Origin of the sequence: Vibrio fluminensis, assembly GCF_015278125.1 — a bacterium.
Taxonomy (GTDB): domain Bacteria; phylum Pseudomonadota; class Gammaproteobacteria; order Enterobacterales; family Vibrionaceae; genus Vibrio; species Vibrio fluminensis.
Window position 1 is genome coordinate 1 of sequence record NZ_JADILO010000007.1, and the last position, 57,671, is coordinate 57,671.

Below are 57,671 nucleotides of genomic sequence, written 5' to 3' on the forward strand. Positions count from 1 at the left end.
AAGTGAACGGTAAAGATTACCAGTGGTACTACGAAGATGGTCTAAAAGATTATCTGGCAGAAGGGGTAAAAGGTTACACCCTGTTACCTGAAGAACCATTTACTGGTGAGTTCTCAGCAGAAACTGAAGCGGCTAACTGGGCGGTAATATGGCAGCCTGAAGGCGGTGAGATGATCACCGAAAGCTACGTTAACTTGATCCCGACGGCTCAAGGCGGCACGCATGTTAATGGTCTGCGTCAAGGTTTGTTGGACGCGATGCGTGAGTTCTGTGAATTCCGCAATCTGTTGCCACGTGGTGTTAAGTTAACTGGCGATGATGTGTTTGACCGCTGTTCGTACGTGTTGTCGGTTAAGATGCAAGATCCGCAATTTGCAGGTCAAACCAAAGAACGACTCTCTTCACGACAAACCGCAGCTTTTGTTTCTGGTGTGGTTAAAGACGTATTTAGTCTGTGGCTAAATGAAAAGCCACAACTCGCTGAACAGTTAGCGGAAGTTTGTATCGCGAATGCTCACCGCCGTATGCGCGCGAGTAAAAAAGTGGTACGTAAGAAAATTGCATCAGGCCCAGCACTGCCAGGCAAGTTAACCGACTGTTCGGTGCAAGACTTAAGCCGTACTGAAATCTTCTTCGTGGAAGGGGACTCGGCAGGTGGTTCAGCGAAACAAGCACGTGACCGTGAATTCCAAGCGGTAATGCCGCTACGTGGTAAAATTCTCAACACTTGGGAAGTGGCTGCTGACCAAGTACTCGCATCGCAAGAAGTTCATGATATCTCTGTTGCACTGGGTATCGATCCGGATAGCGATAATCTCGATAGCTTACGTTACGGTAAGATCTGCATCCTTGCCGATGCGGACTCGGACGGTTTGCACATTGCAACGCTGTTGTGTGCACTGTTTACACGTCACTTCCGTGCTCTAGTTGAAGCGGGTCATATCTATGTAGCTATGCCTCCACTGTATCGCATCGACTGTGGTAAAGAAGTTTTCTATGCCCTTGATGATGATGAGAAAGAAGGCATCTTAGAGCGGTTGTCGAAGAAGAAAGCCAAGATCAACGTGCAGCGATTCAAAGGTCTGGGTGAAATGAACCCACTGCAACTGCGTGAAACGACCATGGATCCGAACACTCGTCGTCTAGTTCAACTGACTATTGATGACAATGACGCAACGATGGAAATGATGGACATGCTACTCGGTAAGAAGCGTGCAGATGATCGTCGCGCATGGTTACAAAGCAACGGCGATATGGCAGAGGTTTAACGGATGTCTACAGAAATTACTTATGATGGCGTTGAACAGTTGCCAATGCGCAAGTTCACCGAAGACGCTTATCTAAACTACTCAATGTACGTAATCATGGACCGTGCGTTGCCATATATTGGTGACGGTTTAAAGCCGGTTCAACGTCGTATTATCTATGCAATGTCGGAGCTTGGTCTTTCGGCATCAGCAAAATACAAAAAATCAGCACGTACCGTTGGTGACGTGTTGGGTAAATACCACCCGCACGGTGACTCTGCGTGTTACGAAGCGATGGTATTGATGGCTCAGCCTTTCTCTTACCGCTACCCACTGGTTGACGGTCAAGGTAACTGGGGTGCGCCAGATGATCCGAAATCATTCGCGGCAATGCGTTATACCGAAGCAAAATTGTCTAAGTTTGCCGAAGTACTGTTAGGCGAATTAGGTCAAGGTACCGTTGAATGGCAACCTAACTTTGATGGCACGATGAAAGAGCCACAAATGTTGCCAGCGCGTCTGCCACACATTTTGTTGAATGGCGTAACGGGTATCGCAGTAGGTATGGCGACCGACATTCCTCCGCATAACGTGCGTGAAGTGGCGGAAGCAACGATTCATATGATCGACAACCCGAAAGCGGAGTTGGCGGATGTGATGCAGTTTGTTAAAGGTCCTGATTACCCAACAGAAGCGGAAATCACTTCGCCTCAAGCGGAAATCGAAAAGATTTACCGCACAGGTCGCGGTAGCATCAAGATGCGTGCGGTATGGCACAAAGAAGGGAGTGATATCGTTATTACTTCTCTGCCACACCAAACATCGGGTGCGAAACTGCTTGAACAAATCGCAAACCAGATGCGCGCGAAAAAACTGCCGATGGTGGAAGATTTACGCGATGAGTCCGATCATGAAAACCCGACTCGTATCGTGATTGTACCTCGTTCAAACCGCGTCGATTGCGATCAGTTGATGAACCATCTGTTTGCGTCAACGGATTTAGAAAAGAGCTTCCGTGTTAACTTGAATATGATTGGTTTGGACAATCGTCCTCAAGTTAAAGGCTTAGTGCAGATTCTTGCTGAGTGGATTGAGTTCCGTCGCGGCACTGTGACTCGTCGTCTACAATACCGTCTAGACAAAGTACTTGCGCGTTTACATATCTTAGAAGGTTTGTTGGTTGCTTATCTAAACCTAGATGAAGTGATTGAAATCATCCGCACTGAAGATGATCCTAAAGCTGTGCTAATGGCGCGCTTTGGTATCACCGATATTCAAGCGGATGCGATTCTTGATACCAAACTTCGCCACCTAGCGAAGTTGGAAGAGATGAAGATTCGTGGCGAGCAAGACGAGTTAGAGAAAGAGCGTGAGAAGCTAGAACAGCTACTTGGTTCTGAGCGCCGTCTTAATACGCTACTGAAAAAAGAGATCAAAGCAGACGCAGAGAAATACGGTGACGATCGTCGTTCTCCTTTGGTGGAACGTGCTGAAGCAAAAGCGCTCACTGAGCGTGACTTAGTCCCGAGTGAGCCTATTACGGTCGTGCTATCTGAGAAAGGTTGGATTCGTCATGCGAAAGGGCATGATGTCGACGCAGAAAGCTTAAGCTATAAGTCTGGTGACCAATATCTTGCCCACGCTCGTGGTAAGAGTAATCAGCAGGCGGTGTTCTTAGGCAGTGATGGTCGCAGTTACTCGTTAGAGTCGCATTCATTACCATCAGCACGTAGCCAAGGCGAGCCAATTACGGGACGTCTGAATGTTGCTGCGGGTACTTCAGTACGCCAAGTGATTATGGGTGAAGAGGCGCAGTTGTGGCTAATTGGCTCTGACGCGGGTTATGGTTTTGTGTGTAAAGGCAGTGAATTGCTGTCGAAAAACCGCAGCGGTAAAGCGCTAGTATCTCTACCGCAAAACTCACAAGTGATGACACCACAGACGATCGCTGATTTAGATAGTGATGAAATCTTAGCGATTACCAACCAAGGCCGTATGTTGTTGTTCCCTATTAAGGAACTACCGCAATTAGGTAAGGGTAAAGGTAACAAGATCATCAATATTCCAGCAGCGAAAGCGAAAGAGCGTGAAGAAATTGTTTCTCACCTGATTTCGATTCCTAAGGATTGCTCGATTACCCTGTATGCAGGTAAGCGCAAGTTAGGTTTGAAACCGTCTGATCTGGAGAACTTCCGTGGTGAGCGTGGCCGCCGTGGTGCATTGTTACCTCGTGGTTTACAACGTGTAACTCGCATCGAAATCGATTCAAACGATGCAGTAGCCGAAGACGTCATTAGTGAATAAAAGCTAACTAATAAAAAACCAGCCTCGGCTGGTTTTTTTCTATCTGAATGTTCTCTTTAAAATCTCACGATCTTATTCGCGAGTATCTTCTGCTACCGTGACAGGGATAGTCAGTTCCTCTCCCTTTCTCAGCACCAATATATCAACCGTTGTTCCAGGGCGAAGCTCAGTAACAATCTCCATTACACTTTGACGACCGTTGATTTTTTGCCCATCAATTTTCAAAATAATATCTTGAGCTTGAAAGCCAGCTTGCGCGGCAGGACCATTAGGATCGACGCCTAAGACAATAATTCCGCCTAAGTGCTCATTACCAAGTAAGCGAGCGGTTACTGAGGTGATATCTTGGCCATCTAAGCCGATGTAACCCCGGATCACTCGACCATCCGCAATGATTTTATTCATGATCAAATTGGCCAGTGAGTAGGGAATTGCAAATGAAATGCCATAGGTTTCTAAATCGGTAGCCTGTTGGAAAGAAGCGGTATTAATACCGACGAGTTCACCGCGCGTATTCACCAACGCGCCGCCTGAATTGCCTTCATTGATGGCCGCATCGGTTTGGATAAATGCTTGTCGACCGCCAGCACTGATAGAAGAGCGCCCAGTGGCTGAGATAATGCCAAAAGTGGTGGTTTGCCCTAAGTTGTATGGGTTACCAATAGCGAGAACAATATCGCCTACTTTGGCTTTGTAATTTGAGTTGAGCGGAATGACCGGAAGATTAGTGCCTTCGATACGTAAAATCGCAATATCGGTACGACGATCTTTACCTACTAACTGTGCAGCAGCCACGCGGCCATCTTGTAGGGCGACGATGATTTGGTCTGCTTGGGCAACCACGTGGTAATTTGTAATAATGTAGCCTTTTTCACTGACAATAACACCTGAGCCTAACCCTTGCGTTAACAGTTTAGAGCGATCTTCTTCGGTGTATTTACGGCTGTAGATATTAACAACTGCAGGTGCCGCTTTACGCACCGCATCATTAAATGACACTTGCAATGAACTAATATCACTAATGGGGTCAGTGATGTTGTCAGGCAGTACATTTGTGCGCAGTGACGGAACCGCTAGCAGCAGCAGTGCCGCTGTCGCAAGACCAAGTCCTACTGAGCGCAATAAAAAACTGAGCATACATTCCCCAAATGAATAACAGACAGAAGAAAATCAGAAGGATAGCATTATACCCAGCATTATGTCAGGTTGATTCGATATAGATGTCTATTCATTCACACCCCATGGTTCCGAGGGAACAAAAAGGGGCAGTAAATCGCTTTACTGCCCCTTTAGTATCAGTGGGTTTAACGTTTAACGTACCACAAGGTAAATCGTGCGGTCACCGCGCTGGATATTGAGCGCTAAAATACCTTTATGCTTCTCTACAATGGCACGGAATTCAGCAAGATTCTTCACTCTTTGGCGGTTAACGCCAATAATGATATCGCCTTGTTGCAGCTCATAGCTTGCTGCAGGAGAACCTTCTGCCACCGCAGTAACTTTAACACCTGTTGCTTTATCGCTAGCATTGGTATTAGTCAGCTCAGCTCCCGCAAGACCTTCATGCAATTTGTCGGCGGTGGTTTTGACATTGGTCTGTTCGCCAAGCACGACGTCAAAGTTTTTCTCTTTGCCATCACGTAAAATGCCAAGCTCTACCTTTTTACCGGCACCAAGCGTGCCAATTTTGGCTCTAAGTTCATGGAAGGTACTGATTGATTTGCCATTGACTGAAACAATGATGTCACCAGCTTTCAGGCCCGCTTTTTCTGCTGCGCTGTCAGGCATGACTTGGCTAACAAAAGCACCTTTGCTTGATTCATACCCCAAAGCTTCTGCAAGTTCAGACGTCACTTCACCACCTTGAACGCCGAGCATGCCTCGTTTCACTTCACCAAATTCAAGAATTTGCTCAGTGAGGTTTTTCATCATATTTGATGGAATAGCAAAACCGATGCCGACGTTACCGCCGTTGGGACCGAGAATAGCAGTATTGATACCAATCAGTTCACCGTTAAGGTTTACCAGTGCGCCGCCCGAGTTGCCGCTGTTGATCGCCGCATCGGTTTGAATAAAGTTTTCGAAGTTTTCAATGTTTAGACCGCTGCGGCCTAAAGCGGATACGATACCCGACGTGACCGTTTGACCTAAGCCAAATGGGTTACCTATCGCTACGCTAAAATCGCCTACGCGCAACTTGTCAGAGTCGGCCAGAGTGATTTGAGTTAAGTTCTTCGCTTCTTCAAGTTTTAGCAGCGCAATATCAGACATTTCATCGCCGCCAATCAGCTCGGCATCGTACTCGCGACCATCGTGCAGTTTAACGCGGATCTTCTCCGCCCCTTTAATTACATGGAAGTTGGTAACGATATAGCCTTTTTTGGCATCGACAATGACACCAGAGCCTAGCCCTCTAAATGGACGCTCTTGCAATTGTTCAGCAGGGAAGTCAGGCCCAAAGAAAAAGCGGAACTGATCAGGAATACGTTGACGTGATACTTGGGTGCCTTCGACATCAATGCTTACGACCGCAGGAGTCACTTTTTCTAGCATAGGTGCAAGACTAGGTAATTGTTCACCACCAACGGATACTGGAAGCGCTGCGGTAGCAGGCAATGATGTGATGAGCGAACTTAAGCTTAGAGATAATGCTGTTAAGACAAGCAAAGGTTTTTTCATCGAATAACTCCTATAAAGTGAGGACCTATTAAAGAGCCAACAGGTAGAGAGTCCTTGTTGGCTCGTTACGTCCTGCTTATGTACGTAACTATTTACGTAACAAATAGCAGAACAATAGTGACTTATGGGAGATATGACTCGAAAAAAACTATTTAGTTCACAGAGGACTAAATTTATTCAGTTTTTAAGAGGCTTTTTTTTCCTCACTTTGCTCTGGTGCGTCGACGTATTCTTTCTTCTCTTCACGTAGCAGACCAGTTGCGCCGTTAGCATAATCTTTTGGTGCGTCTTCTAAAGATTGGTCGGCACTAGAAGCATTTTTTTGCTGTGCGACTTTTTGGGCAAATGGGTTGTCTTGTTCAGGGATGTTTGGCAATAGTTCAGAAGAGGTTTTCGCCATATGTTGGTAAAGCTTCGTGTACTCTTTACCAAGAGAATCCAACATTTCCGCTGATTGAGCAAAGTGATCGGTTAACTCTTGTTTTTGCTGCTCAAGCTCAAACTTCGCTGTTTCTAAATCTTTGTAGAGTTTCTTTTGTTTCTTGTAGTCAGGTGCGGTAAAGCGGGAAATAGCAAATCCAATCACTGCGCCAACAAGCACACCTACAAGGGCATAAATCCAAGGCATAATTGCTCCTTATTATTTGTTTTACATGTTGTTTACCAGGTGGTTACACATGCTCATATCACATGGTACTATGAGAAATTAAACCAATAAAGAAAAATGCGTGTGACCCTATCCAGCGAAACTGCGCAAAACATAGTATAGAGCAGAGAGATTGGATAGCTAGGCGCTGCAGTGAAACTAAGGTCTAGCCCATGACACCGTTACAAAGATACCAATCTGATATTGAACTGCACAACTTCCAACAAGATAGTGCACAGCTCCAAGCCGTCGAAGCCCTTGATAACCTATACCACCAGTTTATTACTTACCAGCAAACGCCTATTGAGGTGCAGCCTAAATGGAAGAGTTGGTTTGGTAAAAAAGACGTTTTGCCTCAAGCACCGCAAGGGCTCTATTTTTGGGGCGGGGTAGGTCGCGGAAAAACGTATTTAATGGATACTTTCTTTGATGCGCTGCCGAGCGATAAAAAAATGCGGGTGCATTTCCATCGTTTTATGTTGCGTGTGCATGATGAGTTGAATGCGTTAGGTGATAAAAGTGACCCACTGAATGTGGTGGCCGACAAGTTTAAGCAAGAAGCTGAGATTATCTGCTTTGATGAGTTTTTTGTTTCAGACATCACCGATGCAATGATTCTAGGTACTCTATTTCAAGCCCTCTTCGAACGTGGCGTTATTTTAGTTGCAACGTCGAATATCCCTCCGGATGATTTGTACCGCAATGGCTTGCAACGTGCTCGCTTTTTGCCTGCAATAGAATTGATTAAAAAGAACTGTCTCATTATGAATGTAGACAGTGGTGTTGATTATCGACTAAGGACTTTAGAGCAAGCTGAGATCTATCACTATCCGCTTGACCAAGCTGCGAGTGATAATATGCAGCGTTATTACTTGCAACTGGTAGGCGAAGGTAAGCAAGGCTCGGCGCACATTGAAATCAATCATCGACAGATAGCGGTAGAGCGAGCTGCTGACGGTGTGTTACATGCGACCTTTGCCCAGTTGTGTCAAACAGCACGCAGCCAGAATGATTACATTGAACTGTCCCGTATCTATCATACGGTGCTACTTGCTGATGTTGTGCAGATGGATCGTACTATTGATGATGCAGCTCGACGTTTTATCGCTTTAGTGGATGAGTTCTATGAGCGTAACGTGAAGCTAATTATATCGGCAGAGATCGAGTTAGAAGCGCTTTATACTCATGGTCAGCTTGAGTTTGAATTTAAACGTTGTATCTCGCGCTTAACTGAGATGCAAAGTCATGATTACTTAGCGCTAGAGCATTTAGCCTAAGTAAACAAAATTTTCGCTGTTGAAGTAAAAAGTGGGATCTTTCTTAAAAAAAAGAGATGATTTTTTCAGCTCACTTCAATATAATCCTGCGACCCACCGTTACTGCAGACCTGATATCGAAGTTATTTCGGAATTTGGTCGAGAGTGCCAACCGCTCGAAGGGGTGATGACTGGGCTCTTAGACAGTGTGGGAGTACCGTGGGTACTCCTGTAAAGTTTAATCTTAATTTAACGGGTTATTATTAGCATGAAAACTTTCGTTGCTAAACCAGAAACTGTAAAACGCGACTGGTACGTTGTAGACGCTGAAGGTAAAACTCTTGGCCGTCTAGCAAGTGAAATTGCATCTCGCCTACGTGGCAAACACAAAGCTGAATACACTCCACACTGTGACGCTGGTGACTACATCATCGTTATCAATGCGGAAAAAGTTACTGTAACTGGTAACAAAGCTAAGAACAAAGTTTACTACCGTCACTCTGAGTTCCCTGGTGGTCTTAAATCAATCACTTTTGAAAAGCTGATCGATCGTAAGCCAGAAATGGTTCTTGAACTAGCGGTTAAAGGTATGCTTCCACGTGGTCCTCTAGGCCGTGCTATGTACCGTAAGCTAAAAGTTTACGCTGGCGCTGAGCACAACCATGCTGCTCAACAACCACAAGTACTAGACATCTAATCGGGGATTTCGAAAATGGCAGAGAATCAATACTACGGCACTGGCCGTCGCAAAAGCTCAGCTGCGCGTGTTTTTATCAAACCGGGTACTGGCAACATCGTAATCAACAAGCGTAGCCTTGATGAATACTTCGGTCGTCCAACTTCTCGCATGGTTGTTAAACAACCTCTAGAGCTAGTTGAACTAACTGAGAAACTAGACCTATACGTTACTGTTAAAGGTGGCGGTATTTCTGGTCAAGCTGGTGCGATCCGTCACGGTATCACACGCGCTCTAATGGAATACGATGAGTCTTTCCGTCCTGCTCTACGTGCAGCTGGTTACGTTACTCGTGACGCTCGTTGCGTTGAACGTAAGAAAGTTGGTCTACGTAAAGCACGTCGTCGTCCACAGTTCTCTAAGCGTTAATCTTTTTACAAAGATTCGCTTCCAGTTTTACTGGAATGTGGCGTCAAAAGCCTGGCTATATGCCAGGCTTTTTGTTTTTCTGCGCCAAGTAAATCTTTTCCCAATCTCATCTGCAAAAATACTTCCCACATCAATGTTCTGCTTTTGTGACGACTTTAGCGTTTGTATTCATAAATGTTGCAAAAAAGTAGCTTTACCTTGTCAAAAAGTAGGGTTTTAATTATCATTTGCGCTCAAATAAATACAACAAAACTCAATTTGTTAGCCATGCTCTTGGTAAGGAATAACAATAATCCATAAGGAGCAAATGGGAGAATGTTTGGATGAGCAATGCGCCTTTAAATAACGGTCGTAGACGCTTTCTGACCGCAACAACAGCCGTTGTTGGTGGTTTGGGAGCTGCAGCGGTTGCCGTGCCTTTTATTAAATCTTGGAACCCAAGTGAAAAAGCGAAAGCAGCAGGTGCCCCAGTTGAAGTTGATGTCAGCAAACTGGAAGAGGGGCAGATGGTACGCGTGGAATGGCGAGGTAAACCTGTATGGGTTGTCCGCCGCGCACAGACAGTTGTGGATACTTTAAACGAACTTGATGGTCAACTTCGTGACCCAGCATCTGGTGAAGAGCAGCAGCCTGCTTACGCACAGAATGCTTTCCGTTCTATCAAACCAGAATATTTTGTCGCCGTGGGTATTTGTACTCACCTTGGATGTTCTCCTACCTATTTACCTGACAGTTTCAGTGAGCAGGTTCAAGGTGTGAAATCGGGCTTCTTCTGTCCTTGTCACGGTTCAAAATTCGATATGGCTGGTCGCGTATTTTCTGGCGTGCCAGCACCATTAAACTTGGTTGTGCCTAAGCATATGTACTTAAGCGATACCAGGATCATGATCGGTGTTGATGAAGAAGGGGAGGCATAATGCAAGCTCTACTGGATTGGGTAGAAAAACGCTTACCCGCAATGAATGCGTACAAGAAGCACCTTTCTGAATATCCAATGCCAAAGAACTTTAACTTTTGGTATTTATTCGGCTCACTTGCTATGTTGGTGCTTGTTAACCAAATCCTCACAGGGATTTGGCTAACCATGAACTACGTGCCTTCAGGAGAAGGTGCATTCGCTTCGATTGAATACATTATGCGTGATGTAGAATACGGTTGGTTGCTGCGTTATATGCACTCAACGGGCGCATCGGCATTCTTCGTGGTGGTTTATCTCCACATGTTCCGTGGTTTAATTTACGGTTCATATCAGAAGCCTCGCGAGCTTTTATGGGTATTCGGCATGCTTATCTTCCTTGTGTTGATGGCTGAAGCCTTTATGGGTTACCTGCTACCTTGGGGACAAATGTCTTACTGGGGCGCTCAGGTAATCATTTCTCTATTTGGTGCGATTCCAGTGATAGGCGATGATTTAACGCTATGGATTCGTGGTGACTACGTAATTTCTGGAGCGACACTCAACCGCTTCTTTGCTCTGCACGTAATTGCTCTGCCAATCGTACTGTTGTTGCTTATTGTGTTGCACGTATTGGCGCTGCACGAAGTGGGTTCAAACAACCCTGATGGTATTGAAACCAAACTGCCAAAAGGCAGCATGGGCGATGATTATCAAACCCAGTTCAAGTTCCACGATTACTACTCGAAGAAGTACGACATTATCGATTCTGTCCCATTCCATCCTTACGGTACGGTGAAAGACTTGGTTGGTGTAGCAGGCTTCTTATTCTTGTTCTGTTACGTACTGTTCTTTAACCCAGAGATGGGCGGTTACTTCCTTGAGCCACCTAACTTTGAAGCGGCTAACCCACTGAAAACACCCGAACATATTGCTCCTGTTTGGTACTTCACACCGTTCTATGCAATTTTGCGTGCGGTACCTGATAAGCTGCTTGGTGTTATTGCCATGGGCGCGTCGATCGCGGTGTTGTTTGTTCTGCCATGGTTAGATCGCTGTAAAGTACGCTCGTACCGTTACCGCAGTAAGTTCCACTTAGTTAATATTATTCAGTTCACCATCTGCTTTGTCGCGTTGGGTGTCTTGGGTGCGCTTCCTGCGACCTCGTTATATACACTCCTTGCGCAGATCTTTAGCTTAGGTTACTTCATGTTCTTCGTTTTACTGTATTTCTACAGTAAGAATGAGGCAACGAAACCATTACCAGAGAGGGTGACATTCAAATGAAAAAGTGGATTTTAGTTTTATTTGCAATGTTGCCATCGCTGGCGATGGCAGCGGGTGCAAACGTACCTTTAGACAAAGCAAATAACGATTTGACGGACCAAGAGTCACTGCAAAACGGTGCAAAGCTGTTTATGAATTACTGTTTTGGTTGTCATTCAGCCCAGTATCAGCGCTATGAGCGAGTTGCTCGTGATATTGGAATTCCGGTTGAGTTAATGAAAGAGAACCTGATCTTTGACCCGAATGCCAAAATTGGTGACTTGATGGAAAATGCCATGCCTGAGAAGCAAGCTGCTCAATGGTTTGGTGGTCCAGCGCCAGATTTAACCTTGGTGGCTCGTGTTCGTGGTACTGATTGGCTATACACTTACTTACGCTCATTCTATGAGGATCCATCTCGTCCATTTGGCGTTAACAACGTGGTATTCCCAAGTGTTGGTATGCCGCACGTATTGGAAGAGCTGCAAGGTATTCCAACCCCAGTCATGGGCACGAAAGTGGTCGATGGTGAAGAAGTAGAAGTTGTGGTCGGCATCGAGACAGATGGTTCAGGTGAGCTAAACTCAGAAGAGTACGATCAAGCTGTACTTGATTTGGTTAACTTCCTTGAGTATTCCGGTGACCCAGTGAAACTTGAACGCCATACTCTTGGTTGGTGGGTAATGGGTTTCCTAGTGATTTTCACTATCGTGGTCGTGTTGCTCAAGAAAGAGTATTGGCGTGATGTGCATTAATTGTGCTATCATGTCGTGCTAATTACCATATTTGACTGTTTACAATGGAGGCTTAGCCTCCATTGTTTTTTATTTCTGTAAGTGTGCTGGAGGGCTCCATGGCTGTAGCTGCCAATAAACGTTCTGTGATGACTCTATTCTCAAGTGCATCTGATATGTATAGCCATCAGGTGCGTATTGTTCTCGCTGAAAAGGGCGTAAGCGTTGAGGTTGAGCTAGTTGATGAAGCGAACTTGCCTGCGGAATTGATTGAGTTAAACCCATACAAAACTGTTCCAACTCTAGTTGATCGCGAGCTAGCTCTATATGACTCAAAAATCATTATGGAGTACCTAGATGAGCGTTTCCCTCATCCACCTCTAATGCCTGTTTACCCAGTAGCTCGTGGTAACAGTCGTCTAATGATCTACCGTATCGAAAAGAACTGGTACTCACTAGCAGAGAAAGTGGTAAATGGTACAGCTGAAGAGTCAGATGCTGCACGTAATAAACTGCGTAACGACCTGCTAACTCTTGGTCCTGTTTTCGCAGAGTTTGAATACTTCATGAGTGAAGAATTCAGCCTAATCGACTGTTACCTTGCTCCGCTATTATGGCGTTTGCCTCAACTAGGTATTGAACTAGTAGGCCCTGGCTCTAAAGAGCTGAAAGTTTACATGAACCGCGTATTTGAACGTGATTCATTCCTAGCTTCATTAACTGAAGCTGAACGTGAAATGCGTCTAGTTCGTTAATTTCACTGTAATGGATATTTCAAACATGACCCCACGCCGCCCATATTTGCTTCGTGCATTTTATGAGTGGCTGGTGGACAATGATTTAACTCCTCATCTAGTGGTAGCAGCGACGTTACCAGGTGTACGCGTTCCGCAAGAATTTGTTCAAGATGGACAAATTATTCTTAACGTTGCCCCTCGTGCCGTTGGTAATCTTCAGCTTGGTGATGATGAAATCACATTTAACGCTCGCTTTAGCGGTCGACCACACGTTGTAATTGTTCCTCTTTATGCGGTTCAGGCTATCTACGCTCGTGAAAATGGCGCAGGTACAATGTTTGACCCAGAAGAGGCCTACATGGATGCGTTCGATGATTCTGATGATGGTTACATCGAAGAAGTTGAAGAGGGCGTAGGTTTATCATTAGCAGAAGAAACAATCGAAGAATCTGCGAGTAGTGATGACGAACCGCCACGACCAAAAGGTCGACCAAGCCTACGTGTAGTAAAATAATACTGCTAGATGGGTTAAAAAGTCGCATTAAAAAAGCAGCGTTTATTCGCTGCTTTTTTTATCGCTAAAACGTTAACAGATTAGTCGCCGTACTGGAATGCTTTGATTACCTGTTTAACCCCAGAGATGTTGCGTGCGATCTCAGCCGCTTGATCGGCGTGAGCGCGAGACACATAACCAAGTAAAAACACCTCTCTATCTTCTGTGATAACTTTAATCTTCACAGAAGCCAGTTCTTTATTAGTCACAATCGCTGACTTCACTTTAGTGGTAATCCAGCTATCGTGGCTGATTTCACCAAGTGATAACGGTTGTTTGATGCGTACTTGATTATGAACTTGCGTCACGCCCGAAATTTGACGAGCCTGTTGCGTAAATTCATTAAGAAGTTGTTCGGTACTCGCTTGGCCCATCAAAACGACCACACCTTTATATGAACTGGCGTTAATGCGCACCGCTCCTTTGTATGGCGCTTTGTTGGTTAAACCGGCAACTTCAAGCTCTATATTGCTGTCGTTCCAAATTTCTTTGGTTGTGCGAGTGTCGGTGACGATGTTCACAGTCGTCGCGGCACCGGCAACGAATAAACCTGCACATCCGGTGCTGGAGAGTAAAACTAGGCTAACAAATAGAGCTTTAACAAATTTCATCTCATTACTCTTCGTGAGCTGGGAATAGAACTTGATCTATCAAATCACATAAGCAGTGCAAGGTCACCATGTGTACCTCGTGAATTCTTGCGGTTCTGTGAGATGGGATACGAATTTCCACATCGTGTTCGCCCAATAGACCAGCCATTTCACCGCCATCTTTGCCAGTAAGTGCAATAATGGTCATATCACGAGTTACTGCCGCTTCCATCGCTTTGATGATGTTTTTGCTGTTACCACTGGTGGAAATCGCCAGCAAAATATCACCAGGTTGACCAAATGCACGAACTTGTTTCGAGAAGATTTGTTCGTAGTGGTAGTCATTTGCTACCGCGGTCAAGGTGGTATTATCAGACGTTAATGCCATTGCTGGTAGGCTAGGGCGTTCAGTCTCAAAGCGGTTAAGCAAACAGGAGACAAACTGTTGTGCATTGGAAGATGAGCCACCGTTACCACAGCAGAGAATCTTGTTGCCATTAAGCAGGCTAGAAACCATCGCTTGTGCAGCATGGGTGATGGCATCGGGTAGTGCTTCTGCCGCTGCAATTTGAATTTGAATGCTTTCTGTGAAGCTCTCTTTAATGCTATCGAGCATCAGTTATCCTTGCGTGATTGCGTTTTTTATCCATTCTACTTGTTCGCCATTGTGATGAATAGCGACTAAATCAAAACGGATATTGGTTGTGTGGATAGACAAACCTTGTTGAAGCAGCCATAAGTTGGCGGCCTTGAACAGTCGTTGCTGTTTCGCGTAAGTCACGGTTTCCGCGGCATGCCCAAAATGTTGGTTTTTACGATAGCGCACTTCGACAAAAACAATGCAGTCATTGTCTTTCATGATCAGATCGATTTCACCACCTTTGATACGAAAGTTACGCGTTATCGATGTTAAACCACAAGCGGAAAGATGTTTCTCCGCTTGCGATTCAAAGAACAATCCTTTACTTAGCTTGCTCAGTAGCGCCATGTTCTGCCCAGCTAATTTCTCGCTGTACAACACAGTTATTGTCGATGCTGAGAACGCCAGTATTACCATTTATTGTCGAACCTTGAACGACTTTCAATTGTGGTAGTTGTTCCATCAATAGGTAAGCGTCCATACCCAGCGCTTGAAGTCGTTTCTCAGCGTTTGAACCTTTAGGCCACATTTGATTCATTTGCGCTTCAATGGCACTGTTTGGTTGAATCAACAGTGGAATGTCGCTGTACATCACACCCGTTAGATCTTCATATTGCTGACGACCACTGTTGCTGCGTGAATTTGAGAACAATTTTGGTGGATTGGTATCAGGGTTAATCGCCACTTCAATAAATGGTTTGATCAGTGTTAGCTCACTGCTACCCGCAACAATATATACAGCGTCAATGTCACGACGGCTGCGAGGTTGGCTTTCCAACTGCATTCTCAATAGAGATTCCATTTGAGCAATGTGTTGCTGACTATCTTGCAGGCCAAAGGCTGTGTTAATGCTACGCTGAAGTTGGCGCTTGTCTGTAAATAGGTTTACCGCAACTTTGTTGGTGCTGTATTTGTCCCACTCTTGATCAAATGCTTCGACAACGCGCTGACCAAGGCGGCCTTTTGGCGCCAAAATAAGTGGGTAGCGATAGCCTTGTTCATACAAATGCTTCGCTGCTTGCGCGACTTCTTGTTCTGGAGATAGCGCGAGATAACAAATGTTCGTTCCGGATTGAATGTCATCAGGAATGTTTAGCGCCAGCATGGGTAACGGTGTGCCAGCGGCAGTTTGCGCTTGTTGCAGTGCTGCAATATTGCCTTTGACCAGAGGACCGACAACAAAATCGATATTTTTATCGATAAAGGTTTGTTGCAAACTCGCTGGATCATTAATGTTGGTATCAATAACCGTTAACGTTGCGTTTGGATCGCGTTGCTCATCGTTCATCATTTGTAGAATGAAACCATCACGGATCAGCTGTGCTTGTTTGGCAAACTTACCCGATAGAGGTAGCAGAAGCGCAGTATTGACCGGTTTAGTGATTTCTAACGATAGAATGTTATTGATAGATTCCGGTGTGTACATAGCTGCAGGATGACTAGGGTTTTCGGCTAGCCATTGCTCGATACTGCTTTTTAGCTGACTGATATTGCCCGCTAATGCGGCATTGTAAGTCGCTAACTGAACCCAACCAGCAAATACCGTTTCATTAGGCACTACGGTAAATTGGTTCAACTCTTGAGCAGAGTAATGAGTGAGATTTTCCCAAATACTTTGAGCTAGGTAGCTTTGTTGAGATTTATCTTCAAACTCAGTGAGTCGTGACAGTTCGCGAGCTGCTGCAAAGTAGTTTTGCTGTTTTGCAAAGCTGTCTGCACGCAGTTGGTAATAATCTTTCCATTGCTCATTGGCAAGGCGCCAAGTTGGGCGGAAGTTCAATAGTTCACTTGCTTGGGCAAATTGCTGATTGTTATAGAGCATTTGCGCACGAGCCAACTGCCATTCCGCTTGCTGCATATCAGTCAGGGGTTGACGAGATAAGCGAGCGATAAGCAATTTAGCTTGGTTGGTATCGTTTGATTCAACCGCTGCTTTTAATGCCATGATTAACCAATCACTTTGCAAATTACCTTCACTGCTGTCTGCTTGAATCAAATAGTCAGTGACTGAGCGAGTTGGATCACTAGTGATATCAACGCCTCGAGATGTCGATGAAGTAGACGAACACGCCGCTAAAACGACCGCGAGGGCTACAGGAGTGAGTAAGCGTGGTACACTTAATCGCTTGTGGTTATTCTTGGCCATGAGTTCTTTGTAAATTCCGTATAAGATTGTGTCTATATTAATCGTTGAAGTGATGCTAAACAAATGACAGATAATAAAACCTTACCTGCACAGATCCCAACTCTCTACATTGTACCAACTCCAATAGGTAATTTGGGGGATATCACCCAACGTGCGATTGAAGTCCTAAATAGTGTAGATCTTATTGCAGCAGAAGATACCCGTCATACAGGTAAGTTACTAGCTCACTTTAATATTTCGACCAAAACCTTCCCATTACATGATCATAATGAACAGCAAAAAGCACAGGTTTTGGTAGAAAAATTATTATCAGGGCAATCTATCGCGTTAGTTTCTGATGCGGGGACGCCACTTATTAGTGATCCAGGTTACCATCTTGTATCGCAATGTCGTCAAGCGGGCGTAAAAGTTGTTCCACTTCCTGGCGCTTGTGCGGTCATCACGGCACTAAGTGCTTCGGGTTTACCTTCAGATCGCTTCAGCTTTGAAGGCTTTTTACCACCAAAGAGTAAAGCAAGAAAAGATAAGTTGCTAGAGATCGCTAAAGTAGAGCGCACTTGTATCTTTTATGAGTCGCCACATCGTATTTTAGACTCTCTTGATGACATGTTGGATATTCTTGGTCCTGAGCGTGAAGTTGTACTGGCACGTGAGCTAACGAAAACTTTTGAAACCTTCCAAGGTTTGCCGCTTGGCGAGTTAGTCGAGTGGGTGAAAGCGGATGACAATCAGCAACGTGGTGAAATGGTATTATTAGTTCACGGCCATCGTGAAGTTGCTGACAACACATTACCTGATGAAGCGTTGCGTACACTGGCGATTTTAACCAAAGAGCTGCCACTGAAAAAAGCCGCAGCGTTGGCCGCAGAAATTTACAACCTGAAAAAGAACGCACTCTACAAGTGGGGTTTGGAGAATCTGGATTAAGGTAATCGGAACGCTGCGCTTCGGGACGTGGGAACGGACTTTGTCCTACGGAACGTTTTGCTTCGCGACGTAGTAAAGGGCGTTGCACTAGTTCGCGCTAACCTAAGATTAGCCATTCCATAGAGCGCGTTAGCGCGAGTAGGGAATCTTGTTTTGTTGTGTGAAAGCGAGATCCCCAACTCGCTCGTTCCTCGCTCTTGAGGATGACGGGGTTTAGCTCATACACTCTACGAGTGAAAAACATTGACTCAACTTGTCCTTGAAAAGACAAAATATCCCGCATCCCGCATCCCGCATCCCGCATCCCGCATCCCGCATCCCGCATCCCGCATCCCGCATCCCGCATCCCGCATCCCGCATCCCGCATCCCGCATCCCGCATCGCCCACTTTCTAATCACTTAAACCTCTCATTGCCCCATATTTGTGATCTTGCTAGACAGGGTGCGCCTAACTCTATACAATCCGGCCTCGGAGTTGACTGGGTAGTCGCTGCTTTGTTGATGTCCTTCGGGAGACTGACGTTGAGGTCCTTTGGGAAACTGACGTTGACGTCCTTCGGGAGACTGACAAAGGGGAGGAAAGTCCGGGCTCCATAGAGCAGGGTGCCAGGTAACGCCTGGGGGGCGCAAGCCTACGACAAGTGCAGCAGAGAGAAGACCGCCGATGGCCCGCAAGGGATCAGGTAAGGGTGAAAGGGTGCGGTAAGAGCGCACCGGACGACTGGCAACAGTTCGTTGCAGGGTAAACTCCACCCGGAGCAAGACCAAATAGGCCTCCACATTGCGTTGCTCGCGTAAGGAGGCGGGTAGGTTGCTCGAGCCAGTGAGCGATTGCTGGCCTAGACGAATGGCTACCGCCGCGCAAGCGGAACAGAACCCGGCTTATATGTCGGCTCCAATCCTTTGGATTCACAAGGCCTCGCATTTATGCGGGGCCTTTGTGATCTCATCGTTTAAAATTTCCGTCGTTTCGTTTGAACAATCAATTTTTTGTGGTCTTTTCGGCTAGAGCATCGTAAGGGCCTTTAAGCCTTAATACGTTCAGATTTCTTACCTTAACGAATAACTTGAATTCAAATGCTTACGGACAATGATTGAGATTTATAAACTAAAGTGCTAGTTGTGAATTGACCAGAGAGTTGTTCGTTTACTAAGCTTTGGTTAGCGAAGAGAGCATGAGCGATCCCCCGTTTATGCTCGAACAGCAACACTTAACTGATCAGCACAATGTGAGTGTTGCGATACTTATGCCGCCTTAACGGGCGGCCTTTTTTATCTTCAAGATTGTGATGAGTCTGATTGATAGAATATATTCACAATGTTGAGAGTTTATAGTAGTGAGCGTTTACCCAACACTCTTAGGTATGCTAATCTCCGTGCCGCTTGAAAAGAGGTGGTTGAAGTTACTGGTAAAGCTTGCTTGTTGATTACGCGTGTTTTACTCGGGGACAAAATTCCACCACAATACATTTTCGAGACCCATTGTGACGCTTTCGTTATAATGGGTTTTTTGCTTTTTATTGACGAAATTTATTTTGTAAGCAATAAACTTAGCGCAATATCACGTGAAGCCTCCCTATCAAGGTGGCGTTAAGTGATGAAATCAGTACACTGAGAGTGAGCACGTATTACTACGCTAGCTAGATGAGATAACTATGACAGAAGCATTCAAACACATATCTGTATTACTAAATGAATCCATTGATGGGTTGGCAATTAAGCCAGATGGCACTTACATCGATGGTACGTTTGGTCGTGGCGGACACAGCCGCACTATCTTATCTAAACTGGGTGAGAATGGCCGCTTGTTTAGTATTGACCGCGACCCTCAAGCGATTGAGGAAGCGAAGAAGATAGATGATCCTCGCTTTACCATTGTACATGGTCCATTTTCTGGTATTGCGACGTACGCACAGCAATATAACTTGGTCGGCCAGGTAGACGGTGTCTTATTTGATTTAGGCGTTTCCTCGCCACAGCTTGACGACGCAGAGCGCGGTTTCAGCTTTATGAAGGATGGTCCATTGGACATGCGTATGGATCCGACATCAGGGATTCCTGTTTCGCAATGGCTTATGGAAGCTGACTTAGACGACATTACTTGGGTAATTCGTGAGTTTGGTGAAGATAAGCATGCTCGCCGCATTGCCAAAGCGATTGTCGCTTACCGTGAGAACGAAGAGAACGAGCCATTAACTCGTACTGGTCAGTTAGCGAAACTGATTTCTGAAGCGGCACCGAAGAGCTTTAAAGAGAAGAAACACCCTGCAACACGTGCCTTCCAAGCGTTCCGCATCTATATCAATAGTGAACTGGAAGAGATCGATACTGCACTGAAAGGCGCAGCTAGTATTCTTGCTCCGGAAGGTCGCTTGTCAGTGATCAGCTTCCACTCACTTGAAGATCGCATGGTAAAACGCTTTATTCGCAAAGAGAGTAAGGGCCCGGAAGTTCCGCATGGCATTCCTTTGACAGAAGAACAAATCAAAGCATTGGGCAGTGCTAACCTCAAAGCGGTTGGTAAAGCAATTAAACCAAGTAAGCATGAAGTTGAGTTGAACGCACGTTCGCGTAGCTCAGTATTACGTATTGCTGAAAAGCTGTAATCCATTATGAAGAAAACCACACCTAACCTTGCAAAGCTGATTGGTCTTGACCTGATCACCGTCGGGCGTATTCCGTTGGCGATATTGCTGCTTATTTTTGCAAGCGCAATGGCTGTGGTTTTTACTACTCACCACACGCGTGCAGCTATCTCTGATAAAGACCAAGCTTTGAAGGAGCGCGAGCGACTTGATGATGAGTGGCGAAACTTGCTATTGGAAGAAACGGCACTAGCAGAACATAGCCGTGTCCAAGCGGTAGCAAAACAAGACTTGGACATGAAGCGACCTGATTCAGATAAAGAAGTGGTGATTGATTTACCATGAGTTCCAAAAAAAAGGTCGAAGCTGCGACCCAACCTACTGCTGTTGAAGCGCCACAATTGATTCGCTGGCGCTTTAATCTCGTTCTATTCTTTGTATTTCTTATCTTCGCCGCTCTTGTCGCGCGCATCGGCTATATCCAAATCATTGAGCCAGATAATTTAATTAAGCAAGGTGATTTGCGTTCTATTCGAGCTCAAACTCTCTACTCAGCGCGTGGCATTATTTCTGATCGCAATGGTGAGCCTTTGGCGGTGAGTGTACCCGTTGAGGCTGTGTGGGCCGATCCGGTGACTATCTTCAAGAAAGATGAAGACGAAACAGAGCAGAAAAAGGAATGGCCAGATGATATTGATCGCTGGCATGCGCTTGCAGATGTACTTGGTCTTGACCGCCAAGAGATGATAGCGAAGATTAAAAAGAATAAAAACCGTCGCTTTATCTACCTTCAACGTCAAGTTAGTCCTGCGATGGCGAACTATATTCGCGAATTAAAGCTTGCCGGTATTGGGCTAAAGAAAGAATCACGCCGCTATTATCCAGCAGGTGAAGTCAGTGCTCATTTAGTAGGTGTGACAGGGATTGACGGGCATGGCTTGGAAGGGGTTGAGCGTAGTTATGATAAATGGTTAACCGGTGAAGCTGGTAAGCGCATTATTCGTAAGGATCGCTATGGGAAAGTAGTTGAGAATATCGCTCTAGAAAATAGAGAAGAAGGTAAGCCACTGACTTTAACTATCGACCAACGTTTGCAAGCAATTGCTTACCGCGCCATTAAACAAGCTGTCGCTGACTATCGAGCTACCTCAGGTTCGGCGGTCGTGCTGGACGTCAAAACCGGTGCAGTGCTAGCAATGGTCAACGCGCCATCTTATAACCCAAACAATCGTGCTGATTTGCAATCGGCGAAAATGCGTAACCGAGTGATCACCGATGCGTTTGAACCAGGTTCAACGGTTAAACCTTTCGTTGTGTTAGCCGCACTAGAAAATGGTGTGGCAGATGAAACCACTGTGATTGATACCGGCAACGGCATTATGCAGATTGGTGGTAGCCGAGTACGCGACACTTCCAAAGTGGGCAAGGCGGATCTAACCACTATATTGAAAAAGTCGAGTAACATTGGTGTTGCGAAGCTGGCACTAAAAATGCCTCTTGAGGCCCTGCTTGGAATGTATAGTTCAGTGGGTTTTGGTTCTCGTTCAGGGTTGAACTTAGTCGGTGAAACTGATGGTATCTTCCCTAATCGTCGCCGTTGGTCACAGTTTGAAATTGCAACCTTATCGTTCGGTTATGGTTTAACGATTACCCCACTTCAACTTGCTCACGCTTATGCCACCTTAGGTAATCTTGGTGAATATCAACCGGTGCACATTATCGAGAACAACGAACAAGACTTTTCTCGTCAAGTTATCGACAAAAAACATGCACGTATGGTGCTTGATATGTTGGAAACAGTGACTCAGCCGGGTGGTACCGCGACGAAAGCAGCTGTTCCTGGCTACCGTATCGCCGCTAAAACCGGTACCTCCCGAAAGGCAATCGCTGGTGGTTATGGTGATGAATACTTTGCCTATACCGCAGGGGTGGCGCCAGCCAGTGATCCTCGAGTCGCTTTGGTGGTGATAGTCAATGAGCCACAAGGCGATAACTATTATGGTGGTTCTGTAGCAGGACCAGTGTTCTCTGAAATAATGAAAGGGACGCTGCAAATACTAAATATCGCACCGGACGAAAATAAATTTAAGCAGGAATAGAGAGAGATCTTCTCGATGTCGTATAGCCTCACATTAAAAGAATTATTAGCGCCGTGGTTTAGCGTGCCGCAATCTCTGGCTGAAACAACGGTATGTCAGCTTGAGTTAGATAGCCGTCAAGTTAAGACGGGAGTGACTTTTGTCGCGATTAAAGGCCACGCCGTGGATGGTCGACAATTTATCGACTCAGCAGTTCGCCAAGGTGCCAATGTCGTTATTGCTCAAGCATGTAATGTAAAAGAGCATGGCTTGGTTGAGTATCAAGGCGAAATCGCCGTTGTATACATCAATCATCTGGCAGAAATCCTTTCGCAACTTGCGGGCAGACTATACGCCAATCATGACAATCAATTGATTGCCGTAACAGGCACTAATGGTAAAACGACCATCACTCAACTTATCGCTCAGTGGCTTGAGTTGGTAAATTGTCGAGCGGCGGTAATGGGCACGACAGGTAATGGCTTTCTTGATGATCTTCAGCCTGCAGCAAACACCACTGGCAACGCTGTTGATGTGCAGCGAACCATTGCGCAACTTGCCAAGCAAGGCGCTCAATATACCGCGCTAGAAGTTTCATCTCATGGCTTGGTTCAAGGTCGTGTCCAAGCTCTGCCTTTTTCTGCCGGTGTCTTTACTAACCTCAGTCGTGATCACTTGGATTATCACGGTACTATGGAAGAGTACGCTGAAGCGAAATTTAGCTTGTTCAGCCAACATCAATGCCAGCGTGCGATCATCAATGTGGATGATAAAGTTGGCGCGCAGTGGCATGAGCGCTTGGATGGTGCAATTGCGGTTTCACTCTATCCGCAAACGCGTGACCATGCAGTTTGGGCGACATCAGTCAATTATTCAGAGCAAGGTATTGAGATTGAATTTGATGGTATGTTTGGCGCAGGTCAATTTCATGTCGCATTGATTGGTGAATTTAACGCTTCCAACGTACTACTGGCATTTAGCACGCTATTAGCGCTTGGTATCGATAAGCATTTACTACTTGAAACGGCGCCACAATTGGTGCCGGTGTTGGGGCGTATGGAGCTATTTGTTAGCCAAGGTAAAGCCAAAGTTGTGGTCGATTATGCGCATACACCCGATGCGTTAGAAAAAGCATTATCTGCCTTGCGAGTTCATTGCCATGGTCGTCTATGGGCGATTTTTGGTTGCGGCGGTGATCGCGATAAAGGTAAACGTCCTATGATGGCAGAAATCGGCGAGCGTTTGGCCGATCATGTGATTATCTCTGACGATAACCCTCGTAGCGAAAATCCTGCGGAGATCGTGCAAGATATGCTGGCGGGAATGATTCATCCTGATCATGCCATCGTGCAACATGACCGCTTCAAAGCGTTATCACACGCAATTGAACATGCAAGTGAACAAGATATCATTTTACTCGCAGGTAAAGGCCATGAAGATTACCAAGTGCTTGCCAATGAAACAATTCACTATTCCGATCGTGAGTCAGCGCAGCAACTATTAGGACTTACATCATGATTCCACTCTCTTTAAGCCAGTTGGCTAGCGTACTTAATGCCGAGTTAATTGGTGCAGACTGTACCATTACCCAAGTTTCTACTGATACGCGTAATATTGAATCCGGTGCGTTATTTGTTGCTCTGGTTGGTGAGCGTTTTGATGCCCACGACTTTGCTGAGCAAGCCGTTGATGCGGGAGCATCGGCGCTATTGGTATCTCGTCCTTTAGATCTTGAAACTCCGCAACTGGTTGTGACTGACAGTAAAGTGGCGCTTGGTCTGTTGGGCGCTTATGTCCATCAACAATGTGCGACGCCAACGGTCGCGATCACCGGGAGTTGCGGTAAAACCACGGTGAAAGAGATGACGGCCAGCATTATGGCGCAACGTGGACAGGTATTATTTACTGCAGGCAACTTCAACAATGATATCGGCGTGCCGTTGACTTTACTGCGCTCGACGCCAAGTGATGATTATGCTGTGATTGAGTTGGGTGCTAACCATATCGGTGAAATTGCTTATACATCTGCTTTAGTGAAACCAGATGTTGCGTTGGTGAATAATGTTGCCGCGGCTCACTTGGAAGGCTTTGGTTCGATTGATGGTGTAAAACAGGCGAAAGGTGAGATCTACCAAGGCTTAAAAGCGGGTGGCGTTGCAATCGTCAACCTTGAAAGTCATGGTGGTGATTTCTGGCAAGCGGCGCTCGCGGATAAGCAAGTAAAAACATTCTCGACTCAGGATCCAAGTGCAGATTTTTTTGCTGATAATATGGGCTCAAACGCTGAAGGCGAAGCGCACTTTATCATGCATACACCTCTAGGCAGTGTTGATGTTCAGCTAGGTATTATTGGTCAGCATAATGTGGCAAACGCATTAGCTTCCGCTGCGCTCGCTATCGAGCTTGGTGCCGATTTGCCAATGATCGCTACTGGCTTAGCGCATTTAGAAAAAGTGAAAGGGCGAGTGGAAGTTGTCGCATTAAGGGATAACCTTAAATTGATTGATGACAGTTACAATGCCAGCGTTCCTGCTATGAAAGCGGCTGCGGATCTTTTAGCTGGATTTAACGGCACTCGCTGGCTTATTTTGGGGAATATGGCAGAGTTAGGCGATGAAAGTCTTGAACTTCACCGTCAAGTCGGGGAACATGCAGCCCCATTTAATTTCGAGCAAGTGCTGACTTACGGTGCTGATGCAAAAGCGATCAGTGAGGTTTGTCAGGGTAAGCATTTCGACTCACATGACCGCATGATTGAATTTATTGTACAGCAGTTGCCAAATCATACGGGCCCTCATACTTTACTAGTTAAAGGCGCAAATAGTGCTGGAATGAGTAAGGTTGCAACTGCGTTGAAGGAGATCTATTCATGATTATTTGGCTTGCAGAGCTGCTACAGCCATATTTTTCATTCTTCCGCTTATTTGAATACCTATCGTTTCGTGCGATTGTCAGTGTACTGACTGCGCTAGGTCTTTCATTGTGGATGGGACCGCATATGATTCGTCGTTTGCAGATGCTGCAAATTGGTCAGGTAGTGCGTAACGAAGGTCCTGAATCTCACTTCAGCAAACGTGGTACGCCAACCATGGGTGGTGTGATGATCCTTGCGGCTATTATTACCACAGTTTTGCTTTGGGCTGATCTGAGTAACCCATACGTTTGGGCGGTGATTTTTGTATTAGGTGGTTATGGTGCGGTTGGCTTTGTGGATGATTACCGCAAAGTAGTACGTAAGAACACCGATGGTCTTATTGCTCGTTGGAAGTATTTCTGGCAATCAGTGATTGCTTTGGTGGTTGCGTTCGCTCTATATGCTCACGGCCATGATACCAGTGCAACTCAACTTGTGGTTCCTTTCTTTAAGGATGTCATGCCACAACTTGGTTTGTTATACATTGTACTTACTTATTTTGTGATTGTTGGTACCAGTAATGCGGTTAACTTAACCGATGGTCTTGATGGTTTGGCGATTATGCCAACCGTATTAGTCGCAGCGGGTTTTGCTGCGATCGCATGGGCCACGGGTAACGTTCAGTTTGCTAACTATCTGCATATTCCCCATGTCCCTTACGCTTCAGAGCTTGTGGTTGTGTGTACTGCGATCGTTGGTGCTGGCCTTGGCTTTCTGTGGTTTAACACATACCCAGCACAAGTGTTTATGGGCGATGTAGGCTCACTCGCTCTAGGTGGTGCACTTGGCACAATTGCCGTATTGGTTCGCCAAGAGTTTGTACTTGTGATTATGGGTGGTGTATTTGTAATGGAAACACTATCAGTAATCTTGCAAGTTGGCTCTTATAAGCTACGTGGTCAGCGTATCTTCCGTATGGCGCCAATTCACCATCACTATGAATTGAAAGGTTGGCCAGAGCCTCGCGTAATCGTACGTTTTTGGATCATCTCAATTGTTCTTGTTCTTATTGGTCTTGCGACACTGAAAGTACGTTAAGGAATAAACACCATGACCATGCAGCGCTGGCAAGGTATTGAAAAAGTTGTGGTAGTAGGGCTCGGTATCACCGGGCTCTCTGTTGTTAAGCATCTGATGCGCTTACCTGTGGAGTTGCAGGTCAAGGTCATCGATACGCGAGATAATCCGCCAGGGCAAGAAGCCTTGCCTTCGGGGGTTGAGCTGCATGCTGGCGGTTGGCGTTTAGATTGGCTTCTAGAAGCGGATCTCGTCGTAACCAACCCAGGTATTGCACTGGCAACACCGGAAATTCAACAAGTGTTGGCCGCCAATATTCCAGTCGTCGGTGATATTGAACTGTTTGCTTGGCATGTGACTAAGCCAGTTATCGCAATTACCGGCTCAAATGGCAAAAGCACTGTGACGGATTTAACCGGCGTGGTGGCTAAAGCGGCAGGTTTGCAAGTTGGCGTGGGTGGTAACATTGGCGTGCCGGCACTGGATTTATTCGAAAAAGAGGCTGATCTCTATGTGCTTGAGTTATCCAGTTTTCAGCTTGAAACCACGTCAAGCCTAGAGTTAGTTGCCGCCGCGTTTTTGAATTTGTCTGAAGATCATATGGATCGCTACCAAGGCATGGATGATTACCGTCAGGCTAAGTTGCGTATTTTTGATCATGCCCAAGCTTGTATTGTTAATGCAGACGATGTTGCTACCTATCCTGATGTCAGCAAAAACTTAGTTAAGTTTTCTGTCGAAGCCGATGCAGACGCGCGTGTAACAAACACCGATGGGTGCGAGTATCTGACTCTCGATGGTCAACAAATTCTTGCCGTTGAGTCATTGAGCTTAGTTGGACGCCACAATGTCGCGAACGCTTTGGTGGTGATTGCGCTGCTATGCAAAGCTGGTGTGGATGTTAAAGCGGGCTTAGAGGCAATGAAATCTTACCGTGGTCTGACACATCGCTGCCAAGTTGTTGCGGATAATCAAGGTATTAAGTGGGTCAATGACTCTAAAGCGACTAATGTGGCGAGTACCTTGGCTGCTTTATCGGGCTTAAACTTGGCTGGAAAACTCTATCTGTTGGTAGGGGGAGACGGCAAAGGCGCCGATTTTAGTGAGCTAGCCCCAGCTTTAGCACGCCTTAATGTGCAATTGTGCTGTTTCGGTGCGGATGGTGATAAGTTTATGCCATTGCACCCTTCGGCAAAGCGCTTTGATACCATGCAAGAGATAATTGAATGGAGTAAGCCGCAATTGCAGTCAGGAGATATGATATTGCTCTCTCCGGCCTGTGCAAGCTTTGATCAATTTAATAACTTCATGGCGCGCGGTGATGTTTTTGCTAGTTTAGCGAAACAGTACGCTTAATTGATATGAGAAAAGTGCGGCTTGATTGAGCGATGGACATTATCTTCATCACACAACGTTGCCGCGCTCATTACAGCTTATGGATAAGAGCTTGGCTAGAAAAAAGAGATAACTAATAACCATGCCGTTGCGAGAACACGTCGCCAGTTTTAAACAGTGGTTTATTCAACCAGCACCGCAAGCACTTTTTGACCGCCAATTAGTGTGGATTTCGCTTGGGCTGATGTTAACTGGTTTGGTGATGGTAACCTCCGCTTCATTTCCAATCAGCTACCGTTTGACTGATCAGCCTTTTCATTTCATGTTTCGCCATGCCTTGTTTATTGTCCTTGCTCTCTTTGCTGCAGCAATCATCTTGCAAGTACAAATGAAGCATTGGTTTAAACATGGCTATATTTTGTTGATCATTTCGATATTCTTGCTTTTTGTGGTACTCGTGGCAGGTAAATCGGTAAATGGTGCCTCTCGTTGGATTCCTCTTGGCTTGTTTAACCTCCAACCGGCAGAAGTTGCAAAGCTATCGCTGTTTATATTTATGGCTGGTTATCTCGTCCGTAAGCAGGAAGAGGTGCGTGCTACTTTTAAAGGCGGCTTTATTAAGCCAATCATTGTATTTGCCACTTTAGCGGGTTTGTTGCTCCTACAGCCTGACCTAGGTACCGTTATTGTTATGCTGGTTACCTTGTTTGGTATGTTGTTTATTGCTGGCGCGAAACTGACTCAGTTCCTTGCTCTGGTGGTAGTCGGAATCTTTATTGTGATTGGACTTATCATCGCCGAGCCGTATCGTATTAAGCGTGTGACCTCTTTTCTAGATCCTTGGGAGAACCCATTTGGTGACGGCTATCAGCTCACTCAATCTTTGATGGCATTTGGTCGCGGAGAATGGTTTGGTCAAGGGCTCGGTAATTCAATTCAGAAGCTCGCTTATTTACCAGAAGCGCACACTGACTTTGTATTTGCGGTACTTGCAGAAGAGCTTGGCTTTGTTGGCGTAGTGCTGGTCTTGATGTTGATTTTTAGTCTGGTACTTAAAGCGATATTTATTGGCCGTCGAGCGTTTGAAACAGAAGAGTTCTTTGGTGGTTATTTAGCATTTGGTATTGGTATTTGGTTTGCATTTCAAACCTTGGTAAACGTAGGTGCGGCAGCAGGCATCGTGCCGACGAAAGGTTTAACACTGCCATTGATCAGTTATGGTGGTTCGAGCTTGATTGTTATGTCGGTAGCAGTATCGATTTTGCTACGTATTGATCATGAGTGCCGTCTTAAAGCACAACAACTAGAAAAGAACATAGAAGATGAGCAATAAAAAACGCTTAATGGTGATGGCTGGTGGTACGGGGGGACATGTATTCCCGGGGCTAGCGGTTGCCAAAAAACTCCAACAGCAAGGTTGGGAAATTCGTTGGCTAGGTACAGCGGATCGAATGGAAGCTGAATTGGTACCTAAGCATGGTATCGAAATTGATTTTATTAAAGTGAAAGGCCTACGTGGACAAGGTATTACCCGTTTGTTTGGTGCGCCTTTCCAAATTATTAATGCAATTTTCCAAGCGCGCGCGCACATGAAAGCGTGGCGTCCGGATGCAGTGCTGGGCATGGGTGGCTATGTGAGTGGTCCTGGTGGTGTGGCGGCATGGTTATTGGGTATTCCGGTGGTGTTGCATGAGCAGAATGCGGTGGCAGGTTTAACCAATCAGTGGTTAGCTAAAATTGCGAAAAAAGTATTCCAAGCTTTTCCTGGTGCGTTTCCGACAGCGCAAGTTGTAGGTAACCCTGTGCGAGAAGACGTGGTCGCGTTACCTGCTCCACAAGAGCGAATGCAAAGCCGCCAAGGTCCAATTCGCATCCTAGTTATGGGCGGCAGCCAAGGTGCGCGTATTCTTAACCAAACCATGCCTGAGGTAATGGCAAAGCTCGGTGACGGTTATCAAGTTCGTCACCAAGCAGGTAAAAATAGTCAACAAGAAGTGGCAGAGGCCTATCAGGCAAATCAAGTGACTCAAGCTGAGAGCATGGAGTTTATTGATGATGTGGCTGCTGCGTATGAGTGGGCAGATCTACTCGTGTGTCGTTCTGGCGCATTGACCGTTTCAGAAGTATCAGCCGCAGGTGTTGGTGCTATCTTTATCCCATTTATGCACAAAGACAGACAGCAAGCGTTAAACGCCGATCACTTGGTTGAGTGTGGCGCTGCAAAAATGATTGAGCAACCCGAGCTAACCGTTGAGAAGCTGACTGATGAGATCCTGTCGTTGGATCGCAGTAAGTTACAACAGATGGCTATTCAAGCAAGGGGTGCGGCTAAGTTAGAAGCGGATCGCGTCGTCGCGGATGCAATTATCGCACTAACCAAATAACGAGATACAGAATGACCGTAAAACACACACAAGATTTGGCTCAAATTCGAGCTATGGTGCCAGAAATGCGCCGCGTTAAGTCGATTCACTTTATTGGCATTGGTGGTGCTGGTATGAGCGGGATCGCCGAGGTACTTCTTAACGAAGGCTACCAAATTACCGGTTCTGATATTGCTGAAAATGCGGTAACTGAGCGCTTAACCGAAAAAGGTGCCACGGTATTTATTGGGCACCAAGCAGAAAATGTCGCTCAAGCGAGTGTCGTGGTTGTCTCTACGGCAATTAACGAAGAGAACCCTGAAATTAAAGCGGCGCGAGAAGCCCGCATTCCAGTGGTACGCCGCGCAGAAATGTTGGCAGAGCTGATGCGTTTTCGTCACGGGATTGCGGTTGCAGGTACGCACGGTAAGACAACGACGACGGCACTGGTTACACAAATCTATTCAGAAGCAGGGCTTGATCCAACATTTGTTAATGGTGGCTTAGTTAAGAGCGCGGGTACTAATGCTCGTTTAGGTTCGAGTCGTATCTTGATTGCAGAAGCGGATGAGAGTGATGCTTCGTTTCTTCACTTGCAGCCAATGGTAAGCATCGTCACCAATATCGAAGCAGACCATATGGATACCTATGGCGGTGACTTTGAAACGCTCAAGCAGACTTTTATCGATTTTCTGCATAACCTGCCTTTCTACGGTCAAGCGATCCTATGTATTGATGATCCAGTAGTACGCGAGTTGATTCCTCGAGTGAGCCGCCAAGTGATCACCTATGGCTTTTCGGAAGACGCGGATGTACGTATTGAGAACTACCGTCAAGAAGGTCAACAAGGTAAATTTACTGTAGTTCGTCAAGGACGAGCTAATCTGGACATTACTTTAAATATTCCAGGCCGTCACAATGCACTGAATGCTTCTGCGGCGATTGCGGTAGCAACCGAAGATGATATCTCTGACGAGGCAATTTTGAGTGCAATGCTAGGCACCCAAGGTACTGGCCGCCGTTTTGATCACTTAGGTGAGTTTGAAACAGGCAATGGTAGCGCAATGTTAGTGGATGACTACGGACATCACCCAACCGAGGTTGGCGTGACAATTCAAGCTGCGAGAAGTGGTTGGACAGATAAGCGTCTAGTGATGATCTTTCAGCCGCACCGCTATAGCCGTACACGCGACCTTTACGATGACTTCGCTAACGTACTTGAGCAAGTTGACGTGCTGATTATGCTGGATGTCTATGCGGCAGGTGAGAAGCCAATTGCGGGTGCAGATGGTCGCTCTTTGTGTCGAACAATTCGCAGTCGTGGCAAAATTGACCCAATTTTTGTCCCTGAAAGCGCCACACTGCCATCAATACTGGCTAATGTGTTGCAAGATGGTGACCTTGTTCTGACTCAAGGGGCTGGAGATGTTGGTAAAATTGCCAAGCAACTCGCCACATTAGAGTTGAACATAGCTAAAATGCAGGCTTGATAACGAGATTTTGGAAGATTTAGCGCATTTATTGTGTTAAACCGGAGATTTCTTACTTTCAAGGTTTGATACTTTTTACGACCCCAGTATAATCCGAGGGTTATAGTGAATGCTTTAGCCTATATGAAGGGATAGGAAGTAAGAATTGCGAGCATATAACAAGGACAACGGACTTTGATTAGCACACCTTTTTCGCAAGACCGTCGTCTTAAAGGCTTTTCCAGCTTGAAACCTCATCTACTCGGTGGCAGTTTCTTGGCTCTGGTGATTGTCTTAATTGGCTCTCTGCTCTTCTCGACTGTTTCTTGGATGTGGGATGATCAACGATTGCCATTATCTAAACTCGTCCTTCAGGGGGATTTAGATTATGTCACCGCACTGGATGTACAACGGGCTTTTTCTACGTTAGAACACGTCGGAACATTTATGTCGCAAGATATAGATGTATTGCAGGATGTAATCGAACAGATTCCATGGGTTTCCCATGTCTCGATCCGCAAACAATGGCCCGATACGATAAAAGTGTTTTTAACTGAGCATCACGCCAGTGCCATTTGGAATGGCGATGCTCTGTTAGATAGCAATGGTCAGATATTCAATGGTGATTTGGGTAAGTTGAAAGGCGATAGAGTTAAGCTTTATGGCCCGGTCGGCTCTAACCTAGAAGTACTAAGTACTTGGCAGAGAGTTAGTCAATTATTTGAACCATTGGGGTTAACGATTACTTCGTTGGTACTGAATGAGCGACGCGCTTGGCAGATTATCCTTGATAACGGTATACGTTTAGAGTTAGGTAAAGAGTCACTTGATGAGCGTATTAATCGCTTTATCTCGTTGTATAACAGTCTAGGTAGTGACGCTCAAAGAGTCAGCTATATAGACCTTAGATATGATACGGGAGCCGCCGTAGGCTGGTTCCCAGAACAAGATTCGGAACAAGAGAGTACAGATGACTAAGACCGCTGATGACAACATTATTGTTGGTCTAGATATAGGCACTGCAACCGTATCAGCGCTGGTGGGCGAAGTTCTACCTGACGGTCAAATCAACATTATTGGCGCGGGTACCAGTCCATCGCGAGGCATGGACAAAGGTGGCGTAAACGATCTTGAGTCCGTAGTTAAATCGGTACAGCGAGCTGTAAATCAAGCGGAACTGATGGCGGAATGTCAGATTCGTAATGTATTTATTTCCATTTCTGGTCGCCATATTGCGAGCCGTATTGAAAAAGGAATGGGAACTATTTCCGATGAAGAAGTCTCTCAAGAAGATATGGATCGCGCGATCCATACAGCAAAATCAATCAAAATTGGTGATGAGCAGCGCATTCTTCACGTAATTCCGCAAGAATTTACCATTGATTACCAAGAGGGAATTAAAAATCCGCTAGGTTTATCAGGGGTGCGCATGGAAGTCAGTGTGCATTTGATCTCTTGTCACAATGATATGGCAAGAAACATTATTAAAGCAGTTGAACGTTGTGGTTTAACTGTTGAACATTTAGTTTATTCAGGCCTTGCGGCGAGTAATGCTGTCATTACTGAAGATGAGCGCGAACTGGGTGTCTGCGTGGTTGATATTGGTGCAGGCACCATGGACGTCTCTATTTGGACGGGCGGTGCTTTAAGACATACTGAAGTATTTTCTTATGCAGGTAATGCGGTAACAAGTGATATCGCGTTCGCATTTGGTACGCCAGTGAGTGATGCTGAAGAGATTAAAGTAAAATATGGCTGTGCTCTTAGTGAGCTGGTCAGCAAAGATGATACGGTTAACGTCCCAAGTGTCGGTGGACGTCCTTCACGTAGTTTGCAACGACAAACTTTGTCTGAAGTGATTGAACCACGATATACTGAACTTATGGGATTGGTTAACCAAACTATCGATACTATTCAAGATAAATTGCGAGAAGATGGTATTAAGCACCATTTAGCCGCGGGTGTTGTTCTTACCGGCGGTGCTGCACGAATTGAAGGTTTGGTAGAATGTGCGGAACGTGTTTTCCGCAATCAAGTTCGAGTTGGCAAGCCTTTAGAGGTGAGCGGACTAACAGATTACGTGAAAGAGCCGTATCATTCTACGGCAGTTGGTTTACTCCATTACGCAAGAGACAGTCAAATTAACGACGAGACTGAATATAACGAACCAAAGCGTCAGCCAGTAAGTTCGTTATTTGATCGCTTACGTAATTGGATACAAAAAGAGTTTTAACCTGAGCAGCAGGAAAAACGGAGATAACACATGTTTGAACCGATGATGGAAATGTCTGACGATGCGGTAATCAAAGTCGTTGGGGTTGGTGGCGGTGGCGGTAATGCCGTTGAACACATGGTACGTGAGTCCATTGAAGGTGTTGAATTCATCAGCATCAACACTGATGCTCAAGCACTACGTAAGACTAGCGTGAATAGCGTCATCCAAATTGGTGGCGACATGACAAAAGGTCTTGGTGCAGGTGCAAACCCACAAGTGGGACGTGACGCTGCTCTCGAAGATCGCGATAGAATTAAAGAATCTATCTGTGGTGCCGATATGGTATTTATCGCAGCAGGTATGGGTGGTGGTACAGGTACAGGTGCCGCACCAGTTATCGCTGAAGTTGCCAAAGAGCTAGGCATTCTAACGGTTGCTGTCGTAACCAAACCATTCAGCTTCGAAGGTAAGAAGCGTATGGCATTTGCTGAGCAAGGTATCGAAGAGTTGTCTAAACATGTGGACTCTCTAATTACGATCCCTAATGAGAAGCTACTAAAAGTATTGGGTCGCGGTATCACATTACTTGAAGCTTTTGCTAGCGCAAACGACGTACTAAAGAATGCCGTTCAAGGTATTGCAGAATTGATTACTCGTCCTGGCATGATTAACGTCGACTTTGCTGACGTTCGCACGGTAATGTCTGAGATGGGTCATGCAATGATGGGTAGCGGTGTCGCGAAAGGCGAAGACCGTGCTGAAGAAGCGGCAGAGATGGCAATTTCTAGCCCACTTCTTGAAGACATCGATCTTGCAGGCGCTCGTGGTGTTCTAGTTAACATCACAGCGGGTCTAGATATGCGTCTTGATGAGTTTGAAACTGTTGGTAATACAGTTAAAGCATTCGCGTCAGACAATGCAACAGTGGTTATTGGTACTTCACTTGACCCTGACATGGCCGATGAAATCCGTGTTACAGTGGTTGCAACAGGTATTGGTAACGAGAAGAAGCCTGACATTACATTAGTAGCAGGCGGTAAAGCGAAAGTTGCTCCAGTGGCTCAACCTCAGTCACCAGTGGCAACACAGCAACCAGCAGCGGTAAAAGTAGAAGAGAAACCGGCACAAACATTGCAAGAGAAACCACCAGTGGCAACTCAACCGGCAACTCAATCTACATCAGCAAGCAATGGCGCGGCGCAAAGCACTGCTCCAAAAGTAGAGAAAGATGGCTATCTAGATATCCCAGCTTTCCTACGTCGCCAAGCTGATTAACACTGTCAAAATTTGACATGGTTCGAAAACGTGATACGATACGCGACCGATAATTACATCGGTTGCGATTTGTAGCACCAATACTGAGGCAAGTAGATGATCAGACAACGTACTCTGAAAGAAATAGTGAAAACGACAGGTGTAGGCTTACACTCTGGGCGTAAAGTAACTTTGACTCTTCGCCCAGCTGCTGCAAACACCGGTGTGATCTACCGTCGTACTGATGTAAATCCACCAGTAGATTTTCCTGCGGATCCTGAATCTGTTCGCGATACGATGCTGTGTACAGCACTTGTGAATGACCAAGGTATTCGTATTTCAACGGTAGAACACTTAAACGCGGCATTAGCTGGCATGGGTATCGACAATGTCATCATTGAAGTCGATGCGCCAGAAATTCCAATTATGGATGGCAGTGCTAGCCCATTCGTATTCCTGCTACAACAAGCGGGTATCGAAGAGCAAAATGCAGCAAAGCGTTTTATCCGCATTAAGAAACCAGTTCGCTTCGAAGATGGTGATAAGTGGGCAGAATTCGTTCCTTTCAATGGTTTCCGTATGGACTTTGAAATCGAATTTAACCACCCAGCGATTGAGTCTGATGAGCAGCGTTTAGTTTTTGACTTCTCTTCAAAAGGTTTCGTGAAAGAAATTTCTCGCGCACGTACTTTTGGTTTTATGCGTGATATTGAGTATCTTCAGTCGCAAAATCTTGTTCTAGGTGGCAGCTTTGACAACGCAATCGTGTTGGATGACTACCGCATTCTGAATGAAGAAGGCCTACGTTTTGAAAATGAGTTTGTGACTCATAAAGTATTGGATGCCATTGGTGACTTATACATGTGTGGTCATGCCATTATTGGTGAGTTCCGCGCATTTAAATCAGGTCACGGCCTAAATAACCAACTGCTTCGTTCAGTATTAGCTGATCAAGAAGCTTGGGAATGGGTAACATTCGAACAAGAAGAAGTTTCTCCAGTTGCATTTGCAGAACCAAACATGGTTTTAGCGTAAGCTTCTCCAAATTAGAAAAAACCAGGCTTTAAGCCTGGTTTTTTTATGCCTTTTTGTTGGCAAGTTGCGCTAAGCTTTCCAATCGCGCCTTAATTTTTGGTGGCGCATTTTGTGCGACAGTTTTTAAGTATTCTGCAGCGGTATCTGAAATCGGGTCGCGACTTTTCGTTTGCTTGGATTTGGTACTGGTTTTTACTCGGTAAAGATCAGGGTTAATTTGCACTTCAACTGCAATTAGGCGAGCAAAGCCTTGTAAACGTAATTGATTGAGAATATTGAGGCGATCGTAATTGATCTTCATCATGATCGCTGCGCTTGCCACTTCGATAACTAAATGATTATCGCGCAGATTTGCCACACGGCAATGATCAACCGTATTCTTTGGTAGGATCGTTCTCAGTAGCTGGTTGATCTTCATGATCTCTTCTGCATGTTTTTGCAAGTTAGCAAAACGGGAGTCAGAGATGATTTCGTTGCCTAAAGTCGGGCGATGGTCGCGCATCACTAAGCCTTAATATTTAAATTCATTTTTCATTTTAGCTAACCACAACATCATCGAATAGTCTTTTTAACGGATAAAGATGCGTCATTCGTCGGCAAAAAATCACAAGTGCTTCAAACAATTCAATAAGAGATTGGTTGTTGAGGGCAAAAGCCCTTACACTAAGCGCCTATAAATAAACACTCAAGCCTTGAAAATCTAAGTTCTCACCACAATATCTGTGATTAATGATTTAACGCAGTATTCTTAGTTTAAAACTGAAAGAGACTGAAGGCATTAAGTAGAGATCGTGCCCGATCGACTGATAGAGAGATTCACACAAGATGATAACTAAGCTACTGACAAAGGTAATTGGCAGTCGCAACGACAGAACATTGCGCCGCCTAAGAAAGATTGTAAAAGAAATCAATAATTACGAGCCAACGTTTGAAGCTCTATCTGATGAAGAACTAAAAGCAAAAACCGTCGAGTTCCGCCAACGTATCGAACAAGGTGAAGATCTAGATAAGCTGATTCCTGAAGCATTTGCGACCGTACGTGAAGCATCAAAGCGTGTTTACGGTATGCGTCATTTCGATGTACAGCTTATCGGTGGTATGGTGCTTAACGCAGGCCAAATCGCTGAGATGCGCACAGGTGAAGGTAAAACTTTAACTGCTACACTTCCTGCATACCTAAACGCATTGCCTGGTAAAGGTGTTCACATCGTAACAGTGAACGACTACCTAGCGAAACGTGATGCTGAAACGAACCGCCCATTATTTGAGTTCCTCGGTATGACTGTTGGCGTTAACGTGCCAAATATGCCGCCGCAAGAGAAGAAAGAAGCTTACCAAGCTGACATCTTATACGGAACAAACAACGAATTTGGTTTTGACTACCTACGTGACAACATGGCATTCCGCCCAGAGGACCGTGTTCAGCGTGCTCGTTTCTTTGCCGTAGTCGATGAAGTGGATTCGATTCTTATCGATGAAGCTCGTACACCGCTTATCATTTCTGGTCCAGCTGAGGATAGCTCTGAGCTTTACACTCGCATCAACATTCTTATTCCACAGTTGCAAAAGCAGGATCAAGAAGATTCAGAAGAGTACCGTGGCGATGGTCACTACACGGTTGATGAAAAGTCAAAGCAAGTCTACCTAACCGAGACTGGTCAAGAGTTTGTAGAAGAGCTAATGATCAAAAACGGTTTGATGGAAGAAGGCGATACCCTTTACTCGCCAGCGAACATTAGCCTGCTACACCACGTAAATGCAGCACTTCGTGCGCACGTATTGTTTGAAATTAACGTTGATTACATCGTTAACGAACAAGGCGAAGTCGTGATCGTTGACGAACATACTGGTCGTACAATGCCAGGTCGTCGTTGGTCTGAAGGTCTGCACCAAGCGGTTGAAGCGAAAGAAGGCGTTAAGATCCAGAATGAAAACCAAACTCTGGCATCGATTACTTTCCAGAACTACTTCCGTCTATACGACAAACTGTCAGGCATGACAGGTACCGCGGATACAGAAGCATTCGAATTCCAGTCAATTTATGGCTTGGAAACGGTGGTTATCCCTACCAACAAGCCAATGATCCGTAACGACATGCCAGATGTGGTATACCGTACTGAGCCAGAAAAATTTGCGGCAATCATTGAGGATATCAAAGAGCGTGTTGCAAAAGGTCAGCCATCATTAGTAGGTACAGTGTCGATTGAAAAATCGGAGCTGCTTTCTAATGCACTGAAGCAGGCCAACATCAAGCACAACGTGTTGAACGCGAAATTCCACGAACGTGAAGCGGAAATCGTTGCCGAAGCTGGTACGCCAGGCGCAGTAACAATCGCAACTAACATGGCAGGTCGTGGTACCGATATCGTGTTAGGTGGCAGCTGGCAAGCTAAAGTTGAACAGCTAGATAACCCTACGCAAGATCAGATTGACCAGATCAAAGCGGAATGGCGAATTGTTCATGACCAAGTTCTTGAGGCGGGTGGTCTACACATCATCGGTACTGAACGTCATGAATCTCGTCGTATCGATAACCAGCTACGTGGTCGTTCTGGCCGTCAAGGCGATGCGGGTTCTTCACGTTTCTACCTATCGATGGAAGATGCGCTCCTTCGTATCTTTACTTCTGACCGCATGGCAAGTTTAATCCAAAGCGGTATGGAAGAGGGTGAAGCGATCGAATCGAAAATGCTTTCTCGTTCAATTGAAAAAGCGCAGCGTAAAGTTGAAGGTCGCAACTTTGACATTCGTAAACAGCTTCTAGAATACGATGACGTAGCAAACGATCAACGTAAAGTGGTATACGAACTACGTGATGAGCTAATGAGCGTAGATGACATTAGCGAAATGATCGAGCAAAACCGCGATGACGTACTGAACGCAATTATCGACGAATACATTCCACCGCAATCACTAGAAGAGATGTGGGATGTGCAAGGTTTGCAAGACCGTCTGAAGAATGATTTCGATCTCGACGCACCAGTTAAAGAATGGCTAGCAGCCGACGACAAACTGTACGAAGAAGCGTTGCGTGAGAAGATCATTACTCAAGCGGTTGAAGTTTACAAAGGCAAGCAAGAAGTTGTTGGCGAACAAGTGCTACGTAACTTCGAAAAATCAGTGATGCTACAAACGCTAGATACGCTTTGGAAAGAGCACCTAGCAGCAATGGACCATCTTCGCCAAGGTATTCACCTACGTGGCTACGCGCAGAAGAACCCTAAGCAAGAGTACAAGCGTGAATCGTTTGAACTGTTTGAAGGTCTACTAGAGTCACTAAAAACTGACGTTATCACAGTACTGTCTCGCGTACGTGTTCAACAGCAAGAAGAAGTTGAGCGTATGGAAGAGCAGCGTCGTGCTCAAGCTGAAGCGGCAGCACGTCAAGCTCAAGCACAGCACGCAACGGCTGAGAACCAACTTGCAGATGGTGAAGAGAACATCGAAGAAGGTGCGCAACAGCCAATGGTACGTGATGAGCGTAAAGTGGGTCGTAATGAGCCGTGTCCATGTGGTAGTGGCAAAAAATACAAGCAGTGCCACGGCAAGATTGCATAACTTAGTCTGAATCGTCGTTGTGTAGCGTGATTACTGTGTCGATGATGCTCATTTACCGTTGTAAACTGCGCGTCATCTCCTGGTACTCAAACTACACAACTTAGCTTCTAACTAAGTTAAATGTGTTGCAGTAAAGGCTGAATATTGCGCGTCGCTGCCTTGTTCTAAGCCATTACAGCTTAACCTTAAACAATCTTAGTATTTGGTTAGCTTCAACAAACTCATATGTTGTATAGAGAGTCGCTTAGGCGGCTCTTTTTTTAAGTAAAATTTGGGTTTGGTCTTTCTCGTGGATAAGTGAGTAGTACGCGGGATAGGGAGCAAACCACTTGAGGGAAAGGAAAGTATGAAGCGTATTCACATCGTGGCGGCAGTGATATTTAATCAGGATAAGTCGCAGATTTTTATTACTAAGCGTCCTGATGATAAGCACAAAGGAGGCTTTTGGGAGTTTCCGGGTGGTAAAGTTGAGCAAAACGAAACGATCGAGCAAGCGATGGTGCGTGAGCTTGATGAAGAAATTGGCATTCAAGTGACCGAGCAATCTTTGTTCGAGCATCTTGAATATGATTACCCTGATAAGTCGCTTAAGTTTGATTTTATCCTAGTGACGGATTTTACCGGGAAACCCTTCGGTCGTGAGGGGCAGCAGGGCGAATGGGTGACGATTAACCAGTTAGAAAATTACGCTTTTCCCGAAGCAAATGTGCCTATTTTACAGCGAGTGATCAGAGAGTTTTCATGATCAATGTCGCAAAACACTAGCCAGCACAATCGTTTATTGGTAGTTTAGATACGAAGATCTTTTATACGGGGTGAGGATCATCTCATCTTGGCACTTAAGCATGGAGAAATCTCGCAATGGTTAGAATTGCAGTTGCAGGAGCAGCCGGTCGTATGGGCCGTAATTTGGTTAAGGCAACCCAGCTAAACCCTGAGTCTCAGTTAGGCGCAGGTTCTGAACGCCCTGAGTCATCACTTGTCGGTGTCGATATTGGTGAATTATGTGGTGAAGGCAAGCTGGAGATTGTTTTAACTGATAACCTCGCGAAAGCAGTTGATAACTTCGATGTCATTATTGATTTTACCGCTCCAACTAGCACGCTTGCTAACCTTGAACTGTGTAAAGCGCACGGCAAGAGTATTGTTATCGGAACCACCGGTTTTACAGAGCAAGAGCGTGCATTGATTGACGATATCGCTAAAGAAGTCCCTGTCGTGATGGCACCAAACTATTCAGTGGGTGTAAACCTAGTGTTTAAGTTATTGGAAAAGGCCGCCAAAGTCATGGGTGACTACTGTGATGTTGAAATTGTCGAAGCACACCACCGTCATAAAGTTGATGCGCCATCAGGTACCGCTATTGGTATGGGTGAGGCCATTGCCGGAGCTATGGGCAACAAATTAAGCGATGTTGCCGTTTATGCGCGTGAAGGTATTACCGGTGAGCGCACCAAAGACGAGATTGGTTTTGCCACGATTCGCGCCGGCGACATTGTTGGTGAGCACACCGCAATGTTTGCTGATATAGGTGAACGTGTGGAAATTACCCACAAAGCGACCGATCGTATGACATTTGCCAATGGTGCGGTTAAAGCTGCTGTTTGGTTAAATAACAGACAAGCTGGATTTTATACCATGACTGATGTGCTAGGTTTAAACGAACTTTAGTCATCTAAGTGCACATTGAATGATTGAGTTAACTCAATAAGCAATTTTAGATAATTATGCGTCAGCTAAGGCTGGCGCTTTCTTTATCCGCTATATAAACCCTGATTTAAATAACGGCCATAAACGCCAGAAAAACCGCGAGATAACGTGTTATTACTTGCTGTTAGCGTGGTTTGTTTCATGAAGTGTCATTAATTCGCACTTATCTTGCTTGCTTAACGTTTGCTAAACTCCAATTAATTTCTTAGTCATTTTTCGTTGATGTTTTTTCATGCTTTTGAAAAATGTAGCCTCATTAACACCTTTAAAAGCAATTAAAGTTACTATTTTAGCCAGTTTGGCTTTTTTTCTTATGAATCTTTCAAAAAATGCATTTTATTTTATTATGAATGTTGACACTACTCTCCAGCATCTTTAGAATTACGCCAATTTGTCTGTAACACCAAAAAACGCGTTTTTATTGCGAAATGGAAGGCAAAGTTGCAAATTAATTTATTTTTTATGCATTTTTATTCTGGAGGTTGTCTTGAGTAAATTAGCACTGTTAGTCCTGGAAGATGGGACAGTGTTCCGCGGAGTGTCCATTGGTTCGGATGGTATTTCCGTTGGTGAAGTCGTTTTTAATACCTCGATGACGGGGTACCAAGAAATCCTCACTGATCCTTCCTATTCCCAGCAAATTGTTACACTTACTTATCCTCACATTGGCAATACCGGAACCACTTCCGAAGACGAAGAATCCTCTTCAATTCACGCTCAAGGCCTTGTGATTCGCGATCTCCCTCTTATCGCTTCTAATTTCCGTAACGAACAATCTCTTTCTGATTACCTCAAATCGCAAAACATTGTCGGCATCGCAGACATTGATACTCGTAAGCTCACTCGTATTCTTCGTGAAAAAGGCGCCCAAAATGGCTGTATCGTCGCAGGTAACAACCTAGACGAAGCATTGGCGCTAGCAAAAGCGAAAGAATTCCCTGGCTTAAAAGGTATGGACCTTGCGAAAGAAGTTACAACAAAAGAAGCGTATCAATGGAAACAAGGTTCGTGGACGCTCGAGGGTGGTCTTCCAGAAGCGCAAGATGACAGCGAACTGCCATACCACGTTGTTGCTTACGACTTCGGTGCCAAGCGAAATATCCTGCGAATGTTGGTTGACCGCGGTTGCCGCCTAACAGTGGTTCCAGCTGAAACATCAGCAGAGGAAGTGTTAGCGCTGAATCCAGATGGCGTATTCTTATCAAATGGTCCTGGTGACCCAGCACCATGTACCTACGCGATTGAAGCAACCAAAGTATTCCTAGAGAAAGACCTACCAATTTTTGGTATCTGTCTTGGTCACCAAATTCTGGCGCTAGCGTCAGGTGCACAAACGGTGAAAATGAAGTTTGGTCACCACGGTGCCAACCACCCAGTAAAAGACCTAGACCGCAACGTAGTGATGATTACTTCGCAAAACCACGGTTTTGCCGCTGACGAAGCAACACTACCAGAAAATCTACGTGCTACTCACGTATCACTATTTGATGGCTCGCTACAAGGTATCCACCGTACAGACAAGCCAGCATTTAGCTTCCAAGGTCACCCAGAAGCGAGCCCTGGTCCACATGACGCAGCACCGCTATTCGACCACTTTATCGAACTAATTAAAAAACACAGCGCTTAATTCGGAGTAGTAGATAATGCCAAAACGTACTGACATTCAAAGTATTCTTATTCTTGGTGCTGGTCCGATTGTTATCGGTCAGGCATGTGAGTTTGACTACTCTGGCGCACAAGCATGTAAAGCACTGCGTGAAGAAGGTTACCGAGTAATCCTAGTGAACTCGAACCCAGCAACTATCATGACTGACCCTGATATGGCCGATGCAACTTACATCGAGCCTATTCAATGGGAAGTGGTACGTAAGATCATCGAGAAAGAGCGTCCAGATGCAGTACTACCAACCATGGGTGGTCAAACGGCTCTAAACTGTGCACTTGAACTTGAGCGTCAAGGCGTACTTGCAGAGTTCGGCGTAGAGATGATCGGTGCAACTGCAGATGCTATCGATAAAGCAGAAGACCGTTCTCGCTTTGATAAAGCGATGAAGTCGATTGGTCTTGAGTGTCCGCGTGCTGATACAGCGAAAACCATGGAAGAAGCATACAAAGTGCTCGATATGGTTGGCTTCCCATGTATTATCCGTCCTTCATTTACTATGGGTGGTACGGGTGGCGGTATCGCTTACAACAAAGAAGAATTTGAAGAAATCTGTCGCCGTGGTTTGGACTTGTCACCAACCAATGAGCTGCTGATTGATGAATCTTTGATTGGTTGGAAAGAGTACGAGATGGAAGTGGTTCGCGACAAAGCGGACAACTGTATCATCGTATGTTCAATTGAGAACTTCGACCCAATGGGTATCCACACAGGTGACTCAATCACCGTGGCACCAGCGCAGACTCTAACTGATAAAGAGTACCAGCTAATGCGTAACGCATCGCTAGCGGTACTACGTGAAATCGGTGTAGAAACGGGTGGTTCAAACGTACAGTTTGGTATTAACCCGAAAGATGGTCGTATGGTGATCATCGAGATGAACCCTCGTGTATCTCGTTCATCTGCATTGGCATCAAAAGCAACAGGTTTCCCAATCGCGAAGATCGCGGCGAAATTGGCAGTGGGCTTCACGCTAGATGAGCTACAAAACGATATCACTGGTGGGGCGACGCCAGCGTCATTCGAACCAACTATCGACTACGTTGTGACTAAGATCCCTCGCTTTAACTTCGAGAAATTTGCGGGCGCAAACGACCGTCTAACAACACAGATGAAGTCGGTTGGTGAGGTCATGGCGATTGGTCGTAACCAACAAGAGTCACTACAAAAAGCACTGCGTGGTTTGGAAGTAGGGGCTAATGGTTTCGACGAAATGGTTGACCTAGATTCTCCAGATGCACTAACCAAAATCCGTCATGAGTTGAAAGAAGCAGGCGCAGAGCGTATTTGGTACATCGCCGATGCATTCCGTGCTGGCATGTCAGTGGACGGCGTATTTAACCTGACTAACATTGATCGCTGGTTCCTAGTGCAGATTGAAGAGCTAGTGAAACTGGAAGAGCAAGTGAAAGCGGGCGGTTTTGCTGGTCTAACGGAAGCGGTTCTACGTCAGATGAAACGTAAAGGCTTTGCTGATGCACGTCTATCGAAACTGCTTGGTGTGTCTGAAAGCGAAATTCGTCGCTTGCGTGACCAATTCAATATCCACCCAGTGTACAAGCGCGTGGATACTTGTGCGGCTGAGTTCTCATCGGATACGGCTTACATGTACTCATCTTACGATGAAGAGTGTGAAGCCAACCCAACAGACAAAGACAAGATCATGGTATTGGGCGGTGGTCCAAACCGTATCGGTCAAGGTATCGAGTTTGACTACTGCTGTGTACACGCGTCACTAGCACTGCGTGAAGACGGTTACGAAACCATTATGGTTAACTGTAACCCAGAAACAGTATCAACCGACTACGACACGTCAGACCGTCTATACTTCGAGCCAGTAACGCTAGAAGATGTACTTTCAATCGTACGTGTTGAGAAGCCAAAAGGCGTGATCGTTCAGTACGGTGGTCAAACACCACTGAAACTGGCTCGTGCACTAGAAGCAGCTGGTGTGCCAATTATCGGTACCAGCCCTGATGCAATTGACCGTGCAGAAGACCGTGAGCGTTTCCAAGCAGCAGTCGAGCGTCTAGGTCTACTACAACCAGAAAACGCAACAGTAACGACGATGGAACAAGCCGTTGAGAAATCAAAAGAAATTGGTTTCCCACTGGTAGTACGTCCTTCATACGTACTGGGTGGTCGTGCGATGGAAATCGTCTATGACGAAGCGGACCTACGTCGCTACTTCAACGAAGCGGTAAGCGTATCGAACGAATCGCCAGTTCTACTTGACCGTTTCCTAGATGACGCAACAGAAGTGGATATCGACGCTATCTGTGACGGCGAGCGTGTTGTGATTGGCGGTATCATGGAGCACATTGAGCAGGCAGGTGTTCACTCAGGTGACTCAGCATGTTCGCTACCAGCCTACACGCTAAGCCAAGAAATCCAAGACAAGATGCGTGAGCAAGTTGAGAAGCTAGCATTTGAATTGGGTGTACGTGGTCTAATGAACACTCAGTTTGCAGTGAAAGACAACGAAGTTTACCTAATCGAAGTTAACCCTCGCGCTGCACGTACGGTTCCATTCGTATCAAAAGCAACTGGCGCACCACTTGCGAAAATCGCTGCACGTGTTATGGCGGGTCAGTCTTTAGAGTCTCAAGGCTTTACTAAAGAGATTATTCCACCTTACTACTCAGTGAAAGAAGTGGTACTGCCGTTCAACAAGTTCCCTGGCGTTGACCCACTATTGGGTCCTGAAATGCGCTCTACAGGTGAAGTCATGGGTGTTGGTGCAACGTTTGCTGAAGCTTACGCGAAAGCAGAACTAGGTTGTGGCAGCGTTTACCCTGAAGGTGGTCGTGCACTGCTGTCAGTTCGTGAAGAAGACAAGCAACGCGTCGTTGACCTAGCATCTAAGCTAGTCAAATTGGGCTACCAACTTGATGCGACTCACGGTACAGCGGTTATTCTTGGCGAAGCGGGCATTAACCCTCGCCTAGTGAATAAGGTACATGAAGGTCGTCCTCACATTCTTGACCGCATCAAGAACAATGAGTACACCTACATTGTTAACACAGCAGCAGGTCGCCAAGCGATTGAAGACTCTAAAGTACTACGTCGCGGTGCACTAGCAGAGAAGGTGAACTACACCACGACGCTAAACGCAGCGTTTGCAACTTGTATGGCACACACTGCGGATGCGAAGAGCTCAGTAACATCAGTACAAGAGCTACACGCCAAAGTGAAAGCTAGCCTAGCTTAACGAGTAAAAAAGATAATCAACAGCCCACTCAATTGAGTGGGCTTTTTTGTCTTAATATTAGTGCTTTTCAATTGTTGAAAATTAGGAATAGGTCGTAATCGGATCTTTCGCTAACTCAATAGAGCAAGAGGTGGTAACGTTAGCGTTATACCTACTTAGTTACTGAATAATTGATGGAAATTACATTCGAGATTCTTGCGCTGCTTGCGCTCGTTGCCACTGCCGCAGGGTTTATTGATGCCATGGCTGGTGGCGGCGGCTTATTAACGTTACCCGCGTTACTGGCGGCAGGCGTGCCTCCGACTCAAGCGCTTGCCACCAATAAACTGCAAAGCTCATTTGGCAGCTTTTCTGCCAGTTGGTACTTTGTGCGTAATGGCATTGTTAATCTAAAAGAGATGCGCTTAGCAATTGCTTGCACCTTTATTGGTTCAGCGATTGGCGCGGAAGCGGTGCAGCATATAGATGCAGGTGTGCTTACTAGCCTTATTCCTTTGCTGCTGATTGCGATTTCTCTCTACTTTTTACTCGCCCCAACCACTAAGCCTGAACAGGGACAAAGTAAGTTACCAGAAGCCGCATTTGCACTCTGTATCGGTGGTGGTGTGGGTTTTTATGACGGCTTTTTTGGCCCAGGTACTGGGTCTATCTTTACCGTCTGTTTTGTCGCGATTGCGCAGTTTTCGTTGGTGGAGGCAACCGCGCGCACTAAAGTCTTGAACTTCACCTCTAATATTGCCGCGCTGCTGTTCTTTATTTTAGCGGGCTTGCCAATTTGGGAGTTGGGTTTAGTGATGGCGGTCGGTGGCTTTATTGGCGCGCAACTTGGTGCGCGCGTTGTGGTGACCAAAGGTCAGCGCTGGATAAGACCGCTGGTGATCACGATGTCGATGCTAATGGCAACGAAATTACTTTGGGAACAGCATCAACAATGGTTGCTATCAATTTTCTGATACGTTGATTGCGATAGGTGGCAGGGCGCAGGCAGATATTGATTGGTCGAGACAGTGACTGCAGTTGGTTAAAGTGATGGCAGTGCTGCGCGTGAATCTGCAAGGTATTGATCACCGAGAGTGGTACCAATGCTGGCGCGATACCGGAGAGTGCCAGTTGAGCTGCTGCAGCGTAAGAGTCCATCTGCATGATAGGCTTAATGTTAAGCTGAGTTAAGATGCCGTATTGGTAAGTATTGGCAGGGTTACTCAAATCGTTGGTGATGATGGTTTGTGGTAATTCAGCCAACGGTTGTTTGGAGACGATATAAAACGGTTCATCAAAGAGAGCAAAGGTCATCAACTGGTGTTGAGAGGGCAGGTAGCCAGCACAGATGCCAAGATGGGCTTTGCCGGATTGGACATGTTCGATAATGCGCGGAGTATGGTTGGTCGTCAGGGTCAAATAGGGATCTTGTGCAAAGTAGCCACCGAGAATTGGCGAAAGAAAGCCCGCCACTAACGTTTCCGAGCAATCAAGCCGAATTTGGCTATGTTCCACCATGTTTTGCTGTTCGTAGATCAGCCCTCTTAACTCATTGAAGGTCGGACCGATGTTGTCGATTAGCGTTAACGCTTCGCTGGTGAGTTGGACATTCCTACCATCCGGTACAATCAGCTTTTTACCCAGTTTTTTCTCTAAATTGGAAATGCGTTTACTCACTGCCGATTGACTAATATAGAGCAGGCTACCAGTGCGACTCATGGTTTTCGCTTTGCTCAACGTTATCAGCGTTTCAATACCTTCTAGCAACATATCCATTAATGACCAAGTGGAATGAGTGTTTCAATCTACCGCATTTAGTCATCACTTGCATAGAAAAACGGCACTCTAGATGAGTGCCGTAATCGTGTGATTTATCAATCTGCGATGAAAGCTGAACGATAACAAATGCTGCTTAGCATTAGTTCACTTTGTCCCAAGCCATTGTCCAGTGAGAACCGGTCGCTGGTGTGTAGTGAGTGGCGTTTTCTGTCCATTGTGAGCAGTAACCCGAGTATGGGAATGGCTTACATTGGTAGATCTGACCATCGCTTGCCAATACTTTTGTACCTGCGGTGTAGCTCTTCACATTCTCAGGGAAGATAAAATCGTAGTCGCCAGCTGGTGGAGGTGTTGGCGCGTTAACCAAGTGGAAATCGTAGTTTACTTGATCCACAAGGTTACCTGCCTGATCTTTAATACGGCTGACTAAAATGTGATGACCTGGCTCTGCTTTCGATAATGTCAGTGAAACTGGCAGATATTGACCATCACTTAGTTGACCGGTCCAGCTTGCTAGTGCAGCACGACCATGGTTGTAAACGGTAAGTTCTACGTCAATGTCGCCTTCAGCGGCTAGAGTGAGATCAAGCTCTGTTGCTTGTTCGGTAATGGTGTACTCAGACTCAAGACCTTCAATGGTCAAAGCGTACTCTGGTTCTGGCGTTTCAATCTGATAGCCAATTTCAACACGCTCTAAACCGCTACCCGCTTGCAGGTAAACTGGGTTGCTACCGTATGCAGGGGTAAATTTGTCTTCGCGGTATTGACCAGCTTTGATTGCCGTTTGCTCTTGGTTGATCTTGGTCGCTAGGGCATGTGACCAGTTTTTCGCTTGAGTCAGGCTTTGCTCGCTGATGGTGAGCTCAGTGCGATAAGCGACATTTTCACCGCTTTTATCGAATACGCGCGTAAATACTTTATCACCGAGGTTAAGATCCATGGTTGGATTGATTTGACCTGCTTGATTCCACTCAGGCACAACTGGACCTTGACCATCAAATTTAACGTCAATCACGTTGTAAAAAGCCGCCGCTGTGTCGCCTACATCCCAAACGGCTAAGATCACATGGTAACCTTCGCGCTCAGGGACATTACATTCGTGGCTTACTTGTTTTGGTGGCTGCACCATGTTGCCTTCAATCACACAGAATGGATTGAGATCAAAAGAGTCGCGTGACAGAACTTGGTTTGAGTTCCAGTCCGTTTTAGTGATGTAGTATTTCCAATCGCGAGTGACGTGGTTCGCAGTAAACGTCCACTCAAAGCTTTGCATACCTGCAGTAATTGGGCGTTTTACCCAGCGATCGGCTGTCTGTTCATCAAGCGCCGTTGCCAGTGCAGATTGTGCGCTAGCAATTTTGCCATCTGCTGGACCTGCTTCAGGGAAACCTTCAGGGCCTTCAACACTTTGTGGTTCGTATTGAATCGCACCACAGTTGGTGTTTTTTTCATTGGTGTCAGCGGTTGGGTATTTACACAGTGCTGCGCGGCTGCCAGCGATACCACCGTCGAATTCAGAAACGTAGCCGTGAGCTGCTACTTGACCACTTAACGCAGTTAGAGCAAGCGCTAGTAGAGTTTTATTTGGCAGTGATTTCATCACATGCTCCTTTATAAGGTTGACTAAAAGCTTCACCTCGTCGCATGCGAAAGCCTGTTTATCAAGAGGTTTGATAAACATCCACAACACTTGAACTGGGTTGAACAAGTGGCGGCCCCGCTATCATTGATGACCAGCATCTTTAGACCGGAAGCTTTGCGTCCCATTTTTTCAAATGGTTTGCCGAAAGTTGAGCAAAGGAATGTAGCTTAAATTTATCAGGCGCAACTATGAGTTTGAGTGGTTTGTGGAACAAAAATCCCAACTCGACAAAAGTTAACTGATAGATGTGTAACTACATGTTATTCAGGTGGTTTTGTTTTTTTTATCGCCGACCTGAGCGTTTTCTCATCAGTGTTACACCGATGAAAAGAAGAAAAGCAGGCTGGCGCCTGCTTTTCGAATTTAGTGTCTAATTTTTTAGTGCCGAGTGGCAATAAATTATAGAGACTCAGTAAAAGTACGAGCGATAACGTCGCGTTGTTGCTCTGCAGTTAGAGAGTTGAAACGCACAGCGTAGCCAGATACACGGATAGTTAGCTGCGGGTAGTTCTCAGGGTGAGCAACTGCGTCTTCTAGAGTTTCACGACGTAGTACGTTTACGTTTAGGTGCTGACCACCTTCAATTTTTGGTGCAGTTTCGATTGCAACTTCACGGCTTTCGTACTCACCTAGATCATTGATAGCAATAACTTGGTCAGCTTCGTAGCCAGCCGCAGCCGCAACACAACGCGCTTCGTTCTTTTCGCTATCTAGTAGCCAGATAGAGTTTAGTAGATTGTCGTTAGCTGCTTTTGTAATTTGAATACCTTGAATCATCACTCTCTCCTATTCCACAATGTTGTGGATTTTAATGGTGTTAATTTTCAATTATTTGTTGAGCTAAGTATTATATAGCGAATATCCATTATATTAATATTGATTTAGGTCAAATTACAACTAAAAACCTTATTTTTTTGAAGGTGATTTTATTGAGTTAAATCAATAAACCCTTTAAAAACTGCTGATTACAATTTATTTTATAATTTAAAAAATAGTTAAAAGCTCATTTTGTTGTAATTTTACTACAAAATGAGCTTTTTGATGGTGATTAATTGCGCTAACTATCTGTATTTAGGTAGCCAAACTGAAAGAGTAAAGTGGTTAAATGACAATGAGATCAAACTCACAAATTAAGTATATTGGTGCTCATGTATCGGCAGCGGGTGGTGTTGACCAAGCTCCGATGCGTGCGCGTGAGATCGGTGCCAATGCATTTGCACTGTTCACGAAAAATCAGCGCCAGTGGGTGGCAAAGCCACTTGAGGCAAAAACCATCAGTGCATTTAAAGCCAATTGCAAAATGCTGGGCTTTTCTGCAGAGCAAATTCTCCCTCACGACTCTTACTTGATTAACTTAGGCGCACCAGAGGAAGAGAAACTGGAAAAATCTCGTGCTGCTTTTATTGACGAGATGGAGCGTTGTCAGCAACTGGGTTTAACTCTGTTGAATTTCCATCCGGGTAGCCACCTCAATAAAATCTCTGAACAGGAGTGCCTAGCGAAGATTGCCGAATCGATTAACCTTGCCCATCAAGCGGTGCCAGATGTGATTGCTGTGATTGAGAATACCGCGGGGCAGGGCTCTAACTTAGGTTGGAAGTTTGAACATCTAGCGCAGATTATTGAACAGGTAGAAGATAAATCACGCGTTGGTGTTTGTATTGATACCTGTCATACCTTCGCAGCGGGTTATGATCTCTCAAGCAAAGAAGCGTGTGAGGCGACATTTGCCGAGTTTGACCGTGTTGTCGGCATGCATTATTTGCGTGCAATGCACATCAATGATTCAAAATCTGGGTTAGGAAGCAAGGTCGATAGACACCATGCGTTAGGCAAAGGTGAGATTGGTTGGGATTGCTTTGAGTATATCGCTAAAGATCCACGCTTTGATGGTATCCCGTTGATCTTAGAGACAATCGAACCTGACATTTGGCAGCAAGAAATCAAGCAGCTTCGCACCTACCATCAACAAGTTTTGGTGTAATAGGGCGAACGACTGGCCATTTGGTGAAAAGTGGCACTAATCTTTCATTAATAAGCTCATTACTTAGCAATGCGTTTACTAATAAAGAGGGTGCCGCTATGAATACCTACTCGCCAACTACTCGCACTTATCCTGCTCGTATGCCTGTTCCCAATAGACACATTCATGGACAAGGGCATTATCGAACCCCTCAGCGAAGTATCAAGCATCAACACCAATAACCTAACGCTTGTTCCTTCACGAGTTTTTCTTACAATAAAGCGCAAGAAATCTTCCAGTATTAAAGAAGGAACAGATCATGACTTCAATGCTTACTTGGCATGACGTGATTGGTAGCGAAAAGCAGCAAGACTATTTTCAGCAAACCCTGAGTTATGTTGAACAAGAGCGTGCTAGTGGCAAGACCATTTTTCCACCAGAAGCGGATGTGTTTAATGCATTTAGCGCTACCGAATTTGATCAGGTGAAAGTCGTGATCCTTGGCCAGGACCCTTATCATGGTCCAAATCAGGCGCATGGTTTGTGTTTTTCGGTTCTGCCTGGGGTAAAAACACCACCTTCACTGGTCAATATGTATAAAGAGTTAGCGCAAGATATAGCAGGCTTTGAGATCCCGCAGCATGGCTACTTACAAAAGTGGGCTGAGCAGGGGGTATTGTTGCTCAATACGGTTTTAACCGTAGAGCAAGGTAAAGCACACTCTCACGCTAAAACGACAGGCTGGGAAACCTTTACCGATCGAATCATAGAGGCGATTAACCAGCACAACTCAGGCGTTGTGTTTCTATTATGGGGCGCTCACGCACAGAAAAAAGGTCGCTTTATCGATCGTGATAAACATCATGTGCTGGAGGCACCGCATCCCTCACCATTGTCGGCTCATCGTGGTTTTTTGGGCTGTAAGCATTTTTCTCAGGCAAATCAACTGCTCGAGCAGCAAGGGTTGTCTGCGATAGATTGGACGCTTCCCCTTATCGCTGAGTAATCGATAAGCGCAAGATTTTAATTTACGACAGAGCGTTCAATATTTGTTCGTTTTCTTGAGCGCTCTCGAAACCTTTTGCCTGAATCTTATATACACTTACAAAGAGTGTGTGTTTAAGGAGAGGCACAATGATGATTGAAAAGATCAGACGTGAGCACGGCTACATGGTTCGCCTTCTGGCGATCCTGGCAGATAAAATCGAACGCCTGAAACAAGAGCAACCGGTCAATTACAGCTTGATAAAAGAAGTAGTGGATTACTTATCTGAACATTCAGAAAACTCTCATCACCCAAAAGAAGATCTTCTTTATCACTATTACCGCGATCATTATGGTGATAAGGATGAGATGGAAAACTTGGAGTTTGAACACAAGTTATTGGAGTGCAAAACGCGCTCATTTCAAAATACGGTTGAAATGATCCTGCAAGATGCTGTGGTACCTCACCAAGTGTTTATTGAACAGTTAGAAGAGTTTATGAAAGCGCAGCGCGAGCATTTAGAATTTGAGGAACGCAAAATTTTGCCGATGATCTGTGAGCGTTTTACAGTGCAAGATTGGCAGGAAGTCGAGCAGCAGTTTTACCATGATGATGAAGATCCGGTTTTTGGTAGTACTATTGCTGAGCAATACGCACAACTTGCTCAGCGGGTGCGAGAGACCGACAACGAAATTACTTAAAAGTAAAAAAGAGGCATTAAGCCTCTTTTTTTCAATCTATTTTTACCAATCTATATCGTCAAAGTTATCAAGACCAATATCCATGTCTCGCAGTTCTTTTTCTAAACGACGACGGTCATTAATTGCTTCAATTTCTCGCCATTTACGTTTTACTGGTTTGTTTCTTGCTGAGCGTCCCTTGGAGAAATCCATCTCCATCATTTCATCAAAGTTTAAGCCATCCATATGCTGCCACCTCTGTTTGTATTGTTATGTTGAGATTAATACCATTGAGGGGTAAGCCTATCTATGATTGATTTCTCATTTGTTGCGATCCAATGAATTTTTTATATTTTTTGTGCTCGACTCGTCTTTTTACTGATGACAAAAGAACAAAAATTAAGCATTTAATCATGTCAATTTCATCAAACTTGGCTATTTTTGATGTTAACTGGCTGTTTTAAATTGCGCCCAATTGCGAGCGAAGCGGTTTGATCGCGACAGATTATCCAAACAACGCAGCAGATAGATATAATTTAGTCGTACGACTGGTCTAACTACCAGATTCGACAAGGGATTGTCCTCAACTGATGCTTAAGTGCGGCACAATGTTTGCTGAGTATCACAATGTTGCCAACAGTTAAGTAAAATGATCGGTATTGGTTACTCCTTTGTCTTGAGATGTGTTAATCGATGGTGAGTTTATAGTAAAAAATAACATCCAAATGCATTCGTGTGCATATTGATTTTTGCCATGCTTCACTGCATTATCCGCTCCGTCAAAAAATACGTCGATACGTAAAAGGGAAGCATGAAGCGGGTTTTACATATCTCAGCTGTAAAAGAATAAATCATAAATACTAAGACTAACTTGACACTTAGTACGCAGCTAGATGGAAGGCAGGGATGTAGGGATTGACGAAACTCACTTTGAGGATGTTATGACAGACTTAATCAATTTAATGAATGACCTGCTCTGGGGGTCTATTCTTGTTTATCTTTTGGTCGGTGTGGGCGTTTACTTTACTATCCGCCTTGGTTTCATTCAGTTCCGCCATTTTGGCCACATGTTCTCTGTTCTTAAGAACAGCCGTAAAGCAGACACAGCTGGTATATCTTCTTTCCAAGCACTTTGTACTAGTCTAGCTGCTCGTGTGGGTACAGGTAACATGGCGGGTGTTGCAGTAGCACTGACTGCAGGTGGCCCTGGTGCTATTTTCTGGATGTGGTTGATTGCTATGCTAGGCATGGCGACTGCATTCGCGGAAAGCACACTCGCACAGCTTTACAAAACGAAAGATGATGACGGTAACTACCGTGGTGGCCCTGCTTACTACATGGAAAAAGGTCTTGGCATGCGCTGGATGGGCGTGTTGTTCTCTATTTTCCTGATCATCGCATTCGGTTTAGTGTTTAACGCTGTACAAGCTAATTCTATTGCTAATGCTATGCATACCGCTTTCGGCTGGGAAGATAAGTATGTGGGTATGGCTGTCGTTGTCCTATCTGCGGTAATTATTTTCGGTGGTATCAAGCGTATCGCACGAGTAGCAGAACTGATTGTGCCTGTTATGGCGTTAGCATATCTACTGCTAGCAATGTTTGTGATGTTCTCTAATATCGAAAAACTACCAGCAATCATTACCTTGATTGTTAAGAGTGCATTCGGCTTTCAAGAAGCGGCAGCTGGTGGTGTTGGTTATGCCATTGCTCAAGCAATGATTAACGGTATCAAGCGTGGTTTGTTCTCAAATGAGGCAGGTATGGGTTCTGCGCCAAACGCAGCAGCGTCGGCGACACCTTATCCACCACACCCTGCATCTCAAGGCTATGTGCAAATGCTGGGCGTATTTATGGATACTATCGTGATCTGTTCTGCAACAGTGGCAATTATCCTGATGTCTGGCGAATTCGTTCCTGGTGGTGAAGTAACCGGTATCGAACTGACTCAAGCGGCACTAAGCTCACAAGTTGGCGAATGGGGCGGCATTTTCGTTGCGGTAGCAATTTTCTTCTTTGCCTTCACATCGATCATTGCTAACTACTCATACGCAGAGACTAACTTGTTGTTCCTAGAGCACAACCATAAAGCGGGTCTAGGTATTTTCCGTATCGTGGTACTTGGCATGGTGATGTTTGGTGCATTGGCGTCTCTACCAGTCGTTTGGTCATTGGCGGATGTTTCTATGGGTATGATGGCAATCGTCAACCTAGTGGCAATCATCTTGCTATCAGGCACGGTTATTAAGCTAGCGAAAGATTACAACCGCCAGTTAAAAGAAGGCAAATTGCCAACATTCGATGCCAACGAATATCCAGAGCTGAAATCTCAGCTTGAAGAAGGTATTTGGGATAACCCGAAAAAAGACTAAGGGTGTAAAGCCTCAGTCATAGCTATAAGCTATCAAACTAATCAATCAAGCCATGCAGACAATGCATGGCTTTTTTTGTACTCTAAGCAGAGAAAATCAATAAGGATAGAGTAAAGTCATGCTGATAGTTGTTTCTCCTGCTAAGACGCTCGATTACGAGTCGCCTCTTGCCACTGAAAAATTCACCCAGCCCGAGTTGGTGGAATACTCCAAACAGTTAATTGATGTTTGTCGTCAGCTAACGCCTGCTGATGTGGCAAGCTTAATGAAGGTGAGCGACAAGATTGCCGACCTTAACGTTGGTCGTTTCCAAGAGTGGAGTGAAACCTTTACCACTGAAAACGCGCGCCAAGCGATTCTAGCCTTCAAAGGTGATGTCTATACTGGTCTCGAGGCTGAAACCCTATCTGAAGCCGATTTTGACTACGCACAGCAGCATCTACGTATGCTTTCGGGTCTATATGGTCTGCTAAAGCCACTGGATTTGATGCAACCTTATCGCTTGGAAATGGGCACTAAGCTTGCCAACGATAAGGGCAGTAACCTCTATCAGTTTTGGGGTAATGTGATCACCGATAAACTCAATCAAGCGATTGCAGAGCAAGGTGATAATGTGCTGATCAATCTTGCCTCAAACGAATACTTTAAAGCGGTAAAACCAAAAGCGTTGGACGCTCAAGTAATCACGCCAATTTTTAAAGATTGCAAAAATGGTCAATACAAAGTGATCAGCTTCTACGCCAAAAAAGCACGTGGCATGATGGCGCGTTATATTATTGAAAATCGCATTAGCAGCGTGGCGGACTTAACCCAATTTGATGTGGCGGGTTATTACTTTGTTGAAGAAGAGTCGACGCCAACTGAGCTAGTGTTTAAACGCGAAGAACAGTAAGGTAATTCTGGCGGGAGGGTTTATGTGGCAATGGTTAAAACGCTGGGTCGCTAAGTATGATGCTTGGTGCCAGTCGATGGGGTTAACCCCTGAACACAAGCGTAGCTGTGTGCCATACCGCAGTGATCCGCCAGTTGATTCTTCAGGTAAGACTAAGCCTAAATAGAATCGTTCAAAAAAAAGGAGTGCTTAGCACTCCCTTTTTTATTTGACTTTAGTGAGTGAATTACTCACGTTCTTTGCTGTACGGTACGCCAATCGCTTTTGGTGCGATGGCCTTACCAATAAAGCCAGCCAACAGGAATACGGTCAGTACGTATGGCATTGCTTCGATGGCTTGCACTGGGATAGGGAAGTCCCCTATGGTGACCCCTTGCATACGAATCGCAAGTGCATCTAGGAAGCCGAACAGCAAACATGCAGCCATTGCAGTGAACGGACGCCATTTACCGAAGATAAGCGCGGCTAGAGCCATATAGCCTTTACCAGCACTCATGTTTGGAATGAACTGAGCCGTTTGCGCGACCGAAAGGTAGACGCCACCAATCCCCACTAGCACACCGCAGATGAGTACGGCGAAGTAACGCATTTTCGCGACTGAGATACCGGCAGTATCCACCGCAGATGGTGACTCACCGACTGCGCGAAGACGCAGACCGAAACGGGTTTTGAACATCAAATACCAAGTTGCCGGTACAATTGCGATTAACAGATACACCAGCATCGAGTGACCACTGATAAGCTCAGAATAAAGCAGGCCAATCACAGGTACATCGGCAAGTGCATCTGCGCCAGGTAGCGTGATAGGTGCAAAACGCGCATCACCGGACAGTGCTGGCGTTTGACCACCTTGGTTAAACCAGTGACGGCCGAGAGTGATGGTTAAGCCCGCGGCGAGGATGTTAATTGCCATACCACTAACGACTTGGTCACCACGGTGAGTGATTGAAGCGAAGCCATGGAGCAGAGACAGCAGTACTGAAATACCAATACCGCCAAACAGACCTAACCAAGCAGAACCTGTCACGTGTGCAACCGCAGCACCAGTAAAGGCGGCAGCAAGAAGTTTACCTTCTAGGGCAATGTTAACAATCCCAGCGCGTTCACAGAACATACCAGCAAGGGCAGCAAGGATCAGAGGTGTTGCAACGCGCAGTGTCGCGTCCAACATTAAGATTACAGTTTCAAACATACTTAGGCTCCTTGCTCCGTTGGTTGCTGATGTTTCTTAGCAGCAAACTTAAGGT

At 45.5% G+C, this 57,671-nt stretch carries 51 protein-coding genes, 1 other RNA gene and 1 riboswitch (1 of these 53 running past the window's edge); of the genes, 38 read left to right on the forward strand and 14 right to left on the reverse strand.

The annotated features are described in order from the left end of the window. Together parE and parC are read left to right on the forward strand one after the other, a co-directional pair. Positions 1–1,268: DNA topoisomerase IV subunit B (gene parE, locus IRQ95_RS07015; protein ID WP_194436275.1), on the forward strand; the 1,268-nt coding region annotated here is incomplete at its 5' end. Between the two features lie 3 nt (positions 1,269–1,271). Then, complete coding sequence (parC, locus tag IRQ95_RS07020; protein WP_194436276.1) at positions 1,272–3,551, forward strand: DNA topoisomerase IV subunit A; 2,280 nt, start codon at positions 1,272–1,274, stop codon at positions 3,549–3,551. 72 nt (positions 3,552–3,623) lie between these two features. Here parC and degS read toward each other — a convergent pair whose 3' ends face one another. From degS to zapG, 3 genes are all read right to left on the reverse strand, one after another. Beyond that, positions 3,624–4,688, reverse strand: a complete 1,065-nt coding sequence (gene degS, locus IRQ95_RS07025) for an outer membrane-stress sensor serine endopeptidase DegS (protein WP_194436277.1) — start codon at positions 4,686–4,688, stop codon at positions 3,624–3,626. A gap of 174 nt (positions 4,689–4,862) precedes the next feature. Further along, positions 4,863–6,230, reverse strand: coding sequence for a DegQ family serine endoprotease (locus tag IRQ95_RS07030; protein ID WP_194436278.1), 1,368 nt, complete (start codon positions 6,228–6,230; stop codon positions 4,863–4,865). Positions 6,231–6,414: 184 nt separating this feature from the next. Continuing rightward, a complete protein-coding gene (gene zapG / locus IRQ95_RS07035; RefSeq protein ID WP_194436279.1) occupies positions 6,415–6,858 on the reverse strand; it encodes a Z-ring associated protein ZapG in 444 nt (147 codons plus the stop codon). A gap of 191 nt (positions 6,859–7,049) precedes the next feature. Between zapG and zapE the strand changes: the two genes are divergently transcribed. The 8 genes from zapE to sspB all read left to right on the forward strand — a co-directional run bounded on the left by zapE (position 7,050) and on the right by sspB (position 13,383). After that, positions 7,050–8,153 (forward strand): cell division protein ZapE, encoded by a 1,104-nt coding sequence (zapE, locus tag IRQ95_RS07040; protein WP_194436280.1) that lies wholly within the window; start codon positions 7,050–7,052, stop codon positions 8,151–8,153. Positions 8,154–8,400: 247 nt separating this feature from the next. Further along, the gene (rplM, locus tag IRQ95_RS07045; RefSeq protein WP_123780961.1) at positions 8,401–8,829 is read left to right on the forward strand and encodes a 50S ribosomal protein L13; all 429 of its coding nucleotides are present in this window, start codon (positions 8,401–8,403) and stop codon (positions 8,827–8,829) included. A 15-nt stretch (positions 8,830–8,844) separates the two neighbouring features. Continuing rightward, the gene (gene rpsI, locus IRQ95_RS07050) at positions 8,845–9,237 is read left to right on the forward strand and encodes a 30S ribosomal protein S9 (RefSeq protein ID WP_194436281.1); all 393 of its coding nucleotides are present in this window, start codon (positions 8,845–8,847) and stop codon (positions 9,235–9,237) included. Positions 9,238–9,560: 323 nt separating this feature from the next. Beyond that, positions 9,561–10,154 (forward strand): ubiquinol-cytochrome c reductase iron-sulfur subunit, encoded by a 594-nt coding sequence (petA, locus tag IRQ95_RS07055; RefSeq protein ID WP_075649305.1) that lies wholly within the window; start codon positions 9,561–9,563, stop codon positions 10,152–10,154. After that, entirely contained in the window at positions 10,154–11,419 is a 1,266-nt protein-coding gene (locus IRQ95_RS07060; protein WP_194436282.1) for a cytochrome b, read from the forward strand. The genes petA and IRQ95_RS07060 overlap by 1 nt, the downstream gene beginning before the upstream one ends. Continuing rightward, positions 11,416–12,153, forward strand: a complete 738-nt coding sequence (locus tag IRQ95_RS07065; protein WP_194436283.1) for a cytochrome c1 — start codon at positions 11,416–11,418, stop codon at positions 12,151–12,153. Before IRQ95_RS07060 ends, IRQ95_RS07065 begins: the two co-directional genes overlap by 4 nt. Positions 12,154–12,251: 98 nt before the next feature. After that, positions 12,252–12,887: a stringent starvation protein SspA gene (gene sspA / locus IRQ95_RS07070; protein WP_075649302.1), complete on the forward strand. Its 636-nt coding sequence runs from the start codon at positions 12,252–12,254 to the stop codon at positions 12,885–12,887. A gap of 10 nt (positions 12,888–12,897) precedes the next feature. After that, complete coding sequence (gene sspB / locus IRQ95_RS07075; RefSeq protein ID WP_194436284.1) at positions 12,898–13,383, forward strand: ClpXP protease specificity-enhancing factor; 486 nt, start codon at positions 12,898–12,900, stop codon at positions 13,381–13,383. Positions 13,384–13,463: 80 nt separating this feature from the next. Here sspB and IRQ95_RS07080 read toward each other — a convergent pair whose 3' ends face one another. Genes IRQ95_RS07080 through IRQ95_RS07095 form a run of 4 tightly spaced genes read right to left on the reverse strand, consistent with a single transcriptional unit; the run spans position 13,464 to position 16,798 of the window. Beyond that, entirely contained in the window at positions 13,464–14,033 is a 570-nt protein-coding gene (locus IRQ95_RS07080) for a BON domain-containing protein (RefSeq protein WP_194436285.1), read from the reverse strand. A 4-nt stretch (positions 14,034–14,037) separates the two neighbouring features. After that, positions 14,038–14,628, reverse strand: coding sequence for a phosphoheptose isomerase (locus tag IRQ95_RS07085; RefSeq protein WP_075649299.1), 591 nt, complete (start codon positions 14,626–14,628; stop codon positions 14,038–14,040). Between the two features lie 3 nt (positions 14,629–14,631). Beyond that, positions 14,632–15,000 carry a YraN family protein gene (locus IRQ95_RS07090; RefSeq protein ID WP_194436286.1) on the reverse strand — a complete coding sequence of 123 codons (369 nt, stop codon included), beginning with the start codon at positions 14,998–15,000 and terminating at the stop codon, positions 14,632–14,634. Then, on the reverse strand, positions 14,975–16,798 hold the full coding sequence (locus IRQ95_RS07095; protein ID WP_194436287.1) for a penicillin-binding protein activator: 1,824 nt from the start codon (positions 16,796–16,798) through the stop codon (positions 14,975–14,977). Before IRQ95_RS07095 ends, IRQ95_RS07090 begins: the two co-directional genes overlap by 26 nt. Before the next feature lie 63 nt (positions 16,799–16,861). On the opposite strand from IRQ95_RS07095, the gene rsmI reads away from it, so the two are divergent. The 16 genes from rsmI to lpxC all read left to right on the forward strand — a co-directional run bounded on the left by rsmI (position 16,862) and on the right by lpxC (position 35,990). Then, positions 16,862–17,725 (forward strand): 16S rRNA (cytidine(1402)-2'-O)-methyltransferase, encoded by an 864-nt coding sequence (gene rsmI, locus IRQ95_RS07100; RefSeq protein WP_194436288.1) that lies wholly within the window; start codon positions 16,862–16,864, stop codon positions 17,723–17,725. 471 nt (positions 17,726–18,196) lie between these two features. Beyond that, an RNA gene (gene rnpB / locus IRQ95_RS07105) (RNase P RNA component class A) lies at positions 18,197–18,626 on the forward strand. A gap of 754 nt (positions 18,627–19,380) precedes the next feature. Next, positions 19,381–20,331 carry a 16S rRNA (cytosine(1402)-N(4))-methyltransferase RsmH gene (rsmH, locus tag IRQ95_RS07110; protein WP_194436289.1) on the forward strand — a complete coding sequence of 317 codons (951 nt, stop codon included), beginning with the start codon at positions 19,381–19,383 and terminating at the stop codon, positions 20,329–20,331. Positions 20,332–20,337: 6 nt separating this feature from the next. Further along, positions 20,338–20,655: a cell division protein FtsL gene (gene ftsL, locus IRQ95_RS07115; RefSeq protein ID WP_228481329.1), complete on the forward strand. Its 318-nt coding sequence runs from the start codon at positions 20,338–20,340 to the stop codon at positions 20,653–20,655. Then, a complete protein-coding gene (locus IRQ95_RS07120) occupies positions 20,652–22,409 on the forward strand; it encodes a penicillin-binding transpeptidase domain-containing protein (protein ID WP_194436290.1) in 1,758 nt (585 codons plus the stop codon). The genes ftsL and IRQ95_RS07120 overlap by 4 nt, the downstream gene beginning before the upstream one ends. Positions 22,410–22,424: 15 nt before the next feature. Further along, positions 22,425–23,906 carry a UDP-N-acetylmuramoyl-L-alanyl-D-glutamate--2,6-diaminopimelate ligase gene (gene murE, locus IRQ95_RS07125; RefSeq protein ID WP_194436291.1) on the forward strand — a complete coding sequence of 494 codons (1,482 nt, stop codon included), beginning with the start codon at positions 22,425–22,427 and terminating at the stop codon, positions 23,904–23,906. Then, positions 23,903–25,261 (forward strand): UDP-N-acetylmuramoyl-tripeptide--D-alanyl-D-alanine ligase, encoded by a 1,359-nt coding sequence (gene murF / locus IRQ95_RS07130; protein WP_194436292.1) that lies wholly within the window; start codon positions 23,903–23,905, stop codon positions 25,259–25,261. The genes murE and murF overlap by 4 nt, the downstream gene beginning before the upstream one ends. Continuing rightward, on the forward strand, positions 25,258–26,340 hold the full coding sequence (gene mraY / locus IRQ95_RS07135) for a phospho-N-acetylmuramoyl-pentapeptide-transferase (protein WP_194436293.1): 1,083 nt from the start codon (positions 25,258–25,260) through the stop codon (positions 26,338–26,340). Before murF ends, mraY begins: the two co-directional genes overlap by 4 nt. Positions 26,341–26,358: 18 nt before the next feature. Next, positions 26,359–27,675, forward strand: a complete 1,317-nt coding sequence (gene murD / locus IRQ95_RS07140; protein ID WP_194436364.1) for a UDP-N-acetylmuramoyl-L-alanine--D-glutamate ligase — start codon at positions 26,359–26,361, stop codon at positions 27,673–27,675. A 121-nt stretch (positions 27,676–27,796) separates the two neighbouring features. Beyond that, on the forward strand, positions 27,797–28,987 hold the full coding sequence (gene ftsW / locus IRQ95_RS07145) for a cell division protein FtsW (RefSeq protein ID WP_194436294.1): 1,191 nt from the start codon (positions 27,797–27,799) through the stop codon (positions 28,985–28,987). Then, entirely contained in the window at positions 28,977–30,038 is a 1,062-nt protein-coding gene (gene murG / locus IRQ95_RS07150; RefSeq protein ID WP_194436295.1) for an undecaprenyldiphospho-muramoylpentapeptide beta-N-acetylglucosaminyltransferase, read from the forward strand. The genes ftsW and murG overlap by 11 nt, the downstream gene beginning before the upstream one ends. Positions 30,039–30,049: 11 nt before the next feature. After that, positions 30,050–31,507 carry a UDP-N-acetylmuramate--L-alanine ligase gene (gene murC, locus IRQ95_RS07155; protein WP_194436296.1) on the forward strand — a complete coding sequence of 486 codons (1,458 nt, stop codon included), beginning with the start codon at positions 30,050–30,052 and terminating at the stop codon, positions 31,505–31,507. Between the two features lie 174 nt (positions 31,508–31,681). Next, positions 31,682–32,464 (forward strand): cell division protein FtsQ/DivIB, encoded by a 783-nt coding sequence (locus tag IRQ95_RS07160; protein WP_194436297.1) that lies wholly within the window; start codon positions 31,682–31,684, stop codon positions 32,462–32,464. After that, positions 32,457–33,719, forward strand: a complete 1,263-nt coding sequence (gene ftsA, locus IRQ95_RS07165; RefSeq protein WP_194436298.1) for a cell division protein FtsA — start codon at positions 32,457–32,459, stop codon at positions 33,717–33,719. Before IRQ95_RS07160 ends, ftsA begins: the two co-directional genes overlap by 8 nt. A gap of 30 nt (positions 33,720–33,749) precedes the next feature. After that, on the forward strand, positions 33,750–34,976 hold the full coding sequence (ftsZ, locus tag IRQ95_RS07170; RefSeq protein ID WP_194436299.1) for a cell division protein FtsZ: 1,227 nt from the start codon (positions 33,750–33,752) through the stop codon (positions 34,974–34,976). 96 nt (positions 34,977–35,072) lie between these two features. Further along, a complete protein-coding gene (gene lpxC / locus IRQ95_RS07175) occupies positions 35,073–35,990 on the forward strand; it encodes a UDP-3-O-acyl-N-acetylglucosamine deacetylase (protein ID WP_194436300.1) in 918 nt (305 codons plus the stop codon). A gap of 43 nt (positions 35,991–36,033) precedes the next feature. Here the strand turns inward: lpxC and IRQ95_RS07180 are convergent, their stop codons facing one another. After that, a complete protein-coding gene (locus IRQ95_RS07180; RefSeq protein ID WP_194436301.1) occupies positions 36,034–36,492 on the reverse strand; it encodes a DUF721 domain-containing protein in 459 nt (152 codons plus the stop codon). 323 nt (positions 36,493–36,815) lie between these two features. On the opposite strand from IRQ95_RS07180, the gene secA reads away from it, so the two are divergent. From secA to IRQ95_RS07210, 6 genes are all read left to right on the forward strand, one after another. Further along, on the forward strand, positions 36,816–39,548 hold the full coding sequence (gene secA / locus IRQ95_RS07185) for a preprotein translocase subunit SecA (RefSeq protein WP_194436302.1): 2,733 nt from the start codon (positions 36,816–36,818) through the stop codon (positions 39,546–39,548). 346 nt (positions 39,549–39,894) lie between these two features. Further along, complete coding sequence (gene mutT / locus IRQ95_RS07190) at positions 39,895–40,293, forward strand: 8-oxo-dGTP diphosphatase MutT (protein ID WP_194436303.1); 399 nt, start codon at positions 39,895–39,897, stop codon at positions 40,291–40,293. Between the two features lie 116 nt (positions 40,294–40,409). Next, on the forward strand, positions 40,410–41,219 hold the full coding sequence (gene dapB / locus IRQ95_RS07195; protein ID WP_194436304.1) for a 4-hydroxy-tetrahydrodipicolinate reductase: 810 nt from the start codon (positions 40,410–40,412) through the stop codon (positions 41,217–41,219). A gap of 526 nt (positions 41,220–41,745) precedes the next feature. Then, positions 41,746–42,885 (forward strand): glutamine-hydrolyzing carbamoyl-phosphate synthase small subunit, encoded by a 1,140-nt coding sequence (carA, locus tag IRQ95_RS07200; protein ID WP_194436305.1) that lies wholly within the window; start codon positions 41,746–41,748, stop codon positions 42,883–42,885. 16 nt (positions 42,886–42,901) lie between these two features. Beyond that, positions 42,902–46,132, forward strand: a complete 3,231-nt coding sequence (gene carB, locus IRQ95_RS07205) for a carbamoyl-phosphate synthase large subunit (protein WP_194436306.1) — start codon at positions 42,902–42,904, stop codon at positions 46,130–46,132. A gap of 173 nt (positions 46,133–46,305) precedes the next feature. Next, the gene (locus IRQ95_RS07210; RefSeq protein ID WP_194436307.1) at positions 46,306–47,085 is read left to right on the forward strand and encodes a TSUP family transporter; all 780 of its coding nucleotides are present in this window, start codon (positions 46,306–46,308) and stop codon (positions 47,083–47,085) included. Here the strand turns inward: IRQ95_RS07210 and IRQ95_RS07215 are convergent. The 3 genes from IRQ95_RS07215 to grcA all read right to left on the reverse strand — a co-directional run bounded on the left by IRQ95_RS07215 (position 47,012) and on the right by grcA (position 50,309). Then, positions 47,012–47,881 carry a LysR family transcriptional regulator gene (locus tag IRQ95_RS07215; RefSeq protein WP_194436365.1) on the reverse strand — a complete coding sequence of 290 codons (870 nt, stop codon included), beginning with the start codon at positions 47,879–47,881 and terminating at the stop codon, positions 47,012–47,014. The genes IRQ95_RS07210 and IRQ95_RS07215 overlap by 74 nt on opposite strands. 148 nt (positions 47,882–48,029) lie before the next feature. Continuing rightward, complete coding sequence (gbpA, locus tag IRQ95_RS07220; RefSeq protein WP_194436308.1) at positions 48,030–49,490, reverse strand: N-acetylglucosamine-binding protein GbpA; 1,461 nt, start codon at positions 49,488–49,490, stop codon at positions 48,030–48,032. 107 nt (positions 49,491–49,597) lie between these two features. After that, positions 49,598–49,685, reverse strand: a riboswitch (cyclic di-GMP riboswitch). Between the two features lie 246 nt (positions 49,686–49,931). Then, positions 49,932–50,309, reverse strand: coding sequence for an autonomous glycyl radical cofactor GrcA (gene grcA, locus IRQ95_RS07225; RefSeq protein WP_194436309.1), 378 nt, complete (start codon positions 50,307–50,309; stop codon positions 49,932–49,934). A 328-nt stretch (positions 50,310–50,637) separates the two neighbouring features. Here grcA and nfo point away from each other — a divergent pair, with 328 nt between their 5' ends. The 3 genes from nfo (at position 50,638) to IRQ95_RS07240 (ending at position 53,181) form a co-directional block, all read left to right on the forward strand. Further along, a complete protein-coding gene (gene nfo, locus IRQ95_RS07230; protein WP_194436310.1) occupies positions 50,638–51,516 on the forward strand; it encodes a deoxyribonuclease IV in 879 nt (292 codons plus the stop codon). Between the two features lie 298 nt (positions 51,517–51,814). Then, the gene (gene ung, locus IRQ95_RS07235) at positions 51,815–52,501 is read left to right on the forward strand and encodes a uracil-DNA glycosylase (protein ID WP_194436311.1); all 687 of its coding nucleotides are present in this window, start codon (positions 51,815–51,817) and stop codon (positions 52,499–52,501) included. Positions 52,502–52,629: 128 nt separating this feature from the next. Further along, on the forward strand, positions 52,630–53,181 hold the full coding sequence (locus IRQ95_RS07240; RefSeq protein ID WP_194436312.1) for a hemerythrin domain-containing protein: 552 nt from the start codon (positions 52,630–52,632) through the stop codon (positions 53,179–53,181). 42 nt (positions 53,182–53,223) lie between these two features. Here IRQ95_RS07240 and IRQ95_RS07245 read toward each other — a convergent pair whose 3' ends face one another. Beyond that, positions 53,224–53,406: a DUF3545 family protein gene (locus IRQ95_RS07245; protein WP_194436313.1), complete on the reverse strand. Its 183-nt coding sequence runs from the start codon at positions 53,404–53,406 to the stop codon at positions 53,224–53,226. Positions 53,407–54,101: 695 nt separating this feature from the next. On the opposite strand from IRQ95_RS07245, the gene IRQ95_RS07250 reads away from it, so the two are divergent. The 3 genes from IRQ95_RS07250 (at position 54,102) to IRQ95_RS07260 (ending at position 56,590) form a co-directional block, all read left to right on the forward strand. Then, complete coding sequence (locus tag IRQ95_RS07250) at positions 54,102–55,532, forward strand: alanine/glycine:cation symporter family protein (RefSeq protein ID WP_194436314.1); 1,431 nt, start codon at positions 54,102–54,104, stop codon at positions 55,530–55,532. Positions 55,533–55,650: 118 nt separating this feature from the next. Next, positions 55,651–56,424: a peroxide stress protein YaaA gene (gene yaaA, locus IRQ95_RS07255; protein ID WP_075651264.1), complete on the forward strand. Its 774-nt coding sequence runs from the start codon at positions 55,651–55,653 to the stop codon at positions 56,422–56,424. 22 nt (positions 56,425–56,446) lie between these two features. Then, a complete protein-coding gene (locus tag IRQ95_RS07260; protein WP_194436315.1) occupies positions 56,447–56,590 on the forward strand; it encodes a DUF5363 family protein in 144 nt (47 codons plus the stop codon). A gap of 60 nt (positions 56,591–56,650) precedes the next feature. On the opposite strand, the gene IRQ95_RS07265 is transcribed toward IRQ95_RS07260, so the two are convergent. Together IRQ95_RS07265 and IRQ95_RS07270 are read right to left on the reverse strand one after the other, a co-directional pair. Beyond that, complete coding sequence (locus IRQ95_RS07265) at positions 56,651–57,616, reverse strand: ABC transporter permease (protein ID WP_194436316.1); 966 nt, start codon at positions 57,614–57,616, stop codon at positions 56,651–56,653. A gap of 2 nt (positions 57,617–57,618) precedes the next feature. Further along, on the reverse strand, positions 57,619–57,671 hold the final stretch of the coding sequence (locus tag IRQ95_RS07270; protein ID WP_194436317.1) for an ABC transporter permease. It continues 1,072 nt past the right edge of the window; 53 of the gene's 1,125 nt are visible here — the last part of the coding sequence; its start codon lies beyond the right edge, outside the window; the stop codon is at positions 57,619–57,621.

Excerpts from the sequence above, each read along its gene's own strand:
- parC (WP_194436276.1), top strand. The coding sequence starts at position 1,272 with ATGTCTACAGAAATTACTTATGATGGCGTTGAACAGTTGCCAATGCGC.
- degS (WP_194436277.1), bottom strand. The coding sequence starts at position 4,688 with ATGCTCAGTTTTTTATTGCGCTCAGTAGGACTTGGTCTTGCGACAGCG.
- IRQ95_RS07030 (WP_194436278.1), bottom strand. The coding sequence starts at position 6,230 with ATGAAAAAACCTTTGCTTGTCTTAACAGCATTATCTCTAAGCTTAAGT.
- zapG (WP_194436279.1), bottom strand. The coding sequence starts at position 6,858 with ATGCCTTGGATTTATGCCCTTGTAGGTGTGCTTGTTGGCGCAGTGATT.
- zapE (WP_194436280.1), top strand. The coding sequence starts at position 7,050 with ATGACACCGTTACAAAGATACCAATCTGATATTGAACTGCACAACTTC.
- rplM (WP_123780961.1), top strand. The coding sequence starts at position 8,401 with ATGAAAACTTTCGTTGCTAAACCAGAAACTGTAAAACGCGACTGGTAC.
- rpsI (WP_194436281.1), top strand. The coding sequence starts at position 8,845 with ATGGCAGAGAATCAATACTACGGCACTGGCCGTCGCAAAAGCTCAGCT.
- petA (WP_075649305.1), top strand. The coding sequence starts at position 9,561 with ATGAGCAATGCGCCTTTAAATAACGGTCGTAGACGCTTTCTGACCGCA.
- IRQ95_RS07060 (WP_194436282.1), top strand. The coding sequence starts at position 10,154 with ATGCAAGCTCTACTGGATTGGGTAGAAAAACGCTTACCCGCAATGAAT.
- IRQ95_RS07065 (WP_194436283.1), top strand. The coding sequence starts at position 11,416 with ATGAAAAAGTGGATTTTAGTTTTATTTGCAATGTTGCCATCGCTGGCG.
- sspA (WP_075649302.1), top strand. The coding sequence starts at position 12,252 with ATGGCTGTAGCTGCCAATAAACGTTCTGTGATGACTCTATTCTCAAGT.
- sspB (WP_194436284.1), top strand. The coding sequence starts at position 12,898 with ATGGATATTTCAAACATGACCCCACGCCGCCCATATTTGCTTCGTGCA.
- IRQ95_RS07080 (WP_194436285.1), bottom strand. The coding sequence starts at position 14,033 with ATGAAATTTGTTAAAGCTCTATTTGTTAGCCTAGTTTTACTCTCCAGC.
- IRQ95_RS07085 (WP_075649299.1), bottom strand. The coding sequence starts at position 14,628 with ATGCTCGATAGCATTAAAGAGAGCTTCACAGAAAGCATTCAAATTCAA.
- IRQ95_RS07090 (WP_194436286.1), bottom strand. The coding sequence starts at position 15,000 with ATGGCGCTACTGAGCAAGCTAAGTAAAGGATTGTTCTTTGAATCGCAA.
- IRQ95_RS07095 (WP_194436287.1), bottom strand. The coding sequence starts at position 16,798 with ATGGCCAAGAATAACCACAAGCGATTAAGTGTACCACGCTTACTCACT.
- rsmI (WP_194436288.1), top strand. The coding sequence starts at position 16,862 with ATGACAGATAATAAAACCTTACCTGCACAGATCCCAACTCTCTACATT.
- rsmH (WP_194436289.1), top strand. The coding sequence starts at position 19,381 with ATGACAGAAGCATTCAAACACATATCTGTATTACTAAATGAATCCATT.
- ftsL (WP_228481329.1), top strand. The coding sequence starts at position 20,338 with ATGAAGAAAACCACACCTAACCTTGCAAAGCTGATTGGTCTTGACCTG.
- IRQ95_RS07120 (WP_194436290.1), top strand. The coding sequence starts at position 20,652 with ATGAGTTCCAAAAAAAAGGTCGAAGCTGCGACCCAACCTACTGCTGTT.
- murE (WP_194436291.1), top strand. The coding sequence starts at position 22,425 with ATGTCGTATAGCCTCACATTAAAAGAATTATTAGCGCCGTGGTTTAGC.
- murF (WP_194436292.1), top strand. The coding sequence starts at position 23,903 with ATGATTCCACTCTCTTTAAGCCAGTTGGCTAGCGTACTTAATGCCGAG.
- mraY (WP_194436293.1), top strand. The coding sequence starts at position 25,258 with ATGATTATTTGGCTTGCAGAGCTGCTACAGCCATATTTTTCATTCTTC.
- murD (WP_194436364.1), top strand. The coding sequence starts at position 26,359 with ATGCAGCGCTGGCAAGGTATTGAAAAAGTTGTGGTAGTAGGGCTCGGT.
- ftsW (WP_194436294.1), top strand. The coding sequence starts at position 27,797 with ATGCCGTTGCGAGAACACGTCGCCAGTTTTAAACAGTGGTTTATTCAA.
- murG (WP_194436295.1), top strand. The coding sequence starts at position 28,977 with ATGAGCAATAAAAAACGCTTAATGGTGATGGCTGGTGGTACGGGGGGA.
- murC (WP_194436296.1), top strand. The coding sequence starts at position 30,050 with ATGACCGTAAAACACACACAAGATTTGGCTCAAATTCGAGCTATGGTG.
- ftsA (WP_194436298.1), top strand. The coding sequence starts at position 32,457 with ATGACTAAGACCGCTGATGACAACATTATTGTTGGTCTAGATATAGGC.
- ftsZ (WP_194436299.1), top strand. The coding sequence starts at position 33,750 with ATGTTTGAACCGATGATGGAAATGTCTGACGATGCGGTAATCAAAGTC.
- lpxC (WP_194436300.1), top strand. The coding sequence starts at position 35,073 with ATGATCAGACAACGTACTCTGAAAGAAATAGTGAAAACGACAGGTGTA.
- IRQ95_RS07180 (WP_194436301.1), bottom strand. The coding sequence starts at position 36,492 with ATGCGCGACCATCGCCCGACTTTAGGCAACGAAATCATCTCTGACTCC.
- secA (WP_194436302.1), top strand. The coding sequence starts at position 36,816 with ATGATAACTAAGCTACTGACAAAGGTAATTGGCAGTCGCAACGACAGA.
- mutT (WP_194436303.1), top strand. The coding sequence starts at position 39,895 with ATGAAGCGTATTCACATCGTGGCGGCAGTGATATTTAATCAGGATAAG.
- dapB (WP_194436304.1), top strand. The coding sequence starts at position 40,410 with ATGGTTAGAATTGCAGTTGCAGGAGCAGCCGGTCGTATGGGCCGTAAT.
- carB (WP_194436306.1), top strand. The coding sequence starts at position 42,902 with ATGCCAAAACGTACTGACATTCAAAGTATTCTTATTCTTGGTGCTGGT.
- IRQ95_RS07210 (WP_194436307.1), top strand. The coding sequence starts at position 46,306 with ATGGAAATTACATTCGAGATTCTTGCGCTGCTTGCGCTCGTTGCCACT.
- IRQ95_RS07215 (WP_194436365.1), bottom strand. The coding sequence starts at position 47,881 with ATGTTGCTAGAAGGTATTGAAACGCTGATAACGTTGAGCAAAGCGAAA.
- gbpA (WP_194436308.1), bottom strand. The coding sequence starts at position 49,490 with ATGAAATCACTGCCAAATAAAACTCTACTAGCGCTTGCTCTAACTGCG.
- grcA (WP_194436309.1), bottom strand. The coding sequence starts at position 50,309 with ATGATTCAAGGTATTCAAATTACAAAAGCAGCTAACGACAATCTACTA.
- nfo (WP_194436310.1), top strand. The coding sequence starts at position 50,638 with ATGACAATGAGATCAAACTCACAAATTAAGTATATTGGTGCTCATGTA.
- ung (WP_194436311.1), top strand. The coding sequence starts at position 51,815 with ATGACTTCAATGCTTACTTGGCATGACGTGATTGGTAGCGAAAAGCAG.
- IRQ95_RS07240 (WP_194436312.1), top strand. The coding sequence starts at position 52,630 with ATGATGATTGAAAAGATCAGACGTGAGCACGGCTACATGGTTCGCCTT.
- IRQ95_RS07245 (WP_194436313.1), bottom strand. The coding sequence starts at position 53,406 with ATGGATGGCTTAAACTTTGATGAAATGATGGAGATGGATTTCTCCAAG.
- IRQ95_RS07250 (WP_194436314.1), top strand. The coding sequence starts at position 54,102 with ATGACAGACTTAATCAATTTAATGAATGACCTGCTCTGGGGGTCTATT.
- yaaA (WP_075651264.1), top strand. The coding sequence starts at position 55,651 with ATGCTGATAGTTGTTTCTCCTGCTAAGACGCTCGATTACGAGTCGCCT.
- IRQ95_RS07260 (WP_194436315.1), top strand. The coding sequence starts at position 56,447 with ATGTGGCAATGGTTAAAACGCTGGGTCGCTAAGTATGATGCTTGGTGC.
- IRQ95_RS07265 (WP_194436316.1), bottom strand. The coding sequence starts at position 57,616 with ATGTTTGAAACTGTAATCTTAATGTTGGACGCGACACTGCGCGTTGCA.